The organism is Paenibacillus luteus (assembly GCF_006542765.1).
GTDB classification, from domain to species: domain Bacteria; phylum Bacillota; class Bacilli; order Paenibacillales; family Paenibacillaceae; genus Pristimantibacillus; species Pristimantibacillus luteus.
Genome location: NZ_SKCD01000012.1, coordinates 1 through 57,671 on the forward strand (window position 1 = coordinate 1; position 57,671 = coordinate 57,671).

Consider the following 57,671-nt stretch of genomic DNA (forward strand, 5'->3'; position numbering starts at 1 on the left):
TCAGCCCGTCTTCCTTGAAGAACGAGAGCAGGTTCGATCTGTATTTGGCTTCAATGTCTGACCCAAACGTCTCCCCGGACATATGCCGCGCCAAAATCATGCCGTCAACCATCCGTCCGTGCGAAGAGCCGTAATCCCAGTCGCCATGCGTCAGATTCGCAGGCTCCGTCATCAGGTTAGCCGCAAAAAACGGAATATCGTCATAATCGCGATCCGCCATGCCAACGATTGCGTTCATCGCATGTCCCGCGCGAGCCTCCAACGTCAGCGTGTCAGGTACTAATCTTTTTGCCATCAATAGTCTCTCCTTCGTTAATTCGAGATTTGCGGCTCAAGCGAGCTGCGGTAATCGCCAATGGTCATGCCCATCTTTTTCTTAAAAATCTGGCTGAAATAGCGGTAATCCTCATATCCGACCCGCTTCGCAATTTCATAGTTTTTGTATGCAGGGTAACCCATCAGCTCCACGGCCTTCGCGATCCGGGCATCCGTCAAATAGTCGACAAAATTGCTGCCCGTCGTTTTTTTGAACAAGCGGCTCAAATAGTCAGCGTTCAAAAACCGGCTCTCCGCTATCTGATGCAGACTGAGCGGCTGGTCATAATGCTGCTCAATCAGCTTCTGAATTTCCCGAACAATCTGCTCGCCCTGCTTGCCGGCCGCGGGACCCCGCGAACCAATCACGCCGGGCAGAATTTCATCTGTAAAAATCGCACCCACAGCCGCCACATTCCTGCGTAGCCTAATCATCTCCGTATAGGCAAGCAAACTATGTCCGGTAGCTTTCTCCAGATTCGTACCCGCGCTCTGCAACTGCTTCTCCAGTGAATGGACAAGCATCAGGGCGCCGCGCAGCAAATCGTCCACCGTCATGCAGGGCTGCGAAATTTGCTCATAAAAGCGCTCAAAATCCTGCTGCGCCTGTTCTTCATTGCCATGCTGGAGATTAATGAGCAACGCTTGCTCTAGCTCTCGCGGAAAAGCCGCCGCAGCCACAACCGCAGTCTCGCCAGCAAACCCAATCCAGCCTGCTTCGCCAAGCTTTCTGCCGTTCAAGCTCAGCTTAGCTTTCTTGTACAGCTGCGGCAGCAGCGAGTGTTGCTCTTCCTGCTCACTCGCCGCAATGCTATAGCTCACGCCTGTCATATGCTTCAGCAGCGGCTGAAGCATAGCCAACAAACGAAGCAGCTCGCTTCTCACCAAGTGATTGCCATGCAAGCAAAGAACAAGCTCGCATGAGCTTCCCGGTGCGGCCGTCATCACAACATCCCATTCGCCGCCAAAATAAAATGCACGCTCCTGCTGAAGCTTTTGCCGCAGTTGCTCCATTACCAAAGGCAGCTCGCAGCGCTCCACGTACACATCCGGCTGAGCAACCAGCAGCAGGGTATTCCCCGCCTTCCAGCTCCTACCGTCAGGCAACCCGTTTTTCGCTGCAGGAACGATCCCTTCGCTCCCATCCCCCGTGAACAAGATATTCTCCAGCCAGTTCTTCGCGCTACCCTCTCTTTCCCTGGCTTCGCTGGTTTCCCTGCGGTCCAGCTCCGTCAGCGCTTTGCCAAGCACAGCCGCAAGCTCATCCTTCTTGATCGGCTTCAGCAAATAGTCAAATGCCTTATGGCGGATTGCTTCCTTCGTATATTCAAAGTCCGAGTAGCCGCTGACTACGATCGTCAGCAGCTCCGGAAGCTCCTTGCCAAGCAATGCGAGCAGCTGTTTCCCATCAAGGCCGGGCATCCGCATGTCCAGAAACAGAAGATCCGGCTTTTTGAGCAGCGCCATATGATAGGCGTCCTCACCGTCCTCTGCCTCCCCTGCAAGTGCAAGTCCAAGCTCCTCCCACGGAATCGATTGAATCAAGCCCCTGCGAATCCAGCGCTCGTCATCGACAATCATCACCTGTCTCATATCCGTCACGCCTCCCGACTACGAGCCTCATTTGCGATCAGCCTTTGACTGATCCTGCCGTCAAGCCATCGATAATATAGCGCTGCAGAAACAAATAAATAATGAGCACCGGCGTAATGACCACAATCATAAAAGCAAACACAATCCCCCAGTTCGTGCTGTACAGCGTAACGAAGTTGAATACTTGAAGCACGATCGTCCATTTGGTGCTGTCCGTAACGAGATAGAAGGGACCGAAGAAATCATTCCATACCGATACGATAACGACGATCGAGACCGTGACCAGCACCGTGCTGATGAGCGGTAAAATAATTTTGAGATACAGCCGGAAATAGCCGCAGCCTTCCAGAATAGCCGCCTCGTCCAGCTCCCTCGGTACGGACTTGATAAACCCGACTAGCAGAAACACCGCGAATGGCAGCAGAACCGCCGTGTAGTACATCACAATGCTAAGATAGGTGCCTTTAATATGAAGGACGTCCAACAATCGAATCGTTGGAATAATCGAGACTGGCACGATTAGTCCCATAATAAAGGCCATATAGACGCCGTTCAGAAATTTGCCCCCGCGCCGCTGAATGACGAACGCCGCCATCGATGCGAACAGGTTCACGCAGACGACCACAAGCGCCGACAGAAGAAAGCTATTTTTGAAGCCGCGCAAAATATTGTCCTGATTAAACACATCTCGGTAGTTGCTGAATTCCCAAGTCGACGGCAGCGATAAGCCAAATAACGCGGATTCCCTTATGCCTTTGAATGAATTGATAAATATCATAAAAAACGGGATCAGAATCAGGAGAGCGAGACCGATTGCAACGATTTCCAACGCGATTGGCGGTAGTTTTTTTCTCATCACATCTCGACCTCCCTTTTCTTCATCGCCATCAGCACAGGCACGCCAACAAGGGTTACAAGTGCAAACAGCAGCATATTGATCGCCGTGGCGTAGCCCATTTCACCCGAGCTGAACGTGTTGCGAATATACGTATAGAACACCTCGGTCGTATAACCTGGACCGCCTTCGGTCAACACCATTACGATCTCGAATACTTTCATCGAGCCGATCATCGCAAGCAGCACGTTAACGGTAAAAGCAGGCGCCAGCAGCGGGAACACTACATGCTTGAATCGCGTCCAGTAATTCGCACCATCAATCGATGCGCTCTCGATCAGATCCTTCGGAATAAATTGCAGACCGGCCAAATAAACGACCATCGAAAAGCCCGCAACCCGCCAGATGTCGGTAATGATAATGGTAAACAAAGCGAATTTCGGATCGTTCAGCCAGTCCTGCATCATGAAATCCAAACCAACCATATCAAGAAATTTATTTACGATTCCGTGCTCGGGATGGTAAATAGCCCGGAAAATATAGCCGATAACCAGTGGAGCAATGACATATGGCATGAAAAAAATCATCCGAAGCAAATTGCGCAGCCTCAGCTTCTCATTCAAGATCAGCGCCAGCGCAATGCCCGATACATTTTGCAGCACCGTCACCGCAGCGGCAAAAATTAGCGTATTCGTAAAAGCTTGCTTCAAGCGTGGCTCGTTGAACAGCTCCTTGTAATTTTCCAGTCCAATGAACTTGATCGTGCTTGCGTTAATGTTCCAATCGGTAAAGCTGTAATACACGCCGATCACGGTCGGCGTTATGAAGAACAATAGAAAAACGATTATCGCTGGAAAAGAAAAATAAAGCGGGTATTTGTTTCTCTCCATCATGCTCACCCCTGCTCCGATAAGGAAGGGCGGGCCTTGCGCCCTAGCTGCTCTCTAATGCAAGGCCCGCCTGCTCCATCTAAATGTTAAGCCGCTTATTTCTTATTCAAAACCTTCCAGACGTTTGGAATTACCGTCCTTGACGTAGTTCGTATCCATCTCTTTGATCGCTGCATCCACGTCTCCGGAAATGTGGAACCCTTGCAAAATTTTCCCGAGATCAAGGAAGGATGCGGTTAGGCGGTTTTGCACATTGACCTTGGACTTGCCAGCGTCGATATATTCCTGAACCGTTTGCTGGCTCGGGTAAAGCTCGCTATCCGCGCCTTTGAAGATCGGAATGCCCGGGTGCAGCTTATAGAAGGAATTGACGCTTTCGCTAGAGATCATGAACTTCACGAGCTCCTTCGCCGCTTCCAGGTTTTTCGCCTTTGATGGAACCATTAACTGGTTCGGTGGCGTAATCATAGCCGTACCTGTATCCGTAGCGGAAGGGAAAGGGAAAAATCCGATTTTTTCTTTCACAAAATCATTGCCGAATTTCTTCTCCAGCTGTGGTAGAATGCCATCCAGCATGAACGCCATGGCGACCTTGCCTTCGCCCAGCTCATTTTGCAATTCGTCAAAGGTGCCTGACAGCGTATTTTTCTGGAAGAGGCCCAAATCCTTGATTTCCTTCGCTTTCACAAACAAATCCTTAAGCGCCGTGATTTCGGAGAGCTTCATGCCGTTGACATTAAGCTTCTGAACACCCTCATCACCAATCTCCTGATCTACCTGACTCACCCAGCCTGTTAAGTAAAATACCTGTGTCGGCCAGCCGTCCTTCACGCCTTCATAGAAAGGCGTTACGCCGCTATCCTTCAGCTTCTTGGCGATTTCAAGCAGGTTCGCGTAATTCGTCGGCGGCTCAATGCCTGCTTTGGCGAAGACGTCCTTGTTATAAAACACGCCCATCATGCCCGTTTTGCCAAAGGGTACGCCATAGGCCTTGCCAGATGTATCCTTCTGGAATTCGGTGATTGATTCGATCACGTTATCCCACACGCCAGCCTCGCCTGACCACTCATATAACGTCTCTTCTGCTCTCAGCTTGACGTACTGCTTCGTTCCCGGCTGCATCAGAAACACATCGGGAAAATCGCCAGTAGAGAAGCGAGTTTTCAGCATATTGTCATAATCCCCGCCCGGCAGCGCCTGAACCTCAACCTTATTGCCGGTTTTCGCTTCAAAATCTTTAAAAATTTGCGTGTATGGCGTTGCGTCATCCGTATTCGGAATCAGGAAGGTTAATGTGACCGGCTCCTTCGCAGGCTCCTTGGTTGGATCAGCCGCCGCCGTCTTCTCAGGTGCGTTAGTCGCAGGCGTATTATTTCCGTTATTCCCTCCGCATGCGGCCAAAGTCAGTGCTGCCAATAGGAATACCATCGTGAGATAAACCGCTTTCATCTTTCTCATTCATCGACACCCTCTCATCCATAATGCTTACTCCCTTATTATATGAAAGCGCTTCCTAACGACAAATTCACAATAATGACTTGTTATGTTGAATATTCTGACTTATTCGTTCGCTTGCGTGGTCTCGATCGGAATGAACAGCTTGATCTCCGTTCCCATTCCCTTCCGGCTGTTAATTTCAAAATCAAACGCATCGCCAAACCTTATTTTATAACGGGAAAACACGTTTTGAATGCCGATTCCCATACGAGCCGCTGGCAAAGCTCCATTGTCTTGCAGCATAGGCGGCTTGAGCGTCTGCCTGATTTCTGCCAGATGCTTCTCGGAAATGCCAACTCCGTCATCGGATACGGAGAGTGCGATTCTCCCGCCTTCCTGCCGCATCGCCACCGTAATTCTGCCTTTGCCGCGCTTGCGCTCGATGCCATGGAACACGGCATTTTCGACGAGCGGCTGGAGTGTCATTTTGAGCAACGGAAAGCTGTAAAGCTCCTCCTCAATCTGCTGCTCGTAGGCGATCTTATCCTCGAAGCGGATGCGCTGAATGCTCATATAAGCGTCAATTTGAACGAGCTCTTCCTGAAGAGTCACGATCTCGTCTTTGTTCTTGGTGTTGTAGCGAAAAATATCTGCAAGCGATTCGGCCATTTGACCGATGTCCTGCACCTGATAATAGTCGGCCATCGACCGGATGCTGTCCAAGGTGTTATAGAGAAAGTGGGGATTGATCTGAGAATAGAGCATGGCCAGCTCGGCTTCCTGAAGCTTGATTTGGTTCACGTATTTCGTCTCGATCAGCTGCTCCAGCTCCTCCTGCATGGCGTTGAAATTCATGCCAATCCTGCCGATCTCATCGTTACGCTTCACCTCCACCCTTGCGGAGAAATCGCCGCGCTTCATGCGGTTAACCGATTTATACAGATGAAGGATTGGCTTCGTGATGCGCTGTCCAAACAGGACTGATATAAGAAAGGTAATGAAAAATGCGATGCATGCCGTAAACAAAACGGTGGTTTTGATAATATCCAGCGAGCCGAAGATGTCGCTCTTCGGAACGACGAGCACCGCTTTCCAGTTGGAGTAGCCCGACCTCGTATAGGAAACGAGACGCTCCTCGCCATCCATCTCGAACCAGAATCGGCTTTTGCTGCCGCTTACCCGCTCGGTCAGAGCAGGCTCATCCGCATAGGCGTTGGCATTGCCAGAAGCATAGACAAGCCGGTTGCCTTCATCAAGAATGAGAATGCTGCTTCTCGCTGATAATGCATCATTGCGCCCGATGCTGTTGAACAGCTCTGAACGATATTCTGCCCTGACGATAATAAACAAATCAGGATTCGAGAAATCCCGGATTAGAATCGCCGAGAAATATGCTGCTTCCTCTGCATCCGAGCGTTCAGACTCAGGGATCAGGCTGCTGAAAAAAACCTCTCCATCCTTCGCTACTGTGGAGCGGAACCATTCCGAATTGCGGACCTGTGCCGCATTTCTCATCCCGCTGTCATCGGATGCGCTGAGCAGCTCGCCCGTACTGAAATAAATATGGAAACGAATAAAATCACGGATCGGCGTTACATTAAAGCTTTTTAAATAAAGATCCCCGATCCGCTGGCGAAACTCGAAGCGCTCCTTGTCGCTCATTTCCGGGTAGCGGTTAATGCCATCGACGTAACTTGGATCATTATAGGAAGCCAGAAGCAAATTCCGTTTGCTGTGAAAATCATTGTCCATATTTTTTTCGATTTGCTGCACAAGCAAGGCGCTGGCGGACTCCGCCTGCCTGCCCATCGTAGTATAGGAAATATAGAAGGAAACCGATCCTACCAAGGTGATGCAGACTAAGATAATAATAAAGTAGCTGAGCAGGAGAACGGTGCGTATGCGAATAATGAACCCTCCTATAGCCAAAACCGCCCAAGCAATCCCTCGTTAGAGATATGGCTTGGGCGGTCAGCTGCTATGTGATGATGGTTTATGCTTTGGTGATCTGGCTGGCGAAGGTATAGATGCCTGAGCCAATTTGGAAACCAGCTCCGCCGTCCACCTGCGTAACCGGCTTCATACCGCTATCCGCAGTACCGGCTTCAAATGCCGCGTCATCAATATGCGTCACAGTCCCTGGAAGATGAACCGTCGCAGTCGTGTTGGCCGGAACCGTAACGGCCAGCTTGAACGTTCCGTCAGCACCGAGACTCCACGTTACGCCTACTCTTCCGTAGAGTGAGTCATAGTGCGCATTGACACTAGATATATCGCCACCCGGCTGCGGGCGGATAATCGCATTTCGGAAGCCCGGTGCCGAAGCATCCGCTTCAATGCCCGCCATGTAGCGGAACATCCACTCTCCGACAGAACCCAGCGAATAATGGTTGAATGAGTTCATTTGCGGCGTTTGGAACCCTTTGTCCTCGGTCCAACCGTCCCAGCGCTCCCAGATTGTCGTCGCGCCATGCTTGATGGAATACATCCACGAAGGGAATGACTCCTGCGTAAGCAGCTTGTAGGCGATGTCGAGCCGGCCATTGTCTGATAGGGCAGGCAATAGATAACCAACGCCGAGGAACCCCGTCGTTAATCGGTCGCCGCGCTTAGTAATATCTGCCGCCAAATGTCCAATCGCCTTTAAGCGAAGTTCCTCGGTCAGCAAGCCGAATTGCAGCGCAAGCACGTAAACCGTCTGGGTCTCACCGTGGATGACGCCGTCCTCGCTCACAAATGCGTTGCGGAAGGCTGCCGCAATGTCTTGGAACAACTGGTCATACCGGCTAACTTCCTCCGGCTTGTCGAGCACACCTGCAATCAAACCAAGCAGCTTCGTGCTGTAAGCAAAATATGCCGTCGCGAGCACTTCGTTTGGCGTATCCGCATCGATGGACAGCCAATCCCCGTAGTTCGCATAATCGGGCCGAACGAGATTATCGGTATTTATTCTTAAATACTCGACCCATTTCGCCATGGCCTCATAATGCGTTTCCAATATTCTTATATCGCCATACATCAAGTAGAGCGTCCACGGAATGACGACGCCGGCATCTCCCCAGCCTGCATTGTCCGGCGCGAACCAGTTCAGCCGCGTATTCCAATTCTTATGGCGAATCCACCCTGCATCCGGCGCAACATCAGTGAATGCACCTGAAGGCTGCTGGCAATCGATCATATCCCATACGAATTTATTGAAGAAACGAGCCACATCCATATTGTAGGAAGCCGTGCGTGCGAAAATTTGCGCATCGCCCGTCCAGCCGAGCCGCTCATCGCGCTGCGGGCAATCCGTTGGCACGGAAAGGAAGTTGCCGCGCTGTCCCCACGTAATGTTCGAATAAAGCTGGTTGACCATCGCATTCGACGTTTCCAAATACCCGGTTTCCGGCGTATCCGAATGGACTACCTTGCCGATAATCGTATCCAAATCCGGCTCGCCCGGATATCCGATCAGCTCCACGTAACGGAAGCCATGGAACGTAAAATGCGGCTCGTAGCGCTCTTCGCTTCCGCCCTTCAGCGTATAATGCTCCTGCTGGACGGCTACGCGCAAATTATCGAGATAAAGCGAGCCGTCCGGACTGAGCATTTCTGCATGGCTCAGCGTAATCGTCGTACCACGCTCACCAGTCACCTTAAGCTCGGTCCAGCCTACCATATTTTGACCCATATCATAAATATAATTGCCTGCGGGGGACTTCTTCATACTGATCGGTTTGATCGTTTTGGTAATCGTAATCGGCGGTTCATTCGTAGCCACCAAATTGCCGTTATAGCCCGAGCGAACATCCGGCTGCTCCCAATCGGCATCGTCATAGCCCGCTTCGTCCCACCCGTCAATTTCAAGGCGCGCATCATAAGCCTCGCCCATAATGAAATCGGAATAAAGAATCGGGCCTTTGCTTACCCGCCAAGTGTGGTCTGTCACAATGCTTTCCTTGCTGCCGTCCTCATACTCCACATTAACCTGCATCATGAAGAACGGGCGCTCCCCGTAAACCTTATCACCGAGGAAGCCGACCGTTCCCGCATACCAGCCATCGCCTACAATTACGCCAAAGGCGTTGTCACCCTCTGCCAGAAGCTCGGTAATCTCGTAAGCCTGCACTTGTGTGCGGACGTTATAATCCGTAAAGCCCGGGGCAAAATAATCGCCGACTCGCTTCCCGTTCACATGAAGCTCGAATAAGCCGAGTGCTGTCGCGTAAGCAAACGCGCTGCGCACTTTGCCCTTAAGCGAAAAGGATTTGCGCAAATGTGGTGAAGGCTGCATGTTATGTTCGGCATCGAGCTTGCGTCCGATCCATTTTCCTTTGTATGCTTCTCTGCTCAGAAGACCCATCGTCCAGAAGGCTGCTGCACTCCACTCCGAAGGCTGCTGCTCCTTGTCCCAGACACGGACCTTCCAGAAGTATTTGCCTTCGGCCAGAAGCTCGCTTCCTGCATATTCGATCTGAATGGATTGGCTCGATTCCACTTTTCCGCTATCCCATACATCGCCCTGCTCGGCTGCCAGCTTCTCGCTTGAAGAGGCTACCAGAATGTGATAGGCCGTCTGCACGGCGGAGCGGCTGTCCGCTTCGATTTGCCAAAACAATCTTGGCTTGCTCGCTTCAATGCCTATAGGATTCGTCATATATTCGGTCTTGCAATTCACAATCGACAAGGTCATTGCGTTATCCTCCGTTTTTGGAACTGGCATGGAATAATTCAAGCTTGGCGTACATGTCCTCTAAAGTAAAACGCGCATCGACGGAACGATACACTCTAATTTTTCGATCCGTTTTTTGCTCCTCATAGCGCATATCAGATGCAATATGCGGCGCATCCACCATATCATAATCAAACTCCTGATCATCAATAAGCAGCGAAACAGCCGGAGAATCACCTAACGCCCACATTTCGCCCTTCGGCCATCTCGGCGTATGATCAGGATGCAAATTGAACTCTACCAGCTGCTCGAACAAATAGCGGCCAATTTCACCGTGCGGACGTACTCTGACGGCTAACTCCGCCAAGCTTACGCGCAGCATTTTATAAACATTTTGCGGTACCTGCCACAGCGGAATCGGGGAGCGGAACACAACGTTTGCGGCAGCAATATCGTTTTCCAGATTGAACTCCCGTGCTCCTGCCGGATACGGGCCTCCGCCGATCCAGACCGCTGTCATGCGGCCTGCAATGCGCGGCTCCTGCAAATAAGCCGAAGCAAGATCCGTCAGCGGACCAAGAAAAATAACGTAAAGCGGCAGCTCGCCGTCCTTCATCGCTTCTCTGACGATAAGCTCCGAGCCCGGCGAGGACACTGGTGTCTGCTCATCCGACAGCGCCGCCTTGGCCCCTTCATAGACCATTACATCATTCTCCATATGCATCAGCTGCAATACCTTCTTAATTTCCTCGAAGGATTCCTCCATTGAGGTATCGATTCTCGTGCCAAAATGTGCCGCAATAATGCCCGCGATGTTGAATCTTGGTGTCAAGAGAGCATGGGCAATCGCGTATTGGTCGTCCGCTTCGTTTTTTGCATCCGTATTAATTATAAGACGGATCTTTTTGGATTCTGGCACTTTATAGGGAAAGTTCATGACTTTGCTCCTTTTCATGAAGCGCTGCTTCATTGGCCAGGACCGCCTTCACCGCGGCCTGCCAGCCTGAAACGCGCCGTTCTCGTTCCTGCTTCGACATGTTCGAATGGAATTCTCTATCCCGCTTATAGAAGCATGCGATCTCTTCGAGGCTCCAGCGGCCTAGCGCCAACCCACCGATGTAGGCAGAGCCAAGCGCGGACAGCTGCGCAGCTTCGGGACAAACGATGCGCGACTCCAACAAATCAGCTTGGAATTGCATCAGCCTATCGTTGGCCGTCGCTCCCCCGTCCACCCGCAGTTCCTTAAGTGGCAATCCGGTTTGCTGCTCCAGCAGTTTAACCGCGTCATCCACCTGATAAGCAATACTCTCTAGTGCCGCGAGCAAAATGTGATGACGGTCGGAGGAGCGGTTCAGCCCAGTAATCGCTGCCCTTGCCTGCGCGTTCCAATGTGGAGCGCCCAGCCCTACGAACGCTGGCACCAGATACACGCCGCCGCTGTCTCCGGCCTTGCTTACGCTCTCCTCCAGCTCCTCGAAGCTGCGGTAGAGCCCAAGCTGATCACGCGCCCAATTGAGGCAGTCGCCCGAGCAATGGATGATCGCTTCGAGCGCGTAGTCGACCTTGCCGCCAAGCCCCCAAGCAATTGCGGATACTAGACCGTCCCGCGCGCGTACGATCTCAGAGCCTACATGCATCAGCACCGAAGTACCTGTGCCATAAGTGCCTTTAGCCATGCCCGGCTTCGTGCATTGCTGCCCGAACAGGGCGCCCTGCGAATCGCCGATTACGCCTGTGATCGGGATTTTCCGGGCAAACAGCTCCGGCTCATCGACATAACCATAAATGTAATCGCTCCCATATACATTAGGAAGAAGCTGCAGCGGAACGCCAAACCAGCCCGCCAGCTCCTCGTCCCATTGCAGCGTTTCGATATTGAACAGTTGGGTCCGGCTGGCGTTGCTAAAGTCAGTCGCATGTACCTTGCGACCGCTCAGATTCCAGATGATCCAGCTGTCCATCGTCCCCGCCATCAGTTGCTCTACCGGCGTATCCGTGGCTGCATATTCAAGCAGCCAGCGCCATTTGGTTGCCGAGAAATAAGGATCGAGCAGCAGTCCCGTTTTGGCCTGAATCTGCTCCTCCAATCCCCTCTCCCGCAGTTCACTGCATTGACTGGCAGTCCTTCGGCACTGCCATACGATAGCATTCGCAACAGGAATACCTGTCTCACGATCCCATAGTAAGGCGGTTTCGCGCTGATTCGTAATCGTCAAGCCGGCAATTTCCTGCTCCGTTATGCCGGCTAGTGCGATGACGCCGCGAATGGCTGCTTTTACGTTATTATAAATTTCAACCGGGTCATGCTCCACCCAGCCGTCCTGCGGATAATATTGACGATGGCTGATCGCTAATTGCTGCGCAATTTTCCCGCTCTCGTCAACCAGTAAGGCTTTCGTTGCTGTCGTGCTCTGATCTATCGTTAACAGAAACTTAGCAGCATTCGAATTCAGCTCCGACGCTTGCGAAGGCTGCATGTTCATCATACTTGCTTCACCTTAGCTTTGACTAGCTCGGCGGCTAGCTTCTGGACATTGTCCGCAGTCAGGCCGTAATGGGCAAAGATTTCAGCTGTTTTGCCCGCAATTGCCGGCTCATCCGGAATGCCGAGAATACGCAGCGGCACAGGAATATTCGTTGAGGTGACTTCCGCAACAGCAGCCCCTAGCCCGCCAAAGATGCTGTGCTCCTCCAGCGTAACGATGGCTCCCGTCTCCTTCGCAGCAGCAATAATCGCTTCCTCATCAAGTGGCTTAATCGTATGCATATTGAGCACGCGTGCCTCAATGCCCGCTTCCTCCAGCAGCTTTGCGGCGTCGAGCGCAATCCGCACCGTCTCTCCGGTTCCAATCAGCGTTACGTCGCTGCCCGGCTTCATAACGACAGCCTTGCCAATTTGGAAGTCGTAATCATCCGACTCATACACATCCTCAACCGGGTTGCGTCCGATACGCACATAAGTGCCGCCCTCATGCTTCGCAAGTGCCTGTGTCATTTTCCGTGTCTCGTGGCGGTCTGCCGGCAAAATAATTGTTAAGCCCGGAATCGCCCGCGTTACCGCAATATCCTGCAAGGAATGATGGGACATGCCAAGCGCTCCGTAGCTAACGCCGCCGCTAATGCCGACCAGCTTCACATTCGTGGCGGAATAAGCGACATCCACCTTCACCTGCTCGATGCTCCGCATGCTGAGGAAGCATGCTGGAGAGGTAACGAAAGGCTTCTTGCCGCTATGGGCGAGCCCCGCCGCTATTCCGACGATATTTTGCTCCGCGATTCCTGTTTCTACGAACTGCTCAGGGAACTGCTTGACGAACGGCGCCATGGCAGCCGAGCCTCGCGAATCACTAGCCAGCACCATAATATCTCTATCGTCCTGTGCAAGCTCCATCAAAGCCTCGCACATCGCTTGACGGTTGGGTATGTTGTTAGCCATTCGTGCCACGCTCCTCTTCCGCTGCTCGTATCGCTGCGCTCGCCGCTTCCAGCTCGGCAACCGCTAGTATTAGCTGCTCCTCATTCGGTACATGATGATGCCACTCGGGCTGATTCTCGGCGAAAGACACGCCTTTGCCCTTGGTCGTATTCAGAATAACAAGCGTCGGCTTGCCTGTCTGCTCAGGAACCGCGCGAAGCGTCTCCAACAGCTCGCCAAAATCATGCCCGTTCACCTGCTTCACATGCCAGCCGAACGCCTCCCATTTGCGGTCAAGCGGGTCGATGCCCATGACATCCTCCGTATTGCCGCTAATTTGCAGGCGGTTGCGGTCGACAAAACCAATCAAATTATCAAGCTTGTAATGCGCGCCGGCCATCGCCGCTTCCCATACAGAGCCCTCGGCCTGCTCGCCGTCGCCCATCAAACAAAACACCCGATATGCCTTGCTGTCTTTCTTCGCCGCTAGCGCCATCCCGACGGAGATCGCCAGGCCATGCCCAAGCGCTCCCGTATTCATCTCAATGCCCGCAACCTTATTGTTTGGATGCCCGATCAGTCTCGTTCCGAACTGGCAGTACGTTGCAAGCTCCTCCTTCGGGAAATAGCCGAGGTCGGCCAAAATGCACCATAACGATTCAACCGAATGGCCCTTGCTCGCAATAAACCGATCCCGCTCCACCCACTTAGGCTGCGCAGGGTCATGCTTCATAATTTCATAATATAAGGCCGTTAAAATATCAGTATTGCTAAGCGAGCCCCCCGTATGCCCCATTTTGGCATTGTGGATCAATCGGAGAAGGTCTGCCCGAATTTGTAATGATTTAATTTGAAGCTCAGCTACAGTCGCCATCTTAGACACTTCCTCTCAGCCATGCGCGAATTTCTGCTTCTGTTGGATCAACCGGGTCCGGAGTCAAGCCAGGAATATAATTGCAAGCCTCATAAAGGGAAGGAATGACATTGGCATGAATGCCGACCGAATGATGGACATAAGGGCCTTTCACCAGCTTCTCTTCCCATAGCGGCCAATCGTTGACTTCTACCCATACATACGAGCCTCTCGTATAAGGGCCTTGAATGCCGCGTGCTTTGCCAAGGAACAGCGAGTATTCGCCATGATCGCCGTCAAAACGGGCCAATGTCATATCGCCGCCGCGAATTTCGCCTTCGTGTGTGCCCGGAGCATGATCATCGAACAAAAAGTGATGGCGCAGCTTCGGCTTGTCTTCCACCGACAAGGAAACTGGGAAGTTGCCGCAGTGGAACAGCAGCTCGCCGTTCGGATTCTCAGGATGGCGAACCGTCAAATCCGCGAAGAAGGTAGGCGCTTCGTTCATCGCCGCCGCCTGAACCATCACCGAGGTAATCGCTCCGTGAATATCCGTTTCGCAGGTCACCGGAATTTGCTCATCCGTGAGCAGGGCATTGGCTAGGCATGGCATAATGCCCATCGCGTCCTGCAATGACGACCAGCATTGAATCGCAATCGCGCCGCTGCCGGTTTCCACAGCGTATTTTTTCATGGCAACCTTGAGTGCTGCGACGCGCTTCACAGCAGCCTGCGTCACTTCTGCTACATCCAGCTTCGCTTGGATAAAGGCAATCGCTTCATGCAGCTCGATTCCATTCTGCTTCTCAATCCGCTCTGTTGTTTTCTGAATATCAATCAGCGTAATCGGATGCACCTCGATGCCAAAACGCTCCAGCAGCTCGCCTTCGTTGACCATCATCGTCCAAAAGGACGCTGGGCGGGGCGCTATTTGTAAAATCCGCAGCGTACGGAATTGACGCACGACGTTAGCAGCGGATACGAAGTTTTTGAAACCCCTTTCAAAAACCGGATCATTCACTCGGCTGTTCGTCACATAGGTGAACGGAACGTTGAATCTGCGCAAGATTTTGCCCGTTGCGAACAGTCCGCATTGGGTATCCCGAAGCCGCATGCCATCCTCCAGCGGCGCTTCATCCCGCGGCCCCCATAGCAAGGTCGGCTTGCCTAGCGCCTTGGCTACCCGAGCTACCGTATCCTCCGTACCGAAATTGCAATGCGGGAAAAATACGGCGTCTACCTTCTCGCGCTGGAATCGCTCAATGATTTTATCCGCCCCAATGTTATCGTTATAAAGAAGTCCTTCTTCATTTAGCCCTTCGAGATCGACGATATCAATGTCCATGCCGAAAGAATCAATTTTCTCGCGAATCAACACCTTGTACTTAAAAGCATCCTCTTCACTAAACACGAAACGACGCGTTGGTGCATAACCCAGTTTCAACTTTTTCATTGTGTCCGCCTCCGTTAAACTATGACTAAACAACTAAACAGATGGATAATAAACAAACTAAACAAATTTCTGATTCATTACTTTCAATCATCTATTTTCTTATGAGTTGCTCTTGAAAATCATCCTAACACGCTAGTTTAGTTCAGTCAACACTAAATGTTTAGTTATCTTTATTAATATAAAAGGAATTTAACTACTAAACTTTATATCTGTTTAGTAATCTATTGCTAAACTATACCCCTTCATAGTAAACTAAACGTACTAAACGAATAGCTGATTTTGTTGATCATAAATAAAGAATGGAGAACGAATCGTGAAAATGGATGATATCGCAAGACTAGCTGAAGTATCCAAGTCAGCCGTATCCCTCGCCTTGAACAATAAGCCGGGAATCAGCTCCGAAACGCGTGAGAAAATCATCAGGATTGCCGAGGAGAACGGTTATCATTTTAAGCCCAAGCCAAGCTTGCCTGAGAAGCCAGTCAAAACACTGCTGTTTCTCGTCTTAACCAACTCCGGTATCGTACTGGAAAACTACTATCAACAGCCGTTCTTTCGTGAGCTGATTCATTTTATCGAAGAGCATTGCCGCTTGAAGGGGTATTCGCTCCGCTTCTCTGCCGTGGACATGAGCGATTTGGAGAATAATTTGCAAGCCGTCGCGGAAGAAAACAAAGACAATGGCGTCATTCTGCTCGGAACCAATCTGAGCCGCCTTCAAATTGAATTTATCGCGCGGCAGCTGCCTCAGCTGGTCGTGCTCGATACCTGCTATGACACGCTTCCTGTCAGCTTTGTACAAATCAATAATGAAATGGGTGCGTATCAAGCAGGCACCTATTTATATGAAAGAGGCCACCGCAGCATTGGATACGTAGCCTCGGACGTTCGAATTCATAATTTCGACGCGCGCAAGAGAGGCTTCCGTCTCGCGCTCAAGGACTACGGGCTTATTGTAGACGACTCCCATCTCTTCCATGTCGCTCCGACGATCCTATCTTCACAGCCAGAGATGAAGAAGCAGCTTGAGGCCTACATCAGCAGTGGCAAACCAATGCCGACCGCAATTTTCTGCGAATGCGACTATATCGCCATTAGTGCCGTTAAGACGTTAACTGAGCTTGGCTTCCGCATTCCGGAGGACATCTCGGTCATTGGCTTCGATAATATATCGGAAGCAAGAATCATTACGCCCGAACTCACAACCATCCATGTCGATAAAGATAAAATTGCACGGGTCGCCGTCGACCTGCTCATCTCCCAGCTAGAGGAAGAAAACGACATGAAGGTGAAAATAAGCATCGATACGAAATTTATCGAGCGCCTCTCCTGCGCAGCTCCAGCTGTGGCAGTCGAAACGCAGTTATAACGGATAAGACATAACGGACAAGGCATAACGGACAAGGCAAGGTGAGACGGCTTTCGCCGTCCTTTCGTGGCGCGGCGCGTTTCATTACGAGAAATATAGAAATCATATGGCGAAGGATACACTTCCTATATTTTAAGAAAAAGGTTAGAGCGAATCAGATTGTGATCTGATGCTCTAACCTTTTTTTGTACTTGGGGCATGGTGTTAGACAAGTTCAGCTAATGATTTCTTACTTAATGAATTTTTTAAAAGTAGGGGTCAAGTCCATCATTCTGTGTAAAATCTCATCTATCTCTGCGCCCCAAATTGGACTGGATATGGCTGGGTTTTGGAGGAATAGATCTATTTTTTAGATCTAATCTGGCGGAAATCGCCGATTGGGATGAAATAGGTCTAAAAAATAGATCTAATCTAGCCCAGCGAGCCCCATACGGCAGCGTATGGCTAGGTTTTGGAGGAATAGATCTATTTTTTAGATCTAATCTGGCGGAAATCGCCGAATGGGATGAAATAGGTCTAAAAAATAGACCTAATCTAGCCCAGCGAGCCTAATAGGGCAGCTTACGGCTGGATTCTGGAGAAATAGATAAGTTGAACAGAAGAAATGAAGTATGAGCGAAGCGAAAAGCGCGTTCCGGGGAAACGAAATGTTCGCCTTAGTAGCCGGCTTCTTACTTTTACATAGATTAGTCCATCTATGAATCTGCCTGCAACCGTACCTCCAAAGAATAATTTACTCGTGCAGCGTCCGAAACGAGAAAGTTTAATTCAATGTAAATAGATGCTGCCCTTCCTCCATTGCCAACGATTTCAAATCATGATAAAGTTAAAGATATAAGATATGAATAAGGTTACTTAATTCAAAAAGGAGATTTTTTAGTGGACGACAAAAAAATGAAAATTGCCGTGCCTCAGGATGAAGGACAACTGTCCATGATGTTCTCCCGAGGAGGGCCGCGCGCGGGAGCAGGAAGAAAGGGCATTGGCGAAACGAAGAAGGTTTCTTTGACGCTTACCAAAGAAATATGGGATGAGCTGGAGAAGCAATGTGCGGCTTCTGAGCTTTCTAGGTCAGAAGCTATTCGCCGCATCATTGAATCGTTTTACCATAAGTCAAATTAAAGATGGGTGAAGCTCATGCATGTTGAAATTGACCAGCAGTCTCTCCATACCGCATTACAGCACATTGCGGCCGGCGTGCCAGCAAGAAGCGTCTCGCCGATTTTAACGGGAGTCAAACTCGAGTCAGGCACTGATGGCCTAACGTTGACCGCGTGCAATACTTCAGTGACACTACAATATTTTATACCGTGTGCTTCCGATACTTTGATCATTCATAAAGAAGGGAGCACCGTCATCCCTGCCCGCTTCTTCATCGATATCAATCGCAGCCTCTCGGAGGGCATGGTCACGCTCGAAGAAATGCAGAACCGTTTTGTTCGCATTTCCTCGGGTCATACCGTGTACAGGCTTGCCGCAATGAGCGCTGGCGATTTTCCTATTGCCGCAATTCCTGAAAGGAATAACGGATTCAGCATAAATAACGAAGAATTCAAGAAAATGGTTAAGCAAGTCGCGTTCGCCGCATCAACCTCTGAATCAAAGCCGGTTCTAACAGGCGTATTGTGCCAAACGGATGAATATAAACTGACGTTTGCCGCTACGGACGGCATTCGGCTTTCGACCAGAACCTCAAGGCATGACGTCAATTCCGTAAGCAACTTCCCTTCCGTTGTAATTCCAGCTAAGCACTTGTCCAATTATGCAAAAATGCTTCACAATGAATCCGGCTCCACACGAATCACTCTTAACGACCATAGCATTTATTTTCAGACGCGAAATTTCAGCATGTTATCCTTGCTCATTGCAGGGGCGTTTCCCTCCATTGAAAGGCTCATTCCCAAAACCTTTTCAACCGAAATTAGCATGGATACGGCCTCACTCCTTAGCTCTGTTCAGCGAGCCGGCCTGCTTGCAGGGCCTACGCATGTGATTGGTATGCGCATCACGGCTAAGGAAGCCGAATTATTCGCAGCATCTGCCGCAGTCGGAGACGTCTCGGAAAAAATCGCAATCCAATCGTTTATCGGTGAACCCTTAACCGTATTCTTTAACGGAACTTATTTAAAGGACGTATTGCTTGCGATAGAAAGCTCACAACTTCGTCTGCATTTCACGGGACGAGAAAAACCGTTTGTTATCCGCCCATCGACCTCACCGAACGCTCAATATATCATCACCCCGGTGAGGACTGCTTATAGGGAAGTTTAGCTAATTGTGCTGGCTACCTGCTTTTCAACCATCCGCTCATGCAGAAAATCAACGATATGCTCCACTTTCATCTGGCTGCCGCAGCCATGCTTCTGGACGCCTAGCTTCATTTGCAGCAGACAGCCCGGATTGCTTGTCAGTAAATAATGGGCAGCCGTTGCGTTAGCATTTTCCATCTTATGCTCGAGGAGCTGCCCGGCCATCTCCGGCTGCGTAATATTGTAAATGCCGGCAGAGCCGCAGCAGCGGTCCGCCTCATGCATCTCTACAAATTCGACGCCCTCCACCTGGCGCATAAGCGTGCGCGGCGCGTTCGAAGAACGCATGACGTTGCGCAGATGACAGGAATCCTGATACGTAATCCGGACGTTAACCTTGCTTGCTGCGTCAGCGTCTGTACTCTGAGTGCTGGCATCACCGGCCAGCTCGCTGAAGAACGGCAGCCGTCCATGGCGCACCAGCAAATCGCTAATATCGATGACCCGGTTCGCAAACCAAGCCGCGTCCTCCCGCCACTGGGCTTCCTCATGAAGCAGATGATCATACTCTGTCAAAATCGCGCCGCAGCCCCCCGCATTAGAGACGATATAATCTACATTAGCCGCTTTGAATGCTTCGATGTTTTGGCGAGCCAACTTCTTCGCGCCGGAGGTCTCGCCGCTATGGGCATGAAGCGCACCGCAGCAGCCTTGGCTATCCGGAATAACAACCTCAAAACCAGCTGCGCTAAGAAGCTCCACCGTTTTGACATTCGTTTCCGTGAACATTACATCCATCAAACAGCCTCTGAACATGCCGACTGTAGCAATCTTCTCGCCCTTAGCCTTGTGGTGCGTGCCCATTCGCTGCACGATCCCCTTCGGTGAGGCGTCCGGCAAAATGGATTCCATATCGCGCAGATGTTCTGGGAACAGCTTCATCAGCCCGGCGCCGCGAGCCAGCGAACGAAGGCCCGAGCGCTGGTAAAGCTGCAGCGCTCCCCCTGCAAGCCTCATCCGGCTCTGTTTCGGAAACAGCTGCTTGAATACGACGCCGCGTACCGATTTGACCCACCAGCGATGGCTATTGGTATGATCCTCAATAGCATCCCTTGCCTGCTCGATAAGTTGGCCATACTTCACGTCGGCGGGGCAAGCCGGCTCGCACGCCCGGCAGCCAAGGCAGTGGTTCATCTGCTCCTCAAATACTTCATCTGGACTCATGATTCCATCAGCGACCGCCTTCATCAACGCGATCCTGCCCCGCGGCGACTCTGCCTCAAGTCCAGTCTCGCGGAAAGTCGGACAAGCCGGCAAACAAAATCCGCAGCGCATGCAATTCGTGAGCTGGTCCTCGTTAAGATTCAGCTTCAGCTTCTGCGCAAGCGGGTTCAGCTTCGTTAGCGAAGCTTCCTTTTGGCTTGCTGCCTTATCGTTACGCTCCATCGTTTTAGCCATGCTGAAGCACCACCCTTTTGCGAGATTGCTTAGCGAAGATTTTACCCGGGTTAAGCAGGTTATGCGGGTCAAAAGCATGCTTAATTCCCTTCATTACTTCAATGCCTGCCTCTCCAACCTTCCATTCCAAAAACGGAGATTTGACCAAACCGACGCCATGCTCGCCGGTAATCGTTCCGCCAAGGCGAATAGCCGCTTCGAATATTTCCTCAAAAGCTGCCTCTACCCGGTGAATCTCCTCGGCGTCTCTCGCATCGGTCGTTGCCGTCGGATGCAGATTGCCGTCACCGGCATGCCCAAACGTACAAATCGTCACCCCATGCTTCACCGCGATCCGGTTGATTTCCATGACCATTTCGGCGATTTTGGAACGTGGTACCGTCGCGTCCTCCAGAATCGTCGTCGGCCGCAGCCTCGCCAGCGCCGTGAACGCGCTGCGCCTTGCTGTCAGCAGCTTTAGCGCCTCCTCTGCGCTTTCGGCCACGCTGACGCTATGCGCGTTTTCCCCTCGGCAAATGGCCTCAATAAGCGAGATATCCCGATCCACTGCCTCTTGGTCGCCATCCTGCTCAATGAGCAGAATCGCTTCCATATCCAGCGGCAAGCCCAGCTTCGCAAAATCGTCCACCACGCGCACGGTCGCATTATCGAGAAATTCCAGCGTAGACGGAATGATGCGGTTTTCTATAATTTTGGATACCGTTCTTGCTGCCTCGTTTAAATCCTTGTACATGGCAAGCATCGTCTTCTTCGTCGATGGCGGGGGAATAAGCTTCAACGTTGCTTCTGTTATGATTGCTAGTGTGCCTTCCGAGCCGACTAGCAGCTTCGTCAGATCATAACCAGCCACGTCCTTCATCAGCTTGCCTCCCGTACGTAGCACTTCCCCGCTTGCGAGCACTGCTTCAAGTCCGATGACATAATCCTTGGTCGTGCCATATTTTAAGCCCCGCAGTCCCCCGGAGCATTCCGCAATATTGCCGCCGATCGTCGAGATTGCCATGCTGCTCGGGTCCGGCGGATAGAACAAGCCCATTGCCTCAATATGGGTTATAAAAGTTTTCGTAATCAGGCCTGGCTGCACGGTCGCAGTCAAATTTTCCAAATCAACCTCTAGGATTCGATTCATCCGGTGCATAACCATAACGATCCCACCGTTGATCGGAACGGTGCCGCCGCACAGATTTGTACCCGAGCCGCGTCCGACAACCGGAATGCGGTGCTTGTTCAATATCTTCATCACTTGGCTTACTTGCTCTGTATTCTCGGGATAAATGACCCCATCCGGCAGCGCTTGCAGCATCGGCGTTCCATCATAGGAATGAGTAACTAGCGCCTCAGCATCATCCTTAAAATAGTTCGGCCCAACGACCGCAATCAGCTCTTTCTTAACCTTCTCATCCAGCATGATCATACCTCCAGCAGCTAATATTAATTAATCAGGTCATCTGATGACTTTATTTTAAAAAAAGTATACAATAAAATAAAGCAATGTGAAAGAAGAAATATGAATGACAAGCAGAGGATGACGTGAATGGAAGCTAATCATAAACGGCCGCTCAAAAGCCACGAGTGGGTCATGAACGATATTAAGCGCCAACTGCAGGCCGGAGAGCTTGTACCTGGGGATCGTCTGTCCTCCGTTACCGAGCTCGCTTCTTCCTATGGCGTGGGACAGTCCACCATCCGTGAAGCCTTGAGCGCGCTCAAGGCAATGGGCATGCTGACGATCCGCCAAGGCAGCGGCACCTATGTGAGTGCACCGCAGGAAGCGACTGCTCCTCCATCCTTTATGAACGATGAGCTGTGGGCCAGCAGGGCAACCAGCCTACGACATATATTGGAGGTTCGCAAAATGCTCGAAACCGGCTGCGCTGCGCTGGCAGCGACCAACCGGACCGATGCAGATGTAACAGCGTTAGCAGCGATCATTGCGAGCATGCGCGAACAGCTCGACGACGAGGCTTTTAACGAGCAGGCTGATATTCAATTCCATCAACAGCTGGCGGCCGCGACTCATAATCCGATTCTGACGGAAATGATGGAGTCCTTATCCGCTAAGCTTCATGACAGTATGCGGGATACGCGGGCGCTATGGTTCTACTCCCAGCGTTCCTCGGCTGAGCGACTGCTAAACGAGCACCAAGCGATTTACGAGGCTGTTTTGGAGCAAAATGCCCCATCCGCTTCACTGCGTATGGAGGAACATATCGCCAAGGTGGAGAAGGTTCTGATTACGAAGCTTAGTGAGGATTAGGAGCTGTTGGTTTAATAGTCAAAGCAGTTTGTATTATGATAAATGCATAGGATGAGAGGACTAAAGCTCCCTCTCTGATTGTAGTCAATCAACTGAAGATTCGCTGAGACAATGGCGGTTATGTGTACCGCTAGAACACTCGATCATTCGGTTGATGAGTTAATCAAACCTCCGAGACGCATTGGCAGAGAAGTTGCTTGATCGTTGAGATACTCAGTTGTAGTTCGTAGATTAGGAGAGTGATTAGTAGGTTTCTGAGGAACTTGAATATGTTGGCGCTACTATCGCTGGCTGAGGTTGCTGGTGAGACTGACGTCATTAGCTGTACTGGGGTCGGGATTGCCGGCTGCTAGAACTGATTGAATTGCTGCTCTTATAGAGCCCACTACCGTTATTAGAGTTACTGGGCTATTGAAATCACGGAAGAGTTGAATTAGTCGGCCTTAACATAAGTCTCAAACACTTAAGGTTTTTCTATATAGCGTAGAATATTGGCTAACTACAGAGAGTCTAACACGGTGTAAAACGAAACGAACCATTAACATATAATTTTTCCCGTTATTATCCCCATTTAGACCGTTATGTGCAATTAGCAGGAATTTTCCCGTTATTTCTGCCAAATTTACCTTGATGGCTGGTATAAGGCCAGATTAACGGAAGTTTTTTCCAGATAAGTCCAGTATACTTCAGATTTATCTGAAATTACAGTGAGCTTTCCAGCTAAATTGCTCCGATGTTCTACTGTACTAGCAAAAATAGACCGTTACCTTGCCAGAATGCAGGATAGCGGCTTGCCAGCCTCACCACACCCCCAAACTCCCCCCACGCCTGCTACTCCCATCACTCATATTCCGAAAAAGGATCTTCAATATCGATGCAGTGAGCTTCCGTGTCGCTCGCTCCTACGTAGAGAACTGCGCGGTTGTTGGCCTCTCGGACCAAGCCGCCGCTGAAGATCACGTCCACGAGGTCGGAACGTTTAGCCGGACCTTCCGGAAAATCACTCCGCGTGGCGATAATTTTGACCGGGGACTTCTCCCTTGTCAGTGGATTAAGCACGAATGACATCGCGTGGTAATGCAGCAGTCCTGCCTCGTCCGTATACGAGATATGGCCCAATACGCCGAGGAAACCATTTTTGAGCAAATGGATCTCATTGGCCCCGCCCCACTCATCCTTCAGAAACTGGTCGCGGAACAAGGGGGCTTGAATAATCGCCGTTTCCGATAGCTCCTCGAACGATTCCAAAATACTGAAGCCAATAACCGCTCTTGTGCCTTCAATGCCGAAGGGTCTAGAGAACACGCCGACTTCCCCAGTGGCAAGCTCACACAAACGAATGTCCTTCATATTCCACGGACCTGAAGCCGCATGCTCCAACTCATGTAGGCTCTTCCCACGATACAGTACCGTTCGCCAGCCAATGATGGATCTTAAAGGTTCCTCATCAAAATACAAAGCTACCCCGCCAAATATCCATTCCCCATCGATCCTCGTAATAAAAGGGTCCTGCAGCTGAAATTTCGGCAAATCAAGCCTAGGTGTCCACACGTTGTTCTTGCAAGTAAAAAATATGATCTCGGATTCCTCCGAGCTGCGCTCTTCCACGCGCCCGGCGATATACAGCTCGCCCTCGTTCAAGAAAGGAGCCGTAGTATTGTAGACATCCCGATCACCGACTCCGGCAAAATGAAGCTTTCTCCCTTTGCTATGAGCAGGTTGATACTCCAAAAGCAGCTCTTTGCACGTTTTCGTGATCCATTCCAATTTCATCATGGGGTAAGTGCCTCTCTTATGCGTATTCCTGCATGCCCTTTTCCTTAAGCAATTTGACGATTTCCTTTACGTCCTGCGCCTTGTCCTTGGCACAAATTAACAGCGCGTCCTTAGTATCCGCAATAATGAGGCCATCGATCCCGATAGTCGTTATTAACCGCTCTTGTCCGTAAATAATGGAATTGCGCGTTTCGATTCCAACGTAGCTCGCTTTGACGATATTGCCGTATTCATCCGGAGGGAAGATCGCGCCAAGCGCATCCCAGCTCCCAATATCATTCCAGCCAAAATCGCCTTCAATGACAACGATCTCGTCGCAGCGCTCCAAAATCCCGTAGTCAATCGAAATGTTTTGCAGCAAAGGATAGATTTCATTCATCTTATCCTCTTCCCCATCCGTGCCTATATATTCAATCAGGGGAAGCATCGTTTTGAAAAGCCTCGGCAAAAATCTTTTGAAATTTTCGATAATGCATGAGGTCTTCCAAATAAACATGCCGCTGTTCCATAAATAGTGGCCCGATTGCAAATAGGATTGCGCTTTAATAAAGCTAGGCTTTTCTACAAACTCAGCTACTTCATACACTTGACAGGGGTTCGCGAGAATCGGATCATTTTTGCAGGAGATATAGCCGTAGCCGGTAGATGGAAAGGTCGGTTTGATGCCGATCGTTACGATTTTATCCGTATCCATCGCAATGCGGCAAGCATCATCCAACGTTTTCTTGAATTTCTCTTCTTCCGTAATGTGATGATCAGAGGGGAAAACGACCATGAGTGAATCTCCGTGATTTTTCTCTATAAACAAAGCTGCCAGCAAAATGCTCGCGGCCGTATTTTTGGCAACCGGTTCTACTAGAATATTGGCATGCTGCACGCTCTTGTGCATAATGCTCTCTAGCAGCACCGCTTGGGTCCGATTGGTCACGACAATCGTATTCTCCATCGGAATTACGCCATTAAAACGTTCAATCGTATCGTTCAGCATAATATCATTCCCGCTAATGTTAATCAGCTGCTTCGGCAGCTCCTGACGGGAAAGCGGCCAGAAACGGGTACCTCCGCCTCCCGCAAGAATCGTCGCAAACTTATTCATGATGCATCACCAAATGAGCCATGCAGTAGGAAACAATATTCTCGGAGCCTTGGTTTAAATTAAGGCCCATCGCATGAATGCCATCATAGCAGCCACCTGATTCCGCATCAATTAACGATTGATTCAGCGAATTGCGTCCGTGGAACCATTCATAGCAAGCAGTCGCTAGATTGCGATAATGGGTGCTGCCTAGCGTATGATAGGCTTCCATGCAAGCAAGCAGCATTTCACAAGCCTCTATCGGCTGTTCGTCGTATAACGCCGCTTCACCGCCTCTTATCAGCCAGCCGTGGCTTCCCGCCGGTTTAAAATCCCCTTCTTTCGCAAACGTCTTTGCAACAAGAAAATCAAGGCTTCCCTTCGCTGTTTCCCTAAATTCTGTCCTATTGGAGTAGTGCGAGGCTTTGAGAAGCGCCCACGGCAGCATCGCGTTTCCGTACGTCATGCTATCCTCAAACCAGTACCATTCCTCTCCCTTATTCCCTTCATATTGCACATGCAGCCTCATGGCTAGCTCACTGACTGCCGAAATGATTCCTGCTCTTGGCAGAAAATCCGGGTCAGCCGCTTCCTTGCTGGCGTAAGGGAACTTATAGCCCAGTACATCCGGCTCCCCCAACATCGCGGTTAATCCAATAACCGTATAGGCCATTGCCCGCGGTGAGCTTAATGCGGTGATATGCGGCAGAGCCTGATTGATCATATACCGGCATGTATTTTGCAAATTATCCGGTATGGAAGGCTCCGCTAGCGCAAAACCAAGCGCCCATAAGCAGCGGCCTTGGCAATCCTCCGATCCCTTTGTTTCAAGAAAGACCCGATTATATTCCATAAAATTGCGAAAGCTTCCATCTTCATTTTGGGCATGATAGATAAAGGATAAGTAGATTTGGATCAGCCTTAGGCTTTCCGCATCTTTCCTGTTTTTGTACAGCAGCACGGCTGCAATGAGCGCTCTTGCATTATCATCCGACGTGTAGCCCTTCGACCGGTCTGGAATCCCGAATTTCGTATGCTGGAAAATCCCCGTATCATCGGTCAGCCTATTTAAATAGCCGGTTAGCAACGGTCTAGCGATCGTTTTGACCATTAAACCGCACTCCCTTTCCGCACGTAGCTGGCAGCCATTGTCTCACGGAAGAGTGCAGCATACGACTTGGCTACCTCATTCCACATCATCGTGCTTCCCAGCTCCAAGGTTTTTCGCTCCATATCCTCCTTTAGCTCGGGGTGATCTAAAATGTTCAGGATATGCTTCTCCAAAGAAGCCGAATCATGGAATTCCGCAAGCAATCCTCGGCCGTCGGCCAGCATCTCTACCGCATACCGGTACGGGGTCGAAATAATGACTCGGCCATAGCCGATTCCATAAGCCAGCGTTCCGCTAACCGCCTGATCCTTCCCAAGGTAAGGTGTCATATATATATCGGATAAGACTAACGATTGAACGACTTCCTCCTGTGTAAGATGCTTATCGACAAAAGCAACATTACGCTCAAGGCCCAGACTCGTTACCAGCTCAGTTAGCTTCGTGCGGTATACTTCACCGACCTCTTGCTTGACGACGGGATGGGTTTTGCCCCAAATGATGTACAGCGCCTCCGGATGCTTCGCAACGACGCCACTCATCGCTTGAATGGCATATTCGATTCCTTTGCCAGGGCTTAAAAAACCAAATGTCGAAAGAATTGCCCGGTCCGTATAGCCATAACGTGCTTTCAGATCGCTCCGTGATGCGGTTTGGACCAAAGGGACGCCATGGTGGAACATTTCGATTTTCTCGCGATCGATAGCATAGATTTCATTCAGATCCTGTATTTTGTTTTGCACCATCGTGACCGCTTTATAGCTCAAATCGGCAAGCTGCTTCATGATGTATCGCTGTTTAGGGCTAGGCTCGGCTAATACCGTGTGAAAAATGACGATAAACGGAACGGTCAGCTTCTCTGCCAGATCCAGCACGTATTCGCCGCTTTCGCCGCCATAGATACCGAACTCATGCTGTATGACAAGCAATTCAATATTTGATAGGTTGATTTCTAACGCTGCTTTGCCGTAATCCGCCTGGTTGAACTGATCGATTTGAACCATGACTTGATTGCCATAGGCATATGCCTTGTTATTATTGACCGCGATCATTCTTGGCGTATTAAAGTCTTGCAAACAGTCGAGCTCATTCATAAGATCCTGTGAAAAGGTAGCCAAGCCGCATTCCCTCGGCAGACTCGTGCCCAAAAATGCGATATTGCGTTTTTTCATGATCTTCTTCAAAGAAATCACTCCCATTTTTTTATATTTTATTACAATAATCCATAAAAAAAAGAAATAAAGATGTCTTTATTTCTCGTTCGGTCTATATGTGATTGGCTTCGTACCGCTTCCAAAGGATTTGTATGCGGCTGTTATCTTCCACCGTTGCTGCCGTTCCGCTCCTATCTGCTGCTCCAACCTTAACACGACCATATTTTCTTGTCAACGCGACGTAAGCTGCCTCCATTTGACATTAGGCGAACTTGTGATAAAATTAACATATGACAAGAAAATATGGTCGTTAGCGGGCTGATTACACATTCTAGTGCTAATCAGTCTTTTTTTATTGTCAGATTTACCGTACCCCATTCGATGAGGAGGCTACAAATGATGAGCAAAACCATCCAGTTAACCGAACGGGCTAATCTATCAAAATCTCAAATCAATCTGCTGAGAAAGCAAGGCCAGGTACCAGCCATTGTATATGGCAAGGACATCGGCAGCATCTCAGTGATCGTCGGGGAAAAAGCAATCATTTCCGTGATCAAGCACAATCCGCGCGCCATCCTAAATGCAGCAATTCCCGAGCAAGGGAACAAGCCTGTGTTGATTCAAAATATACAAAGAGATCCGCTTAGCAATAAAATTGTCCATGTTGATTTCTATCAATTGAATATGAATGAGAGTATGGATTCAAAAGTAACGATTCATTTCTCCGGTGAGCCGGTTGGCGTCAAAGAAGGCGGTACGCTTCAGGTAGAAATGTACGAGGTTGAGGTTCGCTGCATGCCTAATAACCTGCTTAGTTCTTTCGAGGTCGATATTAGCAGGCTTAAAATCGGTGATCAGCTGCATGTATCCGATCTTACTTTCCATGAAGGCATTGAAGTATTGTCTGATGCTGGCTCAATGCTTGTGAAGATCGCGCAAGCAAGCGCCGAAGAAATCGTCATTCCCGCTTAATTCGTCTATTAATAGCAAAGGAACCCTATACGCCATGTACAGGGTTCCTTTTTATTTATCTGTTTCTTCCTCGAATTTCACTACGATAAACTGCCCAGGGCTAACGTCAAAATACTTACAAAGCCGCCATATTAAATCCCGCGGATATTGTACCATCTCATCCTTGTACATTTTACGCACAGAATCAAAATGATAGTCGATCTCTTTGGCAAGCTGCCTAATTGATAAGGTGGGATCCTTCTCCCTCATCAATTCTTTTAAGTTGCTATGAACCCCTGCCATGCGTACACCTCCATTTATTTTAATATATATCGGCAGCGAAAGATAATCAACTGAGCATAAATAACAAAGCTTCCTCCCGCTCAATACGTAAAGCCCCTCCTCGTAACGCTACCAAACCACCTTAAACGTAGGATCATTTTAAAATATATTCAGGACAAATGGATGGTCGACGATATCTCCTTCCTTTATTGGACTCCGTAAAGGAGCTGCTTCTCTGTCCACTGTCAGGGATAATAATATTACCAGACGCAACTAAAAAACGACCCTTTCGCAAGGGTCGTTGAGTTTATTATTATTGGTGCGGTAGACAGGATTTGAACCTGCACGTCCATGGGACACTACCCCCTCAAGATAGCGTGTCTGCCGTTCCACCACTACCGCACATTTGAAGTTAATGCTTGCCTTCATTCCATTCGCTTTGAGGATCAAAGAAAATGGTGAGCCATGAAGGACTCGAACCTTCGACACCCTGATTAAAAGTCAGGTGCTCTACCAACTGAGCTAATGGCTCTCACTGTGACGTGGTCGAGCTCATTAGAGCTGGTACACATTGAGGATAATGGTGACCCGTAGGGGACTCGAACCCCTGTTACCTCCGTGAAAGGGAGGTGTCTTAACCACTTGACCAACGGGCCGTTTGCTACATGATAAGGATGTCTACCTGAGACAACAAAAATGATTATATCAGCTTCTCAGCAAAAGTACAAGCATTTTTTCGAAAATAATCAAAGCGGCAAGCCGCCCTGCTTATCCGATTGTTTCAGCTTTAAATACGTTATCGAGCTTGTCTTCGGGCGTTAATCTTTTTTTCAAAGGCACCTTAACATCTCTGCCAAGCTCTTTAAAGAAAGTTTCAACGTCACACTCGATTTTGTCGACGTAAACGGACAATACGCCTTTTTCGATGATTGCTTCGTTACCCTCAGCAGGCACCGTTACCTCGATTGAATATTTCTTCATTAAAGTGTTGCTGTAACGACCAAAAATCTCAAGCAATTCCTCGTTGTTAAATTTCCCAATGGCCGCTTGTCCTTTGTTCGTAAAGTTTAAGTTGATTTTCATATTTACAGCTCCTCTTCTCTAATGATGCATCTGTTCAGACGGTTCGAGTAACTTATAACGAAAAAACCACTCTCTAGTCAGATTTTATGATCTGAATATAAAGTGGCATCATCTATCAGAAAAGTGCATTCAGAATGACACCTTCTAAGTTCACCTATACGCATCGGCTAAGAGTAAGTTATGGTGCGGTAGACAGGATTTGAACCTGCACGTCCATGGGACACTACCCCCTCAAGATAGCGTGTCTGCCGTTCCACCACTACCGCACATTTATAAGTTAATTATCCTTCGCTTCCATTCGTATAAAACAAATGGTGAGCCATGAAGGACTCGAACCTTCGACACCCTGATTAAAAGTCAGGTGCTCTACCAACTGAGCTAATGGCTCTCGCTGTGGCAGTATCCGATCTCATTAAGAGCCCGTACACTTTAAGCATAAATGGTGACCCGTAGGGGACTCGAACCCCTGTTACCTCCGTGAAAGGGAGGTGTCTTAACCACTTGACCAACGGGCCGTATGTGTTACATCATTCATCGCTTCTCACTGCCCTGCAACCTTGAGTGGCAAATAAAAAAGACCGGATGAACGGTCTTCCCGTTACAAACACTTGTGAGAAAAAATGTGGCGGAGAGAGAGGGATTCGAACCCTCGCACCACTTACGCAGTCTAACCCCTTAGCAGAGGGTCCCCTTGAGCCACTTGGGTATCTCTCCAAATCTGGCTCCCCGAACAGGACTCGAACCTGTGACAACTCGATTAACAGTCGAGTGCTCTACCAACTGAGCTATCAGGGAAAAGTAAAAGTGACAAGTAATAATATATCATGTGGAACTTTCATTGTCAATCGATTTCAACAATAATTTTCCGCGGCATTTTCCACACACATATTTGGCCGGATCTACCTTCCGTTTACGCAAATATTCCATGCTGCAATTGCGGCAGATCAGCTTGTACCGAAACGGCTGCTGCTTGCGCTGTGCGCGTTCAGGAAGCGACTGGCAATAGCGTGAACCTCCAACATGGGCAAGCAGCTGCTTGAAATCAGCATCTCGGTGCTGGTATCCCCGCTTCATAATATGCAAATGATAATGGCATAGCTCATGCTTGATAATTTTTTCCGTTTCCTCTGGACCAAACACAGTAAGCTGATGCGGACTAATCTCAATATGATGCGAACGCGTAAAATAACGTCCGCCTGTCGCTTTCAATCGGCTGTTGAAAGTCGCATGATGCAAAAAAGGCCGACCGAAGAAAGTCATTGAAATGCGTTCAACCCATTGCTGCAAAGCCTCATTGTTCATTGATTATTCTCCCCCAACTACTTGAATTTTAAAGCTGCGATACGCTACACTGTCAAGTAGGAATTATTAAATCGATGAAATATCGGCAAATGACGGACGGTAACATACCGAGGGGAGACCAAACACGATTATGGCAACTATGCGCTATGTCTTACTGAAACAAAATGACAGCATTTTTTTCGTTGAAATGCCCGCTTCGCACGCTTATCAGCTTAGCGCGCTCAACCTGCGGCTCCATAAAGAAATTGACAAGCTCACCGCAGAACATATTCCTAATCTGCCTTATGCTGTAGCGGAATGCAACGATGTGGAATTGCATGATACCAGCATCGCCATTGTTTCTGGCCTTGATTACATTAACAGCCTGGAACAGGATTTTGCAGCGGTAAAAGAAAAAGCGTACCCTCTGATCTCGCTTTTGACCGAAATTCGCGCGCTTCAAGCACAGCTTGAGCAGTGGTACGAAGAGTACGAAGAAGAACAGAGCATTTAGAGTGGACCTGCACGGTCAATCGCCCTCCCCCATATTGTAGTATTACAACAAGTCAGCCCCTGGGAGGAGGACGATGCGTATGCCACAGTGGCTGTGCAATCAACTCATGCGCGCATTTCAAAAGAAAGATCGCAGACAAATCAAGCTTCTGAACGACTGCTGGTATTTTTATCGCAATAAACAAAGTCCGAAGGAACAAATCAGCGGTACCGATTTCCAATGATCGATTCCGATCGGATCACATAACCGCAAGTTTACGTCACTTTGATTAAAAGAGCAGTACTTCTTGCGGCAAATATAAGCGAAGTTATCTATGCAAAGCGCATAACTACTTATATTGGTACAACAAAAACCGGCCTCCGCCTAACCGCGGGGCCGGTTTTGTTATTTTATACGCAATCCTGCACGATTAAGCTTTAAATTCATTGAAAGAAGTAATGTCCTCAAGCGGCAGACGAGTTGTTGGATGTCCAGCAGCTGCTGCTTTACCGATTGGCAGCACCAGGGTTGGCACATAACGCTCCGAAATGTTGAACAGCTCTTTCAGTTGCTCCTTGTTGTAGCCGCCCATAGGAACGGTATCGTAGCCTTTAGCGCGCGCTGTAAGCATGAGCTGCATGGCAATCAGGCCCGTATCGAAGACTACGATATCCCTCAAGCGCTCTGCTGGAAGGCTTGAATACATGTTAGTGGAATTAGTAATAAAGGTATTAGCGACTTCTTCTGTCATATAACCGGCTTTAGCAGCAGCGCCGTAAATTTTCTCAGACAGTGTGTACATTTCCAAATCGCCTAGAACGACTATGATTGCAGAAGCTTCCACTACTTGCTGTTGATTAAATGCGATAGGAAGCAGCTTTTGTTTAAGCTCAGGATCAGTAATGACTAGAAAGCGCCAAGGCTGCATGTTAGAGCCTGAAGGTGCTTTTGTGGCGATCTCCAAAATTTCACGGATCTCCTCATCTGAAATGACAACATTGCTATCGTATTTGCGAACGGAGCGGCGCTCGTCAAGCACGGTGAAAAAAGCAGGCTGAGCATTTTCATTTGTTTGAACGCTTACTTGTGAATCAATTTGAGTGTTAGACATTGGGTTTCCCTCCAAAGGATATTTTTAAAAATATAAGACTGTATATGTTTTACATCATAAAGCAACCTTATATTTCTACGAGAAACGGATACCATTCTCTTGCAGAGGACGGCAAGCCATTTCTTCTTGTCTGTGCATCATTTTACTCAGTATAGCTGAAAAATAATACTGTGTTTTTAGCTGCACAGTTAACAGCGCAATTAACTGTATCATTTATATACACAGTATAAGGTCGCGAATATGCGTTTGTCAATTGACTAACTTTGTTATTTTTTATGCCTATCAAGGACGGTAAGTCCACGTTCTTTCCGCAAGCTGGGCAATCGTATGCTGCTTGAGCGTTTCGATCGTCTTCTCTTCAATTTCATTTGCGATATCAACAAACGCCGATTGCATGCGCAAACCCGAATCCTTCGTGCATACGGTATCCAGCATGCCGCTGCAGAGCGGTTCTCCGACTTTGAGAGCCAAATACACCTCGGCCAGGGTAAGCGATTCTGGAGCCCGCTTCAGCCGGTATCCGCCGTCGCGGCCTTCCTTCGTTTCAATCAGCTGCGCTGCCGCCAGCTTCGCAAGTACTTTGCGCAGCTGCGTTGCCTCTGACTTTAAACAGTCGGCGATGGCAGCGCTGGGGTAAATCTCCGATTTGCGCGATAAGATCACAAGCGCCTGCAGTGCCAGCCCAAACCATTTGGGGTGTGCCGTGCTTGAAGCCCTGTCTGTTTTCATAGTCATCTCACTCCTTTTGCAGGGTAGTTGGCGATGCCCATGCTTCTAGATTAAGTATAAAGGGCTTGCCTTTGGCAGGCAAACCCTTTATCTGGTCTTGTCTATACTGGCTTGCGCATCGTTAAGCTTACGCGTCCTTTTTTCTCATCCACGCTCAGAACCCATACTGTCACCGTATCGCCAACTGACACGACGTCCATCGGACGCTTGACGAATTTGTCGCTTAGCTGGGAAATGTGAACGAGCCCATCGTTTTTGATGCCGATATCGACGAAAGCGCCAAAATCAATTACGTTGCGAACCGTGCCATGCAGTTCCATGCCCGGCTTTAAATCTTCGATATTCAGAACATCCGTGTGGAAAATCGGCGGAGGAAGTTCTTCACGCGGATCACGACCCGGACGAAGCAAGCTATCCATAATATCACGAAGTGTAGGCACGCCAACGTCAAGCGTAGAAGCCGTCTGTTCCACGTTCAGCTCTGTCAGCTTCGTCTTCAGCTCGTCCGTACCAAGCTGCTTCAGGGTAAGCCCCAGCTCTTTAAACAGCTTGTCTACAACATCATAGGACTCCGGATGAATCGGCGTGCTGTCGAGCGGATTGACAGGCTCTACGATACGCAGAAAGCCGATGCACTGCTCATAGGACTTGGCGCCAAGGCGCGGTACTTTCTGAAGCTGCGTGCGCTTGGCAAAGCGGCCGTTCTCATCGCGGTATTTGACGATGTTTTTGGCGATCGTTCCATTAATGCCCGCCACATAGGACAGCAACGAGGCAGAGGCGGTATTCACATCGACACCGACATGGTTAACCGCCGATTCGACCACCCCGCCAAGCGACTCATCCAGCCGTTTCTGGCTGACGTCATGCTGGTATTGCCCAACGCCAATAGCCTTTGGTTCGATTTTCACGAGCTCAGCGAGCGGGTCCTGAAGCCTGCGTGCTATCGACACTGCGCTGCGCTCCGCCACGTCAAGCTCCGGAAACTCTTCCTGAGCAAGCTTGGAGGCCGAATAGACGCTTGCGCCCGCTTCGTTGACAATAATGTACTTCAGCTCCGCGCCGCCCGCAGAGGCGGCTTTGCGCTTGCCTATCAGGGTTGCGATAAACTGCTCGGTTTCCCGAGAAGCGGTACCATTTCCGATAACGATCAGCTCGACCTTATACTTGTCAATCAATCCGTTAATCAGCTTCTCAGCTTCGGCTACCTTGTTGTTTGGCGGCGTTGGATACGATACCGCTACTTCAAGCAGCTTGCCGATATCATCAATAACCGCCAGCTTGCAGCCCGTCCGGAAAGCCGGATCGACACCAAGCACGATATTTCCTCTGACCGGCGGCTGCAGCAGCAAATTGCGAAGATTCTCTGAGAAAATCGAAATCGCATGCTCTTCTGCTTTTTCCGTCAGCTCGCCTCGCACCTCACGCTCAATAGAAGGCGAAATCAACCGTTTATAGGAATCCTCCATAACCGCAACAAGAATATCACGAACGGACTGGGCCGTCCCATTTCGAAGCAGCTTGCGCTGGATATGCTCGTGGATACGCTCAGCGGGCACATCAAAGTTTACGCGCAGCACTTCTTCGCGCTCCCCCCGGTTAATGGCCAGCACCCGGTGTGGCGGCAGCTTGCGAACCGGCTCCTGGTAGCTGTAGTACATTTCATAAACCGATTCCTCGGCGGCGTTTTTCGCATCGGTTTTGATCAGCGCCTGATCGAACGTGAATTTACGCACCCACGCACGTATCGACGCATCATCCGCGATATTTTCCGCAAGGATATCCATAGCTCCATTCAGTGCATCCTGTGCGGTCGGAACGCCCTTCTCTTCATTCACGTAACGTGATGCTTCCGCAAGCGGATCAGCGATTCGGGGCTGCGACCACAGCCACACAGCTAATGGCTCCAGTCCTCTTTCCTTTGCTACGCTAGCCCGGGTTTTCCTTTTTTGCCGGTAAGGCCGGTACAAATCCTCAATTTCCTGCAGCTTAACCGACTGGTTGATTGCTTTGCGCAGCTCCTCGGTTAGCTTGCCTTGTTCATCGATCAGGCGGACAACCTCGCGCTTTCGCTCCTCAAGGTTACGCATATATTGCAGCTTCTCTTCGATCGACCTTAGGTCGTTCTCATCGAGCTCGCCCGTCATTTCCTTGCGGTACCTTGCAATAAACGGAATCGTATTGCCTTCATCCAGCAAGCTGACCGCTGATTTCACTTTTGAAATGGGAATGGACAACTGCGCGGCAATGCCATTCATGATTCGCTGGCTCTCGGCCGCTTTCTGCTCATCCGTCAGCTTCGCTTTGCCCGTGCCTTCTTCTGCTTCGTCTATCCATTGTTTTGCCTTTGTATCCGCCAAACGTCATGCCCCTTCCTTAAACCTCATGCTCCCGTATACGGGTTGTTTGCCATCTCGAAGCCAATCGTTGTCCGTCCGCCGTGCCCCGGGTATACAATGACATCTGGGTTTAGCTTGTACAGCTTCAGTCGAATGGAATCATATAGATCGCGCTCGCGCCCGCCAGGCAGGTCTGTCCGGCCAACAGACATTTTGAACAGCACATCGCCGGAGAATAAATGGTTCCCGCAAAGGAGGCTGATGCTTCCAGGCGAATGCCCCGGCGTATGCATGACACGGAAGTTTAAGCCAAGCAGCTTTAAGGTCTGTCCTTCCGCAAGCGCGTATTCCGCTGGATCCGTTGATAGCGGTGGCGTAACGTCCTGCCATCGCATCGAACCGTTCTTGCGCGGATCGGTCAGCCAATCCGCTTCCAGGTCATGTATGTATACCGGGCAGCCAGCGGCCTTGCGCAGCTCATCCACCCCGCCCATATGGTCGAAATGCGCATGAGTCAGCAAGATCGCCTCCACCTTGACGCCTTCCAGCCGCTCAAGCAGTTTTCTCGGATTCATGCCCGGATCAATAACGATAGCACGCTCCACAGGCTGTCCGCCTTCCGAGGAAGCCGATTCCGTCACGCTAATCAAGTAAGCATTCGTTTGCAAAGGCCCTAATGTAAAGGTTTCTATTTTCATGTTCATACTCATCGCTTTCTTAAAAAGACTCCAGCAAGGTGCGAAGCTCTTTCACGATGACGGACTGATAACCCGTGCCTTCGCCGTAACGGCGACCGATCTCTTGTCTGGTCACAGTAAGATTATCTTGATAATCCGCGGCCTCACGGTCCGGATTCGCTTGTTTGAAAGCGATCATCGCTTCTTGCACATGGCTAGGACGAGGCCCCCATTGCCCCAGAACGGCACCGCCTGTATCGGCAAAGATGACAACCGGCACGGAACGTCCGCCCATCGTCAGAAATTCATCCATCGTATCGAGATGCTCTTCCATAATCAGCACTTCCGTAGGAATGCCGCTGTTCTCAAGCGCTTTGAATACGACAGGAATATTGCGGACAACGTCCCCGCACCAATCCGCCATCAAAATCAGCACGCGAAGATCATCGCGATTATTGAGCGATTCGAAATATTCTTTATCGGATTCGTCCGTCCATACAAATTTCTCCGACCAATCGATAAAAGCTTCTTTATTTTTCGTCATGCCATCGATAAATTGTTGTGGAGTAATGCCTTTGCCAAGCTTGCCTGCTACGCTTTTGCTCATTATGAATCCCTCTTCCGTCAATGTATTGGTTAGACTTAGAAATTAAGCGTCATTCGTTCTTCCATTATACCGATTTGCCGCGCGAACGCACAAATTTGAACAGCACATAGACGATAAGCAGCGCAATGGCGATTAATATCGCAGGCTGTACGTAAGGTGCGGCTTTCTCATCAATTTTATCCCAGTTCTCGCCAAGCGAGCTGCCCAAATAAACAAATAAAATAGACCATGGAAGTGAAGCAAGGGCAGTAAGCAGTGTAAACAAACCAAAATTCATGCGGGCCATGCCTGCCGGGATCGAAATCACCTGTCTCATCACCGGCACAAAACGTGCGGTAAACACGATGCCGACACCATACTTATTGAACCATTTCTCCGAAATGTCGACATGCTTCTGCTTGATTTTGATATACTTCCCGTATTTTTCAACGATTGGGCGCCCCCCGTACCGGCCGATCCAATACAAAATCCAGTTTTGACCAATCGCTCCTAAAGTACCAAACAGAACGGCTCCCCAGAAGCTGATCTTATCCTGCGATACAAGATAACCTCCATAACCTAGAACAATCTCGCTCGGAATAACCTCAATTAACAATCCGATTAAAATACCAAAGTACCCTAAACTCTCAATCCACTGCAACAAGCCATCCAATACCTCATGAATAAAATCCATTTCTGTTCTCAATCCGCCTTCCTTCTTAAATGTAGCGATTGCTTGTTTTTCCAACACTGAGGCTATCTTAACATACGATAAGGACAGCCTTCCACTTTTGTCATGTGCTGACAAGCCTTTGCATAGACTAGCCTTAAATCATACGAATGGATGAGGTGATCGTTTCATGTCCAAGGTTTTTATTGTAAGCAAACGACAGATTCAGCTGTTTATCGTAGTTGCAGCATTGATTATTTTGACTGGCGTTTACTTGAGCTGGAACCAGTCGAGGGAGGTTAACGCGCAACCTTCGGAAGCACGCATCTTTCAGTTGGTTACAGGCGAATACACGATGACAACCGCTGATGGCAAAGAGCTCGATGTTTACCGCTGGGACCCCGGCACCATTATTGTGAACAGAGGCGAACTGACTGAGCTGCAAATCAGCGGAGTCAACGGCAGCAGCCATCCGTTTACCATTGAGGGCCTCGGCATAACCGGTGAGGTCATTCAAGGAAAAACGACCATTGTAAGGTTTACAGCGGACAAGAAAGGAACCTATCCGATTCAATGCATGACGCATACCGATATGCGCCATGGCGGTCCGATGGTCGGTTATATCGTAGTTCAATAAACGTTATGAACGCACTACCTTTCTGATTGCCAAACAATTAAAGCTTGTTTCATTCAGCTAGTGACCGCCTCCTCTCCCCATGCATACATATGGAACAGAGAGGAGTCGGTTTCTATGAAAGCTAACGCGCCAAAGCATAACACCGGCTATCCGAGTGCGCGCAAAATCCGGAGGGCCTGCAGCAACGAGCTTTACCGCACCGTGAAGCGGATGAAGCTGTGGATTTCCAAGGAGAAAATGGATCAAGCCGAGGCGCTTTATTTTAAAAAGGTCATTCTTAATTTAAAATGGATCGTCGAGAACGAAAGCAATCGCAAGGTTCAATCCGATTGGTGGGACGAGAGCGTTAGCGCAGAGATTGCGGAGCTGTGGGAGGTGGACCGCGCTCAGCTGTGCGCCGCGTTCCGGGACGCCTATGGCGGTTGAATAAGCTCAAAGAAAAAGCTGGCTGCCGTATGGGCAGCCAGCTTTTTTTGAGGCGCGTTAGGAGATAAGTGGGGAATCCAGCTTATCCTGCAAAGCAGCTAGGCGAATCAGCAGAACGCTAGTCTGCGCTTTTGTCACAGGCGCATTCGGGTTGAACTTGCCTGCCGTAGGCGTCAGCAACCCGAGCTTGATTGCTAGTGCTACAGCCCCTTTATTTTGAATGGAAGCTGCATCCTTTAAAGCGGTAACATCCTTCTCTTTGTTCATAAAGGCAGAGAGCTTGTCATAATTGAGCATTTGCATAAGCATTAATGCCAGCTGATCCCTCGTCAGCATTTTTTCGAAAAATTCCGGCTCTTTGTCATTATAAGCCTCAAGCCAATCTTCCTCGTAATAATAATCCCCGTATTCCTCATCCAAATTCTCGACTTCAAATTCATCAAATTCTCTAATGATATCAAGCGGACTAGGTCCATAATAATCATCATTGGGATAAAAAGCCCTCTCCAGCATGACGATCCAATCTCTGATTGAGATCGTTGAATCCGGGTAAAGCCGTCCATCCTCGTCTGTTTCCAGAATACCGAATTCCACCATGGCTCCAAGCGAAGTTCTCGCCCAATGCTTGTCAATATCCGTTGGCTGGACGATAGCCTCCTCTTCCGGATACTGTTCTTCCTCATAGGCAAGTTCGAGTTCTCCCGATACAGCATTGACAACATAATAATCGTTCGATTTATTGGTAAGTGGAAAATACACTAACTTGACTGCTGTTGTTTCGTATTCCCCCTCCAAATCCTCTGATCTCTGATGAATATACATAAGATCGGCACTCTTTGCTTTTTGAAATTTGCTGCGAGCATCCTCCAAGGAAATATTTTGTTGAAGAAGCGTAAGTTTCTTCTCCAATTGCTCAGGATCTGCCCAAGAACGGCGATATTCCCATACCTGACCGTCGCCACTGATAGTTACAGTCGTATAATTGTCCGCAACCCCGATGCCATTAAATACTTGTGCAAAATAGAAGTGGTACATGGTCTCTCCATTCGACTCATACGTGCTAACATCACTATCTATCCGCATGTATTTAGCTGCATTTAGGAATATGCCTGTAACCAGATCGACCGCTTTCTGCTTTGCCGTCTGCATCGTAATGGATGGTTGTTTGGTCTCGGTATCTGTCATCTCTTCACTGCCGCTGCCATCCGTATACAAAGCAAGCAATTCGCCTGTCTTGGCATTGATGTAAGCAGTAACCGCTTTTTTATTGCTACTCTCCTTTTGGTACTGCAAAATATACTCCCACGCTGGGTAACCTGTCCCGTACCAATCCTCCAGGTAGCTGCTGCGGTCTTTCTTATATTCAGATGGAAGATTAATCGATGACAAAAGGGATGCCAAGGCCTGTTCCTCCGTCAATTTACCGCTAACCGGAATCTTTAATGGAGAGACCGTCGATTTCAACTCGGAGAGAATGGACGGTTCTTCCGCATTTTCTCCACTCCATGCGCCTAACGCCTCTCCTGTTTTAGCATCGATAAAAGGCGTTTCATTTTCCACTTCTCCATAAACCAAGCGGTATTCATTATTCTGTGTATACATAGGATTATAATTATCGTCATAGACAGGCAGGTAATACTGCTCTAGCTGTAGCTCTTCCTTAAATTTGATTTCTGCTTGCTGCTTCGTTAATTTTATATCCGGCTTTGGGTAATCCCGGTTAGAAAGGTAAGCTCCAAATCCGACCACGTCACCGTTTCCGTTCATCGTAATGCTAAGATTCTCTTCTTTTGAAGCATAACCATTAATATTCAAGTAATATTGGAAGGAATAATATGCCGAGGAAAAAAGAGACGGTCTGCTTTGCTCCGTATACTCCGGCTGCAAAACCAAATCGCTTTCTTTGATCGCAGGGATGGCTTTCGCGATAAAGCGTTTGGCTTTCGCCTCCGCTTGCTCTAATGTCGCTTTTAATGGATAGCTTGATTTCGCTGAGGCATGATCGGAATCAAAATAGCTAATGATTTGCCCTTTCCGTGCATCGACCTGAACGAGACCCTCATAATTGCTTGAGGACACATCCTTCTTCCAAGATATGTTCCAAGCCGGGCTTAATGGATCGGATTCATCAAAGCTAATCTTTACGTTTGCTTTTGCTACTTTCAGCAGCTCAGGGAGCAGCTTGGCAGCATAATTAAACGCTTCGGCTTCCGAGATAAGCTTCTTAGCCTGGGTTGTCCCAGCCTGCACCGAACTCGTTTCTCCCCCCGCCGCATAGGCAGGCTGTACATTCATCGTTCCGTTCAATAGGCCCAGCGCTAATGTAAAACCAATCATGCCTTTGAACCATCTGGAGCTTTTTACCTGCTGACCTTGCCCTTGTTTCATCAAACCCATCGCCCTCTCATCTGTACAGCGTTAAAGAAATAAGACCATGATCCATTCTAGGATAAAATTTCATTTTTTACCATACAAAAAAACCGAATAAACACATGCGTGATGCATGGTTCATTCGGTTCTTTCTTTTTTTATTCGCTTTGACCTTTATTTGTCAATTTCCTTCAAGCGGTCACAGGAAACGGTTTTCGTATTTATTGGGTTATTGCCGACCGTTACCGTGGCCATCCCGTTCGCTTCATCGATATTTTCGATCCAGACGGAATCCTCATCCAATTGGACGGCAAAGGTCTGGTCCGATTCGTAGATTTGCTTTGCTCGCGCTGTATCCATGTTCTATCCCTCCTTCATTCGAACTAGTCAGCGCAGAATGCGCCGACGTGTTTATTTGGATTCCTGCTCCATCGTATCCGTGGTGGATTCATCGATAAGACCATTTTGCAGAGTCACGTTACCGCCACCCAAGCCTTCATTCACCATTCGGTCAATATCCATAAAATAATCCTCTCGGCCCTCATGCTTTGGATCGGAAGCCGCTTGTTTTTCCTCATTGTTCGTATCTGCCACGGTATGCCCTCCCAAAAGTTTTGCGGACAAACAAAAACGCCATCGGCGACCTCTGGCGCCTATAAAACGTTTTGGTGTCCGCTATGACGGCTTGCGTTGCTAAGCCACTATGCAAAATATGCCCGAAACAGCGGCCAGTCATGCATCGTTCAAAGCAGCGGCGAGAGCATGTGAAGCAGGGATTCAGCCCATTTTTGACAGCCTGGCCTTTGGCGAAAAGCAGATAGCTCTAGTTGCTTACTGAAATACATATCCTCCATAAAGTCAGCCTCGAGCCGGTTTATTGTGCGTTCATCGAACAGCACCGCGTTCAGCTCGAAATTGCAGTACAAGCTGCGCATATCTACGTTGGCCGTGCCAACGGTTGCCAGCATATGATCGATAATCATTACCTTTGCATGAACAAAACCTTTTTGATAACGGTACACTTTTACTCCCGCTTCCAATAAATCCTCTACGTAAGATAGCGTGGCAAGCAGCACCAGCTTGGAGTCCCCTAGTCCTGGAATAATGAGCCTGACGTCAATTCCGCTAAGCGCAGCTGTCCGAAGTCCCATTAACAAGGATGCATCGGGTATAAAGTAGGGGGTCGTAATAAAAATCCGCGAGCTAGCGCCTGTGATTGCCGCAAACATCACCTCAGCGATTTTTTGGTCATGCTTGCCCGGCTTGCTAGAGACGATCAATACGCGTTCTTCCTCATCGCATGTATGCGGAGGCATATAAGCTTTGCCGCCCAGCTCTTCTTTAGCAGCAAACGCCCAATCATTCATAAACAACTCCTGAAGGTAATAGACCGAATCCCCCTCCAAACGCAAATGGGTATCGCGCCAAAAGCCCAACTTCAGGTCTTTCCCCAAATACTCATCTCCGATGTTAATGCCTCCGATAAAGCCTACCCTGCCATCTACGACAACGATTTTACGATGATTTCGATAATTGAGCCGCCTGTCATAAAAGGCTAGTCGTGGCGGCAGAAAGCAGCTGGTCTTTACGCCTGCTTGTCTCAGCTCAGCAATATAGGCTTCACTTAGCGATAAGCTGCCTATCCCGTCATAGACAACCCGAACCTCCACACCCTCCCTTGCTTTACGGGTAAGCACCTCCAGGAAACGATTACCGATTTCATCCGCTCGTATCGTGTAATAGTCCATATGTATATGATGGCTCGCTTGCTCCAGCTGCTCCAAAATCGCCTCATAAGTGTCATGGCCATTCGTGAGTACATGTACCTCATTTCTGCGCGTAATCGGAAATGGTGCGAGTCCCTGAAGCATCGCATACAGCTTTTCCTGTCTTTCCAACTGCTTGTTGCCGATGTCCACTAATGCGCTAACCTGCTCTGACATCTGATTCGCCCTTTGTACCGCTTCATGCTTAAATCGTTCTATTCGTCTGCGCTTAGTAAAGTGCTTGGCAAGCAGCAGATAGGCTGCAAAGCCTATAAATGGACAGATAAAAACAAGAAGCAGCCATGCGGTCAGTTGTGCTGGCCTACGGTGCTCCATTACAAAAACAGCACCGATTTGGGCAATATAAGCGGCAAGAATTACCGTCAGCCAAATGCACCAAACTGCCATTCAAACACCTCTTTCTCGCCTTGACCATCCCCGTATGACAAGTGTTCTCTAGTTTGAGCGGCAGTAAAGAAACGTATACTAGGGCACAAAAAAAAGCCTGCCGGTTATCGTTAACCGTTCAGACTTATATACGAATAAACTGATTAAGATTTCAAAGTAACGTTTGCCCCGTTATTCTCCAGTTGAGCAAAAATAAGACGGTGCATGCTTAATTTGCGGGTAACAAAGGCAGGCAGGAGCCGATAATTCATCCCCAGCTTGTAACCAATGAGCTTGGCCGCCGATTCAGCTACCAGCTTCGGAACGAGCAGCCATTGGCGCTTGCGGTGCAGCTCCTTAAGCTGCAGCTTCACGAGCTTGGAGCCTGCCTTGCCTACGGCGCTGTACGGTGTAATCCAGGTATTGCAGCGCATCGATATGCCGTTATCAAAATAACGCTTGAATTGCTGCATGACCGTATAGTTATGTGAATGATAAACGACGGCTTTGGCACTATAAGCTACCTTATAACCCGTCAGGACACATTTTGCCGCCATAAACAAATCCTCATTAAAAATAACGGGCTCTTGAAAGCGTCCCATGCTCTCAAACGTCTCCCGCCGGATCGCGGAGCAAACGTTGGAACAAAAAAAAGTCTTAATGCCTAATTGCTCGATATCCTCGTAGCTCTTGACCTCCGATTGCTGCGGATAATTATGCTGCCGTGCCAGCTTCTCCAGCAACGTAGCCTCGGGTCTGGCGATTTGTCTCGCATAAGCATAAACAACCTTATCCCCTTCGGCAAGCGGCCTGATCAGCTCCTCAATGAGCTTATCATCATATGGCAGCGCATCCTGCGTCATAAACATGAGTATATCGCCTCGCGCCTCCATAGCCGCTCTATTGCGCGTGCCGCCGTGGTCAAACTCCGCTCGATCCACCTTCATCACGCGTGCGCCTGCTCTTTGCGCCAGCTCCGCCGTTCCATCGGTCGAGCAGGAATCAATAACAATAATCTCGTAGGGCAGCACGCTCTGCCGTTGCAGCCGCTCTAACAGCTGCTCCAGCTCAGTGCCTGCATTCAAGGTTGGAATAATGACCGATACTTTAGAAGCTGATTCCCGGTTAGTATGCATTTTTGTTCATCAGGCCCTTCAGTACCGTTTTGAAAATTATTTTGATATCGAAGAAAAACGTCCAGTTCTCGATATAAAAAATGTCGAACATGATCCGGTCCTGAATCGACGTATCGCCTCTGAGACCGTTGGTTTGCGCCCAGCCTGTAATGCCGGGCCGAATCTGATGCTTAATCATATATTTCGGAATTTTCTCTTTAAATTGATGAACAAAATAGGGACGCTCCGGACGCGGTCCGACAACGCTCATATGCCCTAGCAGCACATTAAAAAACTGCGGCAGCTCATCCAGGCTGGTCCGGCGCAGGAAGCTGCCAAACTTCGTCCGGCGCGGATCATTTTCGACCGTCCACTGCGTATCCGAAACCGCATCCGTCGATACATGCATAGAACGGAATTTAAACATCGGAAACGTCTTGCGATCCAGTCCCATCCGCTCTTGCTTAAAGAGAATGGGGCCGGGAGAAGTCAGCTTCAGACCTATAACAATAAATAGCATAATGGGAGAAGTCATTATAATAGCCGCAATCGAAAAAGCAATATCAAACCATCTCTTCAAAATTCGGTTACTCAGCTCATCGAGTGGAATGTCCCTTACGTTAATTAGCGGTATGCCTGCAAAATTGTCAAAAAACGGACGTGCAGGCAGCAAATCGAAGAAGTCTGGAATAATGAGCGTCTTCACGCCTGTCTGTTCGCATATTTCAATAATTTCAGCATACTTCTCATGAGCTTCAAGCGGCAGCGCAATAATAACCTCATCAATCGGATGTTTCTCCAGCTTCCGCTTCAAGTCATCCAGCATGCCGATAATCGGCTTCATATGGCTATGCTCTTGCGAATGGTCCTTATGGTAATCGTCCAGAAAGCCGACAACTTCATAACCTAAATCCGGATGCTGCTGCAAGTTGTTATAGAAGCTGCGCCCTACCGAACCCGCGCCTACGATGAGCACGAACCGTTTATTGAAGCCTTTACGGCGGAAGGAAGCTAATATCGATTTCACCCAGTAGCGGTATACCGTGATCGCGACAAAATTCATAACAAAGAAAATGGCGAGAAATTCCCGGGAAATATGTACCTCGCGCGTAAAGAAAAATAAACTCAGCAGCCCAAGAAAGCTGATCGTTTGAATCTGCAAAATTCTTAACACTTCATAGGAATAATTCTTGCGGCGTTTGGGTGAATAAAACTGAAAATAAAACCCAACGAGAACCGCCGAAAAGGAGTAGATCGTCCCCCATAATAAATAAGTAGAAAACGATACGGAATTATAGCTTGGAAGCAGGCCGCTATAAAATTTAAGCCAATACGCAGCCATAAAGACGACCAATGTACAAGATAAATCCGCCAACATATACAGTTGGGTCAAGAACCGTTGATTTTGCCTTAACATTCGCCGTTATCACCTGCATTCTCTTAAATTTCGACTCTATCTGCATTGTACCAAATATAGCAAGCGAGGAGAACCCCATATATTCCCATAAAGAGTCGGAGGCTCTGCTTCACTTTTACTCCTAGTGTATCTCTTATTGAAGATTCTTCTGCATTGCTTTCTGAATGAGCCACTTACGTTTAGCCATCATGTCTGGCATACTGCGAAAAATCGCTGGCCAGCAGCGGAGCAAGCCTGGCTCCCTTAGGACAATATAGCCTAACTTAATAATCTCAGCAGCAGCAATCCATGGACCTATCACTACAGAATGCCAACCTATCGGTTCATTTTTCAATAGTGTAAAAAACCGATTCTGATAGGAATGCTGGCGTACAAACAACGGAACGCTGCTGCGCCCGCCTTTCTTCCAGCCCCGATGGTGCACGGCATACGCTGCAGGCACATAATAAGAAGTCCAGCCCAGCTTCCGTGCACGCCAAGCCACATCGACATCCTCTTTGTAAGCAAAAAAATGCTCATCAAAAAATTGCCCTTCATAAGAAATGTCTTCCATCATCGCTCTTCGATAAACAGCCGCCGCACCAGAAACCCCAAAAACTTGCTTGGTTTCATTCCAGTTGGCCGTTGGCTCGCCTGTTGCTAGATCAAAGGCATTTCTTGTACGCTTCATCCCAAGTCCTGCGCTATCCATCATTTCTCTATTAGACGCAAGAACGAGCTGTCCGGTTGCACTTCCAACCAAAGGATTTTGCTCCATGAAACGAATGGTTTCCGACAAATAGTCTGGGTCAAGCGTCACGTCTGGATTTAATACGAGCACATAATCCGAACGGGTCTGCCGAATAGCCTGATTTTGGCCGCCGGCAAACCCGTTGTTCACTTTGTTCGCTATAAAATGGACCTGCTCCGCATAAGGTCTTACACGCTCAGCCGTTCCATCCGAGGAAGCATTGTCTACTACGACAATGCGCTCCACCGGAAAGCTTTGCTGCATAACAGCTTGCAGACAGTTTTCAATATCTTCTGCGCTATTATAAGTCACAATACAAACGCTAGCTGTAGGCATGGTTTTATCACTCACTGTCTTTGAGATAGTGGTTTAACGCTTCCCTCCACGGCCGAAGCAATTGAAGACCATTGCTCCGAATGGCCGAATGATCCATGACTGAATAGGCTGGTCTTGGTGCTGGCCGCGGAAAATCTGCTGTCGTACAAGGCTCAACAAGAATAGACGTGCCGCTGTCTTCAAAAATAGCATTTGCGAACTCAAACCAAGAGCAGACTCCGCTATTGGATGCATGATAGATGCCATAATAATCAGTATGAACAAGCTCTAGCAAAAAGGCAGCCAAATCATACGTATACGTAGGCGAGCCTACTTGATCCGAGACTACCTTCAGTCGATCGCGTTCGCCAGCCATTTTCAGCATCGTTTTTACAAAATTGTTGCCATATTTCCCATACACCCAAGAAGTACGGACGATATAAAATCGATCATGGAGCGTCTGCACGGCTTGCTCCCCCGCGAGCTTCGACTTGCCATAGACGGTTTGCGGATTCGTCTGATCATATTCGTTGTAAGGAATGTTGGAAGTTCCATCAAATACATAATCTGTACCGATATAACAAAGCTTAGCTCCAACCTCACGGGCTGCAACCGCCACATTTCGGGTAGCCGCCGCATTCACGCGAAAAGCTTCGTCCGGCTCGGACTCGGCTTTATCTACAGCGGTATAAGCAGCACAATGAATTACAACATCAGGCTGGTGAATGGCAAATATATTCCGGCATGCCGGCAAGCTTGTAATATCCAGCTCATTACGGCCAAAACCAATGATCTCAGCCGTTTCCGCCTTCCATTCTGCCAATTCACGGCCAAGCTGCCCGTTAGCGCCTGTGATGACAATTTTTATTTTAGACATCGGATTCGTTCGCCTCCAGGCGATCCTTGTATTGCGTTTCGTAATATTGCTGGTAGGTACCGGATGCTACCTGCGCCATCCACTCGGCATTGCTGAGATACCAGCGAATCGTTTCCTTGATGCCATCCTCATAATTAAACTTTGGCTGCCAGCCAAGCTCATTCCGGATTTTATCGGCATCAATCGCATAACGTCGGTCATGACCCAGACGATCTTTGACGTAAGAGATCAACGATTCTGGCTTGCCTAGCTCCGCAAGAATGGTCCGAACCACTTGCAAGTTATTCCGTTCATTCCGTCCGCCAACATTATATACCTCACCAGCGCGGCCTTTATGCAGCACCAAATCAATCGCACTGCAATGATCCTCTACATACAGCCAGTCCCGCACATTAAGACCGTCGCCATACACAGGAAGCGGCTTATCCTGAAGCGCATTCTGGATCATCAAAGGGATCAGCTTCTCAGGGAACTGATAAGGACCATAGTTGTTCGAGCAGCGAGTAATGTTGACATGAAGTCCAAAAGTCTCGTGGTACGCGCGGACAAGCAAATCCGCGCCTGCCTTACTGGCTGAATATGGACTATTTGGTGCAATCGGCGTATCCTCCGTGAACAGCCCTGTATCGCCCAGTGTACCGTAAACCTCGTCTGTAGACACTTGAACAAACTTGGCAACGTTATATTGCTTCGTCAGGTCCAGCAGAGTCTGCGTCCCCAAAACATTCGTTTGCACGAAAATTTCCGGATGCAAAATGCTGCGATCCACATGCGACTCAGCGGCGAAGTTAATGACCGCATCCACGCCTTGCTGGAAGAGAGGTTCAAGCTCAGACCGATTGGCAATGTCCGCTTTCACGAAGCTATAGCCCGAATGCTGCTCGATTGAACGCAAATTTTCTAAATTGCCCGCATAGGTCAATGCATCCACATTGATAATTTCATAAGTGGGGTAGTTCTCAATCATATATAATACGAAATTGCTCCCGATAAAGCCGGCACCGCCGGTAACAAGTAATTTCACGAGTCTAACTCACCCTTCATATACAAAGTTAATTTCCGCATCAGCCAGCACTGGATGTTTGGCATCTTTATCCGAAAGGATCGGATTCGATGTCGGCCAGTCAATCGCAAGGGCCGGATCGTTCCAGGCAATGCCTCGGTCGTGTTCTGGAGAGTAGAGGGCATCTACCTTGTATTGCACCTCACAATTTGGAACTAATGTGCAAAAACCATGTGCAAAACCTTGAGGAACCAAAAGCTGTCTCTTATTGGCCGCACTTAAAATAAACCCCTGCCATTGCCCAAAAGTTGGTGACCCTTTGCGAATGTCGATGACAACATCATAAATGGCACCGGCCGTTACCCGTACTAGCTTCGTTTGAGCTTTCGGTGATAGTTGATAATGCATGCCTCTGAGCACACCGGCTTCTACGGATAAGGAGTGATTGTCTTGGATAAAAGCATGAGATATCCCATTGGCATTTGCAACTTCTTCATTATAGCTTTCCATAAAGAAACCCCGATGATCGCCGAATACGGCCGGCTCTATGACTTTAACACCTGGTAGACTAGAATTAATTATTTTCATAGGTCACCTATTCTTTTATAATTTTAACTTTCCAAACTCTTCGCCAAATGTAAGATCTTTTGCAAGCTCATTTGCTTTCGTCAATGAAGCGTGGGTACCTGCATCAGTCCACCATCCGTGGAGAATATCATAACTTAGCTCGCTTGCTTCAATATAAACATTATTAACATCCGTAATTTCAAGCTCTCCGCGACCTGATGGTTTGAGAGTTTTGATAATTTCAAAAACATTACTATCATACATATATATGCCTGTAACCGCATAGTTGCTCTTTGGTTGTTTAGGTTTCTCTTCAATAGAAACGATCTTATCTCTATCCAATTGTGGAACCCCATAGCGCTGCGGATCATGAACCTCTTGAATAAGAATTTTTGCTCCCTTATTCTGCTCTTTAAAGTTGCTTACGAACGGAACAATACTATCATCAAATACGTTATCACCTAAAATAACGACCATCTGATCATCATTCACAAAGTTTTCAGCTAATCCAAGAGCTTGCGCAATACCTCCAGCTTCGTCCTGAACTTTATATGTAAAAGAAACGCCAAATTCATAACCACTTCCAAGTAAATTTACTACATCCCCCATATGTTCTTTACCGGTAACGATGAGGATATCGACAATATCAGCTTCTTTAAGCTTGGCAATAGAGTGGAAAATCATTGGATACTTGCCTACTGGCAATAAGTGCTTATTAGTTACTTTGGTGAGGGGGAATAAGCGCGAGCCAGTTCCTCCTGCTAGAATTATGCCTTTCATGAGAAAGTCTCCTTTTAGGGTACTATACTATAATTATATAAATATAATTCTAATATAAGTAACACTGAATTCTTACTATTTATTCAACCGTAATACACTTGCTAGTACAGCTTACCTTATATCAAACTAGATCATATCGAGAAGTTAATTTAAACCCACTTTGACAATCTCGTGAACGAATATTTTTTGTTTATCGTGCTCACTAATGAAGTGGTACTGAATTCTCCCGTTGTTATTATTCGAATTCTTATTCGCTAGCTCCTTTACTCTATCAATCTCTCTAATTTTCTATTGTTATAGTTAAGAAATTTATCCAATAGGTTTAACAAACTTCGAATTTCTTTTGGCTGTTGGATATATATATCTGCCTATCACCCAAGGGATTTTATTATTAATTAATGAAAAGAATAATCTTTTTGTTATTTCAACTTTAAGAACCATTAAAAACACTTTAAATAACACTATATTAGATTTAACAGAAACATCAAAAAATGCAAGCAGTGCTGTTGCAATCGACATTGCGATACTTTCAAACCCACAAAGTATCAGAGTGTTCTTCCCAATATATGATAGATAATAAGATTTTTTTAAAGCATAGGCAATAATAAGATTGAAAACTATTAAGAGAATTGTAATCAATAGAATTAATATCTGGATTAAATACGAATTAAAGAAACTACCACCTATATCATTCGAGAATTGAAGCATCACCCTATCGATATCGTTAGGTCTTGAATAAATAAAAAAACTACAAGCTAAAACCAAACTAACAGACACTGAAAAAAACACTTTAGATAATCTGTTAATTTCCGTAAAAGAGAAATCCTTGATTCTTGCAAATATAATATCCCCTAAACAAAAGAAAAAAATATAGTAAACAGCGCTATCTATGTTAAAAAACATAGTTGGATCATTTGGAGCTTTTAGTATAATAGAACTTACTAAGGCTGATGCAAAAGAGATTATAAATATTAATATTTTTTTTCTAATCAATTTATTCAAAAAGTAATACAATAATTGTATTGTTAATAAACACGTAAAGAACCATAATTGACCGGCAAAACCTATTTGATTACGAATACCCCATAATGATTGAATTATAAATGTTTTTACTAATCCTAAGTCACTTCCTGTTGTAACTATAAAATATACAATGTTAAAAAGACAAAAGAAAGCATATGGTATTAGAATAGTCTTTACACAGTTAATGATGTAATTTTTAACTGACAAATCTTTTTTCTTTGAAAAAAACAAACCAGATAGAAAGAAAAACAAAGGAACGTGATAACGAAAAACAAAAGTGGTTACATTATCCCCTGGAGCAATATGTCCAATGAATATGGCTAATATTGCCAAGCCTCTACATACATCTACCCATTCATATCTATTATTAGTTTTATACTCCTCTTGATAAGTTTCCATTTTTCAAAACTCCTATCAAAACTAACAAATGTAGTATCGTACAAGCAAGTTTAATAAAACACAGAAATAAATATAGTCACGGTTACTCTACGGTATTGAGTCTGTCAATATTTTTACGTAATTTATTAAAATATGTTAACTCGTCAAGTTAGCTCCCGGTTTTCAATACAGATAGTTATAGTAACCTTCTCTATGGTTTTGAGCGTCACCTTCCATGTGCGTAGGACTTCCATTATGAATAATAAAGTACTTCGAACAGTACGTCGTCACTATGAACATACTTTCTTCATTGTCTCTTTGCACAACTCACTGTGGTAACTTTCAATTATATTCGTGGGCAGATAGTCTTGCGTATTTCTGGAGGACAACAAAAAAGAAGCGGCTAACTTATCCCCGTATTTGATCAAAGAACGCATGATTAGGGATGTTTCTTAACCCATAATTTCTTAAATTAATCTAAATAAGCCTCTTCAGCGGTGGACATATAAATGAATGATGCACTACTGATTTTTAGTCAACGGATAAGTAAGGAGAAGTCCGTAAAGTTATCTGAAATTGTGGTGAGAATATCTAGAGCACCATAGTTTTTGTACTCATTCAACAAACCGGTTCAGAACTTAACGGACTCATACCGTTGTTCCATCTCCTAGACTTCTTTGTTTCAATCCAGATCAGTTTAATGAAGATTTAAGCTGCTAGTTCACAATGGCTCCTATTGTTTCATTATGAATGTTATAGCTGACTTCGAGAAAGGTAGCGCATAAATACCTTAAGAGATCGATCTAGTCGTTCCTAATGCCCATGTGTTCTCACAAACTCAACTATGTTCCTAATACAATGGATTAGGAGGCTGATCAAATATTTCATGAAAACCCTCCTAAATTCACAGTAATATAAAAGACTATATTTAACGATCTCCAATACCACTACCTAATCCCTGTTTACCAAAACAATATTCGTTTTTCTAAACAGTTTTAGTAATAGTCGTTTAATATTCCATTACACTGATAGTTTTTTTTTCTTTAATTGCAAACTTTTCTTTTCGATTTGGTACCATGAGAAAATAGAGATAGCAAGAGTTATCGGCGTAGCTATAACAAAATTATAAAAAGGAGTTATATGGTCTATCAATAACAAAGAAACGATTTGTTGTATAGGAAACGCATAGATATACATCCCGTAAGAGAAGTCGCCTTTTTCTTGAAACTTTTTAATCACTTTTTTTACGCCAAATCCTAAATAAAAGATAATGTACGTTCCACACAATATAAATCCTAATTTATAATAGCCAGACCACGCAAGCAAAGTTAATGCAATCCCAGAGAGTAAAGCAGCATATCGATTAAGTTTAATGTCATCTCTAAATAAGTAAACAATCATTCCCATACTAAAATACTTGAAAAGCTCAAAGTATTGAAAGACTGCGACTGTAGAATCTATTTTATACGCTACGAACAACACCAATAAAAATAAAGGAACAATAACAACTTTCTTCAGCATCTTTAATGATCCAAGTACCGCTACAACAATATAGAAGAAAAATTCGTACCATAACGTCCAAAGAGAACCGTTGACCGCATTAGGATATGGATTGTTTTCAAAAACTGCCGGCAAACTATATTGCATATTAACAAGCATAAACGATTCTAAATATCGCAATGTCGCAGGATTAGAGAAATATGCTTTTCCACCAATAGTTGTTAAGATAGGACCCAAAATAAAAACGGTAAAAAGAATAAGTACGATTAATGCTGGATATATACGAAGAATCCTATTTCTGAAATATTCATACACATTAGCACAACGCTCAAAACTATAAGTAATCAGAAAACCACTTATGATAAAAAAGATACTTACACCTAATCCCCCAAATGTCTCTTGTCCATTAGTTAATTTAATAAATGGTTCCGAAGCATTTGAACCCAATGTTAAAGGGTAAGAGTGTGAAAAAACAACCAAAATTGCTGCAAATAGCCTTATTAAATCAAAATTATTTTCACGACTATTGAAACAATCACCAATACTTTTCCAATTGTTCTTCATATCAACTTCCCTTTACTTTTTTCTAAACACTCGGGTTATTTTCCAACTCTTCGAATTTTGAGAATTTGAAATAAATTCATCTAACTCTAATTCAGAAGCAGTGAAAATTTCAGGGACGCAGGTCTTTTTACCAAGTATTCTTTTAACTAACCGTAGTGGCTTTGTAATGTTCCATGAGTTTGAAACAAGTATAAGATGCGCGATTTCCCTTTTCCGGATCAGTTCATCATTGATTGGATAACCATTATTGGAATCACGGTTTTCTAATTGCATATTAATCAAAGAAGAAATTCGTTTTGCATTCCCTGGTGGCATGATTAAATACTGAGAATTAAATTTATTCTGGACGTATCTATAATTTTCTTCCCATTCTTCGTTATTATGAAGTGATTGTGAACTTTCTCCCTTAAGCCACCATCTGTAGATGTTCGTGATAGTTGGAGTACTAGCAACACCGCAAATAAATGCCGCACGAACAATGAAATCCCAATCTTCGATTGTATTGATCGTTTCATCAAACCTTAAACCAAAATCATGATAGATCGACCTTGGAAATGCTAAACATAATCCTGGACACTCGTTATGATGTAGCATGGTAATAAAATCAAAATCTGCAGGATAATCATTTAGAAACCCAGAAACCGCAATAGAAGTTTTCTGACTAAAAGAAGTTTTTACAGGTTCATATTCTTGTCTCACCGAAACAGATTTTAATATCTTTCCGTAGTGATTATTAGAAAGACTCTTAAATTCTTCTACCCAGTTACTGAACACGATATCATCATCGTCAAGTATTGCCATATACTGTCCTTCGGCATTTTCAAATCCCGCATTCAATGGTGTAGATCGGTTGCCTCCATTTACTCTTATCAATCGGATTTTTGATCGAATCCACTCAGGTGTAGCATTAATTATACTTTCAACTAATAATTGTTTCTCCACAGTCAAGTTGTGTCCAACAACAAGTACTTCGAAATCCGTACATTCTTGTCCAGTCAAACAAAGCAAAACTTCTTTCAATTCTTCCGGTCTATCCCCAACGGTTCTGGTCACAATAGATAAAAATGGTCTTGCTAGTTGTCGATTGACAGGTATTTGTGTAGGATGGCTTGCGATGAACATTCGAACGAGCTGATTGACTTTCCCATCAGCACCCATATTTTTTCTTAATCCTAACAGTAATTGACGCAAAGATGAATTTTCAGTAAGCGTTAATAGTTCTTTTGGGAAGTACTGATCACTTTTTTCCATCACAACATCTTTTTTGCTAATTTGATGCAACCCATGTTTTTTGCAGACTTCCAATAATTTTTCTTGGGTAAAGATGTTGATGTGGGTTTCATCCAATAGTCCAGTGTTAGTTTCATCGAATTTATTACATAACAATTTAAAAACAATATCATCATGAGCAAAATTCGGGACACTTATAACAACAGGAGCATTATGCTGTTTGGAAAGCACAGAGACTGTCTGTAGCAAATCCTCAAAATTTAATACATGCTCCATCACATCAAGTATGGAAATCGATGAAATAGCACGTCCGTTAAGAATCTTATCGATAAATTCAATATTGTCTTTCAGACTTGATAATTTATAAGTGTGAGCTTCTTTACCCTCCAAAACAAGATGATTAACAGCATCTGGATCCGCATCGATGCCAATGTAGTGTATTGGATGGTTTTCCATCAATTTTTCACTCATTGATCCCCAACCGCAACCAATATCGAGATGGATTCCTTGTTTAGGAAGGTCAAATTGACCCAGTAAGCTCACCGTGTGACCATAAACATTGTCTTGCGCATATTCAAATTTATAAGGATATTCATCGATGCTTTTATTTTTCATAGTGAAAACCTCATTTTGCCGTAATTATTATTGATGAACTCTCCAATCCGATGATTGGAATCAACTTGTTCTGGTAATTTACCGTCTCTTTTTCTTCTCTTAAACTCTTCAGCTGCTTTCTTATAATAACTGACATCTGAATTTTCGAAATAGGTCAAGATATTCTCCAGAATATCGTTTCTAGACCATTTATAAGCCATTAATAGCCCTGCTTCTGCGGAATAATAATCCTCCGCATCACTTGTTTGCCAAGCTGCATTTTTAGACAAGATTTTGTCATGAAAGGCAACAGCAGATGGTTGGAAGATAATTCGATATCCTTTAAGTCGAGCCATCCACGAAAAATCAACATCATCACAATACAGAAAGAATGTGTCCGCATCAAATCCATTTACTTCTTCAAAAACAAGCCTTGGGATAAGAACACAGGCTGTTGAAGCCCAACTCGTCTCTCCGGTTCTAGTATTGTAAGATTTAGGATGTTCTACAGGTAATTGCCTTGCTTCCACTACCCCCACCTTTTGTTTGGGGTTAGCATACGGCTCAGCTAATTGAAGAAGCGTATCAGGAGCCAATATAATATCCGGATTAATAATCATAATAAAATCAGAATCAGAATGATTAGCTAATCGGTTATGTCCTCTTGCTGAACCTAAATTTGATTCAAAATAATCGTATTTGATTTGTATGTACTCTCCAAACTCAGAATTTAAGTCTTTGAGCTCTTGATCCGTAAACACGGGTTCTTGAGAACCATCCCCATAATATACCGTAATTTCCGTAAAAATTTGCTTATTAATAGCAAAGTCTGCCGCCCTAACAATGCTTTTAATCGATCGAATAATACGCGGAGCTTCATTGTTATATAAAACGGATTGAATTTGTAGACATTTTTTATGCAACATATTTAATTCTCCCTAATAATGGTAACATATTTTATTCCCCCAATTGACCATCAATCCAATCACACAACAAGTTCATTCCCTCATTTAAGGAAACTTTCGGGCTCCAATTTAAGCTAGCCAACGTATTGGAAATGTCGGCTTGTGCGTGTCTAATGTCACCGTTGCGATATTTTCCGCATACTTCCGGATTCGGTGCTTCATATCGCGCCGCTACCAACTGAGCGACCTCTTTAATCGTTGCACCATAACCACTTCCAATATCAAAAACTTTTCCATTAGCGTTTTCACTCAACATAACTTCATGAATAGCTTGGGCTACATCCGAAATGAAAACAAAATCTCTCAACATCATGCCATCCTCATACAAAGGAATGCTTTGATTCTGTTTGGCTATTCTCACAAAAAGAGAAACAATACCTGTGTATGAGTTAATCAATGATTGCCCTGGACCATATACGTTTTGGAGACGAAGTATGGTGTAGCTAACGTCAAAAGATTTGCACCAGCATGAGATAATATGTTCCTGTGTAAGCTTTGTCGAACCGTAAATGCTCGTCGGCATAGGAACAGTGTTATTTGTATTCATTGGCAAAAAAGTTGAATTTTCAAAATCCCATTCCCCATTTACCAATTGTTCATTGCTTCTCTGTCCAGGAAAGAATGCCATCCCTTCAGCATTCAACCATTTCCCCTCACCATAGACCGCTCTACTGCTGGAAAGTACTATTTTGTTAGGAATCGCATCATTTCTGACCAATGCATCTAACATTTGCGTAGTTCCCACTACATTCACATTGGCGTGACGACTGCTTTCTATTAAAGATTGTCCAGTTCCTGTTTCGGCCGCCAAATGTAATATCAAATCCGGCTTCCATTTAGAAAGAATCTCATCCCATATGATAGGGTCCGTAACATCTGAGACATATAAGTGTACTTTTGAGGACAATTGAGCCGGCCTTTTTCCAGATTTATG

At 47.0% G+C, this 57,671-nt stretch carries 51 protein-coding genes, 8 tRNA genes and 1 pseudogene (1 of these 60 running past the window's edge); 9 read left to right on the forward strand and 51 right to left on the reverse strand.

The genetic code is table 11. From position 1 onward, the window contains the following. From E0496_RS11415 to E0496_RS11470, 12 genes and pseudogenes are all read right to left on the reverse strand, one after another. Positions 1-295, reverse strand: a pseudogene (locus E0496_RS11415) (hypothetical protein); the annotation flags it as partial. Positions 296-312: 17 nt separating this feature from the next. Beyond that, a complete protein-coding gene (locus E0496_RS11420) occupies positions 313-1,908 on the reverse strand; it encodes a response regulator transcription factor (RefSeq protein ID WP_141501821.1) in 1,596 nt (531 codons plus the stop codon). Between the two features lie 37 nt (positions 1,909-1,945). Then, positions 1,946-2,764: a carbohydrate ABC transporter permease gene (locus E0496_RS11425; protein WP_141501823.1), complete on the reverse strand. Its 819-nt coding sequence runs from the start codon at positions 2,762-2,764 to the stop codon at positions 1,946-1,948. Then, the gene (locus E0496_RS11430) at positions 2,764-3,633 is read right to left on the reverse strand and encodes a carbohydrate ABC transporter permease (RefSeq protein WP_206669749.1); all 870 of its coding nucleotides are present in this window, start codon (positions 3,631-3,633) and stop codon (positions 2,764-2,766) included. The genes E0496_RS11425 and E0496_RS11430 overlap by 1 nt, the downstream gene beginning before the upstream one ends. 102 nt (positions 3,634-3,735) lie before the next feature. After that, a complete protein-coding gene (locus E0496_RS11435; protein ID WP_141501827.1) occupies positions 3,736-5,091 on the reverse strand; it encodes an ABC transporter substrate-binding protein in 1,356 nt (451 codons plus the stop codon). 102 nt (positions 5,092-5,193) lie between these two features. After that, positions 5,194-6,999, reverse strand: a complete 1,806-nt coding sequence (locus E0496_RS11440; protein WP_141501829.1) for a cache domain-containing sensor histidine kinase — start codon at positions 6,997-6,999, stop codon at positions 5,194-5,196. Between the two features lie 64 nt (positions 7,000-7,063). Beyond that, entirely contained in the window at positions 7,064-9,745 is a 2,682-nt protein-coding gene (locus E0496_RS11445) for a glycoside hydrolase family 78 protein (protein ID WP_141501831.1), read from the reverse strand. 4 nt (positions 9,746-9,749) lie between these two features. After that, complete coding sequence (locus E0496_RS11450) at positions 9,750-10,661, reverse strand: nucleoside hydrolase (RefSeq protein WP_141501833.1); 912 nt, start codon at positions 10,659-10,661, stop codon at positions 9,750-9,752. Continuing rightward, positions 10,645-12,210, reverse strand: coding sequence for an FGGY family carbohydrate kinase (locus E0496_RS11455; RefSeq protein ID WP_241674728.1), 1,566 nt, complete (start codon positions 12,208-12,210; stop codon positions 10,645-10,647). The genes E0496_RS11450 and E0496_RS11455 overlap by 17 nt, the downstream gene beginning before the upstream one ends. After that, entirely contained in the window at positions 12,207-13,160 is a 954-nt protein-coding gene (locus E0496_RS11460; protein ID WP_141501834.1) for a transketolase family protein, read from the reverse strand. Before E0496_RS11460 ends, E0496_RS11455 begins: the two co-directional genes overlap by 4 nt. Next, entirely contained in the window at positions 13,153-14,013 is an 861-nt protein-coding gene (locus E0496_RS11465; protein WP_141501836.1) for a transketolase, read from the reverse strand. The genes E0496_RS11460 and E0496_RS11465 overlap by 8 nt, the downstream gene beginning before the upstream one ends. Position 14,014: 1 nt before the next feature. Continuing rightward, on the reverse strand, positions 14,015-15,445 hold the full coding sequence (locus E0496_RS11470) for an L-fucose/L-arabinose isomerase family protein (RefSeq protein ID WP_141501838.1): 1,431 nt from the start codon (positions 15,443-15,445) through the stop codon (positions 14,015-14,017). Between the two features lie 313 nt (positions 15,446-15,758). Between E0496_RS11470 and E0496_RS11475 the strand changes: the two genes are divergently transcribed. The 3 genes from E0496_RS11475 to dnaN all read left to right on the forward strand — a co-directional run bounded on the left by E0496_RS11475 (position 15,759) and on the right by dnaN (position 19,085). After that, positions 15,759-16,814, forward strand: a complete 1,056-nt coding sequence (locus E0496_RS11475; RefSeq protein WP_175598046.1) for a LacI family DNA-binding transcriptional regulator — start codon at positions 15,759-15,761, stop codon at positions 16,812-16,814. A gap of 879 nt (positions 16,815-17,693) precedes the next feature. Beyond that, positions 17,694-17,936, forward strand: a complete 243-nt coding sequence (locus E0496_RS11480) for a ribbon-helix-helix domain-containing protein (protein WP_141501839.1) — start codon at positions 17,694-17,696, stop codon at positions 17,934-17,936. A 15-nt stretch (positions 17,937-17,951) separates the two neighbouring features. Beyond that, positions 17,952-19,085 (forward strand): DNA polymerase III subunit beta, encoded by a 1,134-nt coding sequence (dnaN, locus tag E0496_RS11485; protein ID WP_141501840.1) that lies wholly within the window; start codon positions 17,952-17,954, stop codon positions 19,083-19,085. On the opposite strand, the gene E0496_RS11490 is transcribed toward dnaN, so the two are convergent. Together E0496_RS11490 and E0496_RS11495 are read right to left on the reverse strand one after the other, a co-directional pair. Then, entirely contained in the window at positions 19,082-20,521 is a 1,440-nt protein-coding gene (locus E0496_RS11490) for a (Fe-S)-binding protein (protein WP_421923691.1), read from the reverse strand. The two genes, dnaN and E0496_RS11490, sit on opposite strands and share 4 nt — an antisense overlap. After that, positions 20,514-21,929, reverse strand: a complete 1,416-nt coding sequence (locus E0496_RS11495) for an FAD-binding oxidoreductase (protein ID WP_141501842.1) — start codon at positions 21,927-21,929, stop codon at positions 20,514-20,516. Before E0496_RS11495 ends, E0496_RS11490 begins: the two co-directional genes overlap by 8 nt. A 126-nt stretch (positions 21,930-22,055) precedes the next feature. Between E0496_RS11495 and E0496_RS11500 the strand changes: the two genes are divergently transcribed. Beyond that, complete coding sequence (locus E0496_RS11500) at positions 22,056-22,778, forward strand: FadR/GntR family transcriptional regulator (RefSeq protein WP_141501843.1); 723 nt, start codon at positions 22,056-22,058, stop codon at positions 22,776-22,778. An 840-nt stretch (positions 22,779-23,618) separates the two neighbouring features. Here E0496_RS11500 and E0496_RS11505 read toward each other — a convergent pair. Genes E0496_RS11505 through E0496_RS11520 form a run of 4 tightly spaced genes read right to left on the reverse strand, consistent with a single transcriptional unit; the run spans position 23,619 to position 27,909 of the window. Beyond that, on the reverse strand, positions 23,619-24,554 hold the full coding sequence (locus E0496_RS11505; RefSeq protein WP_141501844.1) for a DUF1861 family protein: 936 nt from the start codon (positions 24,552-24,554) through the stop codon (positions 23,619-23,621). Positions 24,555-24,570: 16 nt separating this feature from the next. After that, positions 24,571-25,650 (reverse strand): mannose-1-phosphate guanylyltransferase, encoded by a 1,080-nt coding sequence (locus E0496_RS11510; protein ID WP_141501845.1) that lies wholly within the window; start codon positions 25,648-25,650, stop codon positions 24,571-24,573. Continuing rightward, entirely contained in the window at positions 25,643-26,740 is a 1,098-nt protein-coding gene (locus tag E0496_RS11515) for a glycosyltransferase (protein WP_141501847.1), read from the reverse strand. The genes E0496_RS11510 and E0496_RS11515 overlap by 8 nt, the downstream gene beginning before the upstream one ends. Beyond that, positions 26,740-27,909: a glycosyltransferase family 4 protein gene (locus E0496_RS11520; protein WP_206669750.1), complete on the reverse strand. Its 1,170-nt coding sequence runs from the start codon at positions 27,907-27,909 to the stop codon at positions 26,740-26,742. Before E0496_RS11520 ends, E0496_RS11515 begins: the two co-directional genes overlap by 1 nt. A 381-nt stretch (positions 27,910-28,290) precedes the next feature. Here E0496_RS11520 and E0496_RS11525 point away from each other — a divergent pair, with 381 nt between their 5' ends. Continuing rightward, positions 28,291-28,863 carry a 50S ribosomal protein L25 gene (locus E0496_RS11525; RefSeq protein WP_206669751.1) on the forward strand — a complete coding sequence of 191 codons (573 nt, stop codon included), beginning with the start codon at positions 28,291-28,293 and terminating at the stop codon, positions 28,861-28,863. A gap of 51 nt (positions 28,864-28,914) precedes the next feature. Here the strand turns inward: E0496_RS11525 and E0496_RS11530 are convergent, their stop codons facing one another. From E0496_RS11530 to E0496_RS11580, 11 genes are all read right to left on the reverse strand, one after another. Next, positions 28,915-29,145, reverse strand: coding sequence for a helix-turn-helix domain-containing protein (locus E0496_RS11530; protein ID WP_141501854.1), 231 nt, complete (start codon positions 29,143-29,145; stop codon positions 28,915-28,917). Positions 29,146-29,441: 296 nt separating this feature from the next. Continuing rightward, a tRNA-Leu gene (locus tag E0496_RS11535) sits at positions 29,442-29,526 on the reverse strand. 54 nt (positions 29,527-29,580) lie between these two features. Next, positions 29,581-29,656, reverse strand: a tRNA-Lys gene (locus E0496_RS11540). Between the two features lie 49 nt (positions 29,657-29,705). After that, a tRNA-Glu gene (locus tag E0496_RS11545) sits at positions 29,706-29,780 on the reverse strand. A gap of 112 nt (positions 29,781-29,892) precedes the next feature. Beyond that, positions 29,893-30,207, reverse strand: a complete 315-nt coding sequence (locus E0496_RS11550) for a hypothetical protein (RefSeq protein ID WP_139996005.1) — start codon at positions 30,205-30,207, stop codon at positions 29,893-29,895. A 181-nt stretch (positions 30,208-30,388) separates the two neighbouring features. Next, a tRNA-Leu gene (locus tag E0496_RS11555) sits at positions 30,389-30,473 on the reverse strand. A gap of 46 nt (positions 30,474-30,519) precedes the next feature. Then, positions 30,520-30,595, reverse strand: a tRNA-Lys gene (locus E0496_RS11560). Between the two features lie 52 nt (positions 30,596-30,647). Next, positions 30,648-30,722: transfer RNA gene (locus tag E0496_RS11565), tRNA-Glu, on the reverse strand. 108 nt (positions 30,723-30,830) lie between these two features. Beyond that, positions 30,831-30,921: transfer RNA gene (locus E0496_RS11570), tRNA-Ser, on the reverse strand. A gap of 5 nt (positions 30,922-30,926) precedes the next feature. Further along, positions 30,927-31,002, reverse strand: a tRNA-Asn gene (locus E0496_RS11575). Between the two features lie 27 nt (positions 31,003-31,029). Beyond that, positions 31,030-31,509: a SprT family protein gene (locus tag E0496_RS11580; RefSeq protein WP_141501855.1), complete on the reverse strand. Its 480-nt coding sequence runs from the start codon at positions 31,507-31,509 to the stop codon at positions 31,030-31,032. Between the two features lie 130 nt (positions 31,510-31,639). Between E0496_RS11580 and E0496_RS11585 the strand changes: the two genes are divergently transcribed. Both E0496_RS11585 and cmpA read left to right on the forward strand, forming a co-directional pair. Beyond that, entirely contained in the window at positions 31,640-32,002 is a 363-nt protein-coding gene (locus E0496_RS11585; RefSeq protein WP_141501857.1) for a hydrolase/acyltransferase, read from the forward strand. 79 nt (positions 32,003-32,081) lie between these two features. Beyond that, entirely contained in the window at positions 32,082-32,225 is a 144-nt protein-coding gene (cmpA, locus tag E0496_RS11590) for a cortex morphogenetic protein CmpA (RefSeq protein WP_141501941.1), read from the forward strand. A 186-nt stretch (positions 32,226-32,411) separates the two neighbouring features. Here cmpA and E0496_RS11595 read toward each other — a convergent pair whose 3' ends face one another. The 6 genes from E0496_RS11595 to uptA form a co-directional block, all read right to left on the reverse strand. Continuing rightward, positions 32,412-33,092 carry a nitroreductase family protein gene (locus tag E0496_RS11595; RefSeq protein WP_141501858.1) on the reverse strand — a complete coding sequence of 227 codons (681 nt, stop codon included), beginning with the start codon at positions 33,090-33,092 and terminating at the stop codon, positions 32,412-32,414. 282 nt (positions 33,093-33,374) lie between these two features. Then, positions 33,375-33,821: an RrF2 family transcriptional regulator gene (locus E0496_RS11600; protein ID WP_175598047.1), complete on the reverse strand. Its 447-nt coding sequence runs from the start codon at positions 33,819-33,821 to the stop codon at positions 33,375-33,377. A 101-nt stretch (positions 33,822-33,922) separates the two neighbouring features. After that, entirely contained in the window at positions 33,923-36,181 is a 2,259-nt protein-coding gene (locus E0496_RS11605) for a Tex family protein (protein WP_421923697.1), read from the reverse strand. 23 nt (positions 36,182-36,204) lie between these two features. Next, a complete protein-coding gene (locus tag E0496_RS11610) occupies positions 36,205-36,864 on the reverse strand; it encodes an MBL fold metallo-hydrolase (RefSeq protein WP_338325846.1) in 660 nt (219 codons plus the stop codon). 13 nt (positions 36,865-36,877) lie between these two features. Then, positions 36,878-37,444 carry a thioredoxin family protein gene (locus E0496_RS11615; protein ID WP_141501860.1) on the reverse strand — a complete coding sequence of 189 codons (567 nt, stop codon included), beginning with the start codon at positions 37,442-37,444 and terminating at the stop codon, positions 36,878-36,880. A gap of 64 nt (positions 37,445-37,508) precedes the next feature. After that, complete coding sequence (gene uptA / locus E0496_RS11620; protein ID WP_139996071.1) at positions 37,509-38,117, reverse strand: undecaprenyl phosphate transporter UptA; 609 nt, start codon at positions 38,115-38,117, stop codon at positions 37,509-37,511. 166 nt (positions 38,118-38,283) lie between these two features. Between uptA and E0496_RS11625 the strand changes: the two genes are divergently transcribed. Continuing rightward, the gene (locus tag E0496_RS11625; RefSeq protein ID WP_141501861.1) at positions 38,284-38,730 is read left to right on the forward strand and encodes a cupredoxin domain-containing protein; all 447 of its coding nucleotides are present in this window, start codon (positions 38,284-38,286) and stop codon (positions 38,728-38,730) included. Between the two features lie 114 nt (positions 38,731-38,844). Continuing rightward, positions 38,845-39,156: a dehydrogenase gene (locus E0496_RS11630; protein WP_141501862.1), complete on the forward strand. Its 312-nt coding sequence runs from the start codon at positions 38,845-38,847 to the stop codon at positions 39,154-39,156. 57 nt (positions 39,157-39,213) lie between these two features. On the opposite strand, the gene E0496_RS11635 is transcribed toward E0496_RS11630, so the two are convergent. From E0496_RS11635 to E0496_RS11710, 16 genes are all read right to left on the reverse strand, one after another. Further along, complete coding sequence (locus tag E0496_RS11635; RefSeq protein WP_206669752.1) at positions 39,214-41,544, reverse strand: YcdB/YcdC domain-containing protein; 2,331 nt, start codon at positions 41,542-41,544, stop codon at positions 39,214-39,216. Positions 41,545-41,700: 156 nt separating this feature from the next. After that, the gene (locus tag E0496_RS11640) at positions 41,701-41,886 is read right to left on the reverse strand and encodes an H-type small acid-soluble spore protein (protein ID WP_141501864.1); all 186 of its coding nucleotides are present in this window, start codon (positions 41,884-41,886) and stop codon (positions 41,701-41,703) included. A 51-nt stretch (positions 41,887-41,937) separates the two neighbouring features. Then, entirely contained in the window at positions 41,938-42,120 is a 183-nt protein-coding gene (locus E0496_RS11645; RefSeq protein ID WP_139995984.1) for a hypothetical protein, read from the reverse strand. Positions 42,121-42,269: 149 nt separating this feature from the next. Beyond that, entirely contained in the window at positions 42,270-43,700 is a 1,431-nt protein-coding gene (gene cls, locus E0496_RS11650; RefSeq protein ID WP_141501865.1) for a cardiolipin synthase, read from the reverse strand. Positions 43,701-43,843: 143 nt separating this feature from the next. Next, positions 43,844-44,815 carry a glycosyltransferase family 2 protein gene (locus E0496_RS11655; RefSeq protein ID WP_141501866.1) on the reverse strand — a complete coding sequence of 324 codons (972 nt, stop codon included), beginning with the start codon at positions 44,813-44,815 and terminating at the stop codon, positions 43,844-43,846. Next, positions 44,805-46,211, reverse strand: coding sequence for an undecaprenyl-phosphate glucose phosphotransferase (locus E0496_RS11660; protein ID WP_141501867.1), 1,407 nt, complete (start codon positions 46,209-46,211; stop codon positions 44,805-44,807). The genes E0496_RS11655 and E0496_RS11660 overlap by 11 nt, the downstream gene beginning before the upstream one ends. A 133-nt stretch (positions 46,212-46,344) precedes the next feature. After that, positions 46,345-47,292 (reverse strand): glycosyltransferase family 2 protein, encoded by a 948-nt coding sequence (locus E0496_RS11665; RefSeq protein WP_241674733.1) that lies wholly within the window; start codon positions 47,290-47,292, stop codon positions 46,345-46,347. After that, on the reverse strand, positions 47,285-48,133 hold the full coding sequence (gene rfbD, locus E0496_RS11670; protein WP_421923703.1) for a dTDP-4-dehydrorhamnose reductase: 849 nt from the start codon (positions 48,131-48,133) through the stop codon (positions 47,285-47,287). The genes E0496_RS11665 and rfbD overlap by 8 nt, the downstream gene beginning before the upstream one ends. Next, positions 48,126-49,157, reverse strand: coding sequence for a dTDP-glucose 4,6-dehydratase (gene rfbB, locus E0496_RS11675; protein ID WP_141501869.1), 1,032 nt, complete (start codon positions 49,155-49,157; stop codon positions 48,126-48,128). The genes rfbD and rfbB overlap by 8 nt, the downstream gene beginning before the upstream one ends. Before the next feature lie 9 nt (positions 49,158-49,166). After that, positions 49,167-49,724, reverse strand: a complete 558-nt coding sequence (gene rfbC, locus E0496_RS11680; RefSeq protein ID WP_141501870.1) for a dTDP-4-dehydrorhamnose 3,5-epimerase — start codon at positions 49,722-49,724, stop codon at positions 49,167-49,169. Positions 49,725-49,739: 15 nt separating this feature from the next. Beyond that, positions 49,740-50,483: a sugar phosphate nucleotidyltransferase gene (locus tag E0496_RS11685; RefSeq protein WP_139995968.1), complete on the reverse strand. Its 744-nt coding sequence runs from the start codon at positions 50,481-50,483 to the stop codon at positions 49,740-49,742. Positions 50,484-50,792: 309 nt separating this feature from the next. Then, complete coding sequence (locus E0496_RS11690; protein ID WP_139995966.1) at positions 50,793-51,905, reverse strand: acyltransferase family protein; 1,113 nt, start codon at positions 51,903-51,905, stop codon at positions 50,793-50,795. Positions 51,906-52,904: 999 nt separating this feature from the next. After that, on the reverse strand, positions 52,905-53,948 hold the full coding sequence (locus E0496_RS11695) for an acyltransferase family protein (RefSeq protein ID WP_141501871.1): 1,044 nt from the start codon (positions 53,946-53,948) through the stop codon (positions 52,905-52,907). A 12-nt stretch (positions 53,949-53,960) separates the two neighbouring features. Further along, positions 53,961-55,793, reverse strand: coding sequence for a methyltransferase domain-containing protein (locus E0496_RS11700; RefSeq protein ID WP_141501872.1), 1,833 nt, complete (start codon positions 55,791-55,793; stop codon positions 53,961-53,963). Then, a complete protein-coding gene (locus E0496_RS11705) occupies positions 55,790-56,698 on the reverse strand; it encodes a glycosyltransferase (RefSeq protein ID WP_141501873.1) in 909 nt (302 codons plus the stop codon). The genes E0496_RS11700 and E0496_RS11705 overlap by 4 nt, the downstream gene beginning before the upstream one ends. A 31-nt stretch (positions 56,699-56,729) precedes the next feature. Beyond that, positions 56,730-57,671, reverse strand: the 3' portion of a protein-coding gene (locus tag E0496_RS11710; RefSeq protein ID WP_141501874.1) for an NAD-dependent epimerase/dehydratase family protein. The gene runs 114 nt beyond the window's last position; the window shows 942 of its 1,056 coding nt (coding positions 115-1,056); the start codon falls outside the window, past its right edge — the gene reads right to left on this strand; its stop codon occupies positions 56,730-56,732.

Coding starts and splice junctions, on each gene's coding strand:
- E0496_RS11420 (WP_141501821.1), bottom strand. CDS start 1,908: ATGAGACAGGTGATGATTGTCGATGACGAGCGCTGGATTCGCAGGGGC.
- E0496_RS11425 (WP_141501823.1), bottom strand. CDS start 2,764: ATGAGAAAAAAACTACCGCCAATCGCGTTGGAAATCGTTGCAATCGGT.
- E0496_RS11430 (WP_206669749.1), bottom strand. CDS start 3,633: ATGGAGAGAAACAAATACCCGCTTTATTTTTCTTTTCCAGCGATAATC.
- E0496_RS11435 (WP_141501827.1), bottom strand. CDS start 5,091: ATGAGAAAGATGAAAGCGGTTTATCTCACGATGGTATTCCTATTGGCA.
- E0496_RS11445 (WP_141501831.1), bottom strand. CDS start 9,745: ATGACCTTGTCGATTGTGAATTGCAAGACCGAATATATGACGAATCCT.
- E0496_RS11450 (WP_141501833.1), bottom strand. CDS start 10,661: ATGAACTTTCCCTATAAAGTGCCAGAATCCAAAAAGATCCGTCTTATA.
- E0496_RS11455 (WP_241674728.1), bottom strand. CDS start 12,210: ATGATGAACATGCAGCCTTCGCAAGCGTCGGAGCTGAATTCGAATGCT.
- E0496_RS11460 (WP_141501834.1), bottom strand. CDS start 13,160: ATGGCTAACAACATACCCAACCGTCAAGCGATGTGCGAGGCTTTGATG.
- E0496_RS11465 (WP_141501836.1), bottom strand. CDS start 14,013: ATGGCGACTGTAGCTGAGCTTCAAATTAAATCATTACAAATTCGGGCA.
- E0496_RS11470 (WP_141501838.1), bottom strand. CDS start 15,445: ATGAAAAAGTTGAAACTGGGTTATGCACCAACGCGTCGTTTCGTGTTT.
- dnaN (WP_141501840.1), top strand. CDS start 17,952: ATGCATGTTGAAATTGACCAGCAGTCTCTCCATACCGCATTACAGCAC.
- E0496_RS11490 (WP_421923691.1), bottom strand. CDS start 20,521: ATGGCTAAAACGATGGAGCGTAACGATAAGGCAGCAAGCCAAAAGGAA.
- E0496_RS11495 (WP_141501842.1), bottom strand. CDS start 21,929: ATGCTGGATGAGAAGGTTAAGAAAGAGCTGATTGCGGTCGTTGGGCCG.
- E0496_RS11500 (WP_141501843.1), top strand. CDS start 22,056: ATGGAAGCTAATCATAAACGGCCGCTCAAAAGCCACGAGTGGGTCATG.
- E0496_RS11505 (WP_141501844.1), bottom strand. CDS start 24,554: ATGATGAAATTGGAATGGATCACGAAAACGTGCAAAGAGCTGCTTTTG.
- E0496_RS11510 (WP_141501845.1), bottom strand. CDS start 25,650: ATGAATAAGTTTGCGACGATTCTTGCGGGAGGCGGAGGTACCCGTTTC.
- E0496_RS11515 (WP_141501847.1), bottom strand. CDS start 26,740: ATGGTCAAAACGATCGCTAGACCGTTGCTAACCGGCTATTTAAATAGG.
- E0496_RS11520 (WP_206669750.1), bottom strand. CDS start 27,909: ATGAAAAAACGCAATATCGCATTTTTGGGCACGAGTCTGCCGAGGGAA.
- E0496_RS11525 (WP_206669751.1), top strand. CDS start 28,291: ATGAGCAAAACCATCCAGTTAACCGAACGGGCTAATCTATCAAAATCT.
- E0496_RS11530 (WP_141501854.1), bottom strand. CDS start 29,145: ATGGCAGGGGTTCATAGCAACTTAAAAGAATTGATGAGGGAGAAGGAT.
- E0496_RS11550 (WP_139996005.1), bottom strand. CDS start 30,207: ATGAAAATCAACTTAAACTTTACGAACAAAGGACAAGCGGCCATTGGG.
- E0496_RS11580 (WP_141501855.1), bottom strand. CDS start 31,509: ATGAACAATGAGGCTTTGCAGCAATGGGTTGAACGCATTTCAATGACT.
- E0496_RS11585 (WP_141501857.1), top strand. CDS start 31,640: ATGGCAACTATGCGCTATGTCTTACTGAAACAAAATGACAGCATTTTT.
- cmpA (WP_141501941.1), top strand. CDS start 32,082: ATGCCACAGTGGCTGTGCAATCAACTCATGCGCGCATTTCAAAAGAAA.
- E0496_RS11595 (WP_141501858.1), bottom strand. CDS start 33,092: ATGTCTAACACTCAAATTGATTCACAAGTAAGCGTTCAAACAAATGAA.
- E0496_RS11600 (WP_175598047.1), bottom strand. CDS start 33,821: ATGAAAACAGACAGGGCTTCAAGCACGGCACACCCCAAATGGTTTGGG.
- E0496_RS11610 (WP_338325846.1), bottom strand. CDS start 36,864: ATGAACATGAAAATAGAAACCTTTACATTAGGGCCTTTGCAAACGAAT.
- E0496_RS11615 (WP_141501860.1), bottom strand. CDS start 37,444: ATGAGCAAAAGCGTAGCAGGCAAGCTTGGCAAAGGCATTACTCCACAA.
- uptA (WP_139996071.1), bottom strand. CDS start 38,117: ATGGATTTTATTCATGAGGTATTGGATGGCTTGTTGCAGTGGATTGAG.
- E0496_RS11625 (WP_141501861.1), top strand. CDS start 38,284: ATGTCCAAGGTTTTTATTGTAAGCAAACGACAGATTCAGCTGTTTATC.
- E0496_RS11630 (WP_141501862.1), top strand. CDS start 38,845: ATGAAAGCTAACGCGCCAAAGCATAACACCGGCTATCCGAGTGCGCGC.
- E0496_RS11635 (WP_206669752.1), bottom strand. CDS start 41,544: ATGAAACAAGGGCAAGGTCAGCAGGTAAAAAGCTCCAGATGGTTCAAA.
- E0496_RS11640 (WP_141501864.1), bottom strand. CDS start 41,886: ATGGATACAGCGCGAGCAAAGCAAATCTACGAATCGGACCAGACCTTT.
- cls (WP_141501865.1), bottom strand. CDS start 43,700: ATGGCAGTTTGGTGCATTTGGCTGACGGTAATTCTTGCCGCTTATATT.
- E0496_RS11655 (WP_141501866.1), bottom strand. CDS start 44,815: ATGCATACTAACCGGGAATCAGCTTCTAAAGTATCGGTCATTATTCCA.
- E0496_RS11660 (WP_141501867.1), bottom strand. CDS start 46,211: ATGTTAAGGCAAAATCAACGGTTCTTGACCCAACTGTATATGTTGGCG.
- rfbD (WP_421923703.1), bottom strand. CDS start 48,133: ATGTCTAAAATAAAAATTGTCATCACAGGCGCTAACGGGCAGCTTGGC.
- rfbC (WP_141501870.1), bottom strand. CDS start 49,724: ATGAAAATAATTAATTCTAGTCTACCAGGTGTTAAAGTCATAGAGCCG.
- E0496_RS11685 (WP_139995968.1), bottom strand. CDS start 50,483: ATGAAAGGCATAATTCTAGCAGGAGGAACTGGCTCGCGCTTATTCCCC.
- E0496_RS11690 (WP_139995966.1), bottom strand. CDS start 51,905: ATGGAAACTTATCAAGAGGAGTATAAAACTAATAATAGATATGAATGG.
- E0496_RS11695 (WP_141501871.1), bottom strand. CDS start 53,948: ATGAAGAACAATTGGAAAAGTATTGGTGATTGTTTCAATAGTCGTGAA.
- E0496_RS11700 (WP_141501872.1), bottom strand. CDS start 55,793: ATGAAAAATAAAAGCATCGATGAATATCCTTATAAATTTGAATATGCG.
- E0496_RS11705 (WP_141501873.1), bottom strand. CDS start 56,698: ATGTTGCATAAAAAATGTCTACAAATTCAATCCGTTTTATATAACAAT.